Source organism: Halorhabdus utahensis DSM 12940 (assembly GCF_000023945.1).
GTDB classification, from domain to species: domain Archaea; phylum Halobacteriota; class Halobacteria; order Halobacteriales; family Haloarculaceae; genus Halorhabdus; species Halorhabdus utahensis.
Map to the genome: position 1 here is coordinate 2,263,131 of NC_013158.1, position 54,965 is coordinate 2,318,095.

Here is a 54,965-nt window from a genome sequence, read left to right on the forward strand (position 1 = left end):
CCTGGCGCTACTCCTGGATCTCCCGTCGCAGGTACAGGAATGCGGCGTAGACCCCGGTGAAAACGATGACGAACGCCGCTGTTTCGACGGGGTTGATCGACCCATCCATCACCAGTTGGATCGCGAGGTAGACGACAGTGGCGACGACGGCACTGATCGCGACTGCAACGGCTGGTTTCTCCGCCGGAACATCACTCAACGACGCAGGATCGAGGTCCATGCCGGCCCTTCGCACGCCAGCACATAGATGTTGGGCGTCGGCGGACTCCTTCTCACAGCACGAACCGCTCGCCGTCGACCGCAAGCGGCACGTCGAAGGCCGTTTCGACCGGCAAGTAGTGCGAGAGGTGGACGATCCGCAACTCGCCGGCGTCGAGTTCCTCGCTCAAGCGCTGAGCCCCCTCGATGGTCATGTGCTTGCTCCCGTAGGTCATCGGGACCCCCTCGTCGTCGTGGTGTGACCCGCCGGCCGGGTGGGTGTCACACCGGTCGGCCGGGAGGATGCCGTCGACGAGCAACAGGTCGGCCCCGGCGAGGGCGTCCCGACTCGCTTGCGGGACCTCGTAACTCGTATCGCCCGACAGCGAGAGTTTCGCACCCGTCTCGGGGTCCTCGACCACGAGGCCGTAACACGACAGCGGCGGGTGATCGACGGGGACGAGCGTGACGTCGAGGCCGGCGACCCGGAACGACTCGAATGGATCGCGAGCCTTGACGTCGATCACGTCGAGGTAGTCGTAGCGCTCGCGGACGCTCTGGGCGACGCTTTGGCCCGTTGCGGGGTCGACCTCGCCGGCCGCATAGACCGGCATGTCCCGCGTCAGGCGATAGAAGTTGCCCAGGCCGTCGAGGTGATCGAAGTGGACGTGGGAGATCACCGCGGCGTCGGGAGCGTCGAGGTCCTCCCGGAGGAACTGGGTCCGGAAGTCGGGACTCGCGTCGATCAGCAGCGTCTCGTCGGTACGCTCGTTGCGGACGTGGACCGAAAAGCGGGTCCGCTCGACGCCGCGATCGCCGACCTCGACGCCGCGGTCGCGCAACTGCTCACGGAGGGCGTCGTCGGGATCGCGCGCCTGCTCACAGACGTCACACCCACATCCGACCGTCGGCGTCCCGGTCGTATCGCCGGTCCCGAGCAGCGTGACTTCCATCGACGGGAGCGTAGCGGCGGTCGGCTAAGGATGTGACGGTCCCGGTGGGCCACGGTCGCCGGTTGGACCGTCGGCGACACGCTGTCCCCGTCGCGACCGCCAGACCGAAACCGACGGGCCGCCAATTCAGGCCGATGCCACCTGCTACATTGCCAGTCCCCGGTCTCGGCACCTACTCGGACGAAAACCGCGAGCAGTGGGTCGAGAACGTCCGGACGGCGCTCGACGTCGGCTATCGTCACGTCGACACGGCCCAGGGGTACGACAACGAACAGTACGTCGGCGAGGGGATCGCCACTTCGTCGGTCGATCGCGATGCCGTCTTCCTCGCGAGCAAGGTCGATCCCGAAAATCTCGCCCGCGAGGACCTCATCGAGTCGACGACGGCGAGTCTCCATCGGCTCGGGACTGACTACCTCGATCTCCTGTACGTCCACTGGCCGACCCACACCTACGACGCCGAAGAGACCCTCGGCGCACTTTCGAAACTCCACGACGAGGGCACGATCGAGCATATCGGCCTCTCGAATTTCACGCCGGAGTTGCTCGAGGAGGCCCGGGAGATTCTGGATGTCCCGATCACTGCCCACCAGGTCGAGTGTCACCCGCTACTCCAGCAGGATCGCCTTCGGGAGGACGCCCGCGAGCACGACCACTGGCTGGTCGCGTACTCGCCGCTCGCCCAGGGCGAAGTGTTCGAGGACCCGACGATCCGTGAGATCGCCGAGAAACACGGCGTCTCCCCGGCTGCGGTCAGCCTCGCGTGGCTCGACGCGAAAGAGCACGTCGTTCCGATCCCGAAAGCCAGCAGCCGCGAGCATCTGGCGGCTAATCTGGAAGCGTTCGAGCTCTCCCTCGACGACGAAGACGTCGCCGCGATCGACGCCATCGATCGCGAGCACCGGGTCATCGATCCGGATTTCGCCCCCTGGAACCAGTAGTGCGAAAACACCCCGCTTGCTGTCGGGCCGACTGCCCGCTTAATCGTCGGAGTGGCTGTGGTCGTGGCCCTGGTCGTGATCGTGGCCGCCATCCGCACTCGGCGTCCCGCCGGCGACCAGCGCGTCGTGGTCGCCTTCGATCATATCGAGGTTCTTGAGATTGTCACGCTCCTCGAAGTTCGCGACCGCATTGACGAGGTCCTCCTGTGTGAGCGTGGTCCGCTCCTCGGTCAGCGCGTTCAGGACGGCTTCTCGGAGGACAAGCCGGAGGTCGCTCCCGGTCAGCCCCTCGGTCATCCCGGCGAGTTCTCCCGGATCGTAGTCGTCGATCTCCATGTCGCGAGTGACGACCTGCAGGATGTCTGAGCGCATCCCTTTGTCGGGCTTTGGGAAGTTGACGATCTCGTCGAAGCGCCGCCAGGCCGCCGCGTCGAGCTGATCGGGGTGGTTGGTCGCGCCGATCAACAGGACGTCGTCCTGGATGAGGCTGATCTCGTCGATCGACTTCAGCAGGGTGTTCACGGCGCGCTTGATCGCGGCGTGTTCGTCGCTGGCGCGCGTCTTGGCGACGAAGTCGAACTCGTCCATGAAGAGGATACACGGCGAGAGCCGCCGGGCCACCTCGAAGGTCTTCTCGACGTTCTTGGCCGTCTCGCCGAGGTACTGGGAGGTGATCATCGACAGCTTGACCTCGACAAAGGGCAGGTCGAGTTCGTGGGCCAAGGCCCGGGCGACGCTGGTCTTGCCGGTCCCCGGCGGCCCGACGAACAGGAGCTTGCCGATCTCCCGGAGGCCGATCCGCGCGAGGTAATCGCGGTGCTCGATGGCCTTGACGAGTTTGTTGATCTCGCCCTCCTGGTCCTCGGTGAGCACGAGGTCGTCCAGGCGCATGTCGACCTCCTCGGGCGCGCGGATGTCAACGAGGTCGAGCATCTCCTCTTCCTCCTCGTCCTCGAAGTACTCGTCGAGCAGGCTGTCGATCCAGGCCCGGTCGGCGCGAGCCGGTCTGACCTGTTCGCGAGCCTTCTCGTAGCTCACCTCGTCGAATTCGTCGTCGAAGATCGACGCCAGTGTCGGGTTTTCGAGGAGTTCGTCGGGCTCGATTCGCTTCTGTAGCCACTCCTCGGCCATGTCGCGGTCGGTGAGTTTGATCTCCTCGGAGAAGTCGTCGTGACTGGTAAACATCAGTCCCGAGACCGTGTCCCAGGGGTTCTCAACGTCGGCCGCTTCACTGGTGGCCTCGACAGTCGGGACGAGTGGCCGTTCGATCGTGCCGTTTTCCCAGAAGACGGTCCGATAGATCGACGGCAGATCGTCCGGTTCGAGATCCTCTCGCTCGGAGTAGACGTCCGTCGTGAGGACAAACTCCACGACGTCGCGTTCCGGTTCGCTCATCTCCGGGAACTTTGTAGCGCAAGCGACATAAGCCACTCGAAGACGGCCAGGCGTTCGCCGGTCGGCCACAGCCGCTTTTGTCGTAATGTGCAACCTCTAAGGTCGCCGGCCCGAAACGCCGATCCAATGACTAGCGTCAAGGAATTCCGGATCGACGACGAGCCCACCGCGACCGACCTTGGTCGGGGCGCGTTCGTCTTCACTGACGACTACTCGGTGTTCGACTGGGGGAAAATGCCCGACGAGATCCCGGGGAAGGGGGCCGCGCTGTGTACGATGGGCGCGGCCAACTTCGAGGCCCTGGAGGACGACGGAATCCCCACCCACTACGAGGGGGTCGTCGTCGATGGCGAGCCCGTGTCAATCGAGACGGCGATCGATGCGGGCGCACAGCCCCGCGAGATGGCCATCGAACTGACGCAGGTGCCTGACCTGCCCCACGATGCCGACGGCTACGACTACGACGCCTATCACGACGGGGCGGGCGAGAACTACCTGATCCCCCTGGAAATCGTCTTCCGCAATACCGTCCCCGTCGGATCGAGTCTGCGAAAGCGATCCGAGCCCGAAGACCACGGCCTCGACTGGGAGTCCTGGCCCGAGGAGCCCGTCGAGTTACCGGAACCCGTCGTCGAGTTCTCGACGAAGTACGAGGAGCAAGACCGGTATCTCACCCGTGCGGAGGCCGACCGGATCGCCGGCCGTGCGAACGTCGCCGACCTCGAATCGGTCGCCCGCGAGGTCAACGACCTACTCAACCGCCAGGCTGTGGAGGCAGGGTTCGTCCACGAGGACGGCAAGATCGAGTGTCTCTACTACGAAGGGGAGATCCGCGTCGCTGACGTCGTGGGGACCTTCGACGAGAATCGCTTTTCCTACGACGGCCAGGAGGTAAGCAAGGAGGTCATCCGGCAGTACCACAAGCGGACGCAGTCAGCATGGGTCGAGGCCGTCGGCGAAGCCAAAACGCGGGCGAGCGAGGCAGGGATCGCCGACTGGAAGTCGCTGTGCGATCGCGAGCCCGAACCGCTCGACCAGCACGTGATCGATGTCGCGCGCGATCTCTACTGTGCCGGCACGAACGCGTATCTCGACCGGGACGTTTTCGAGGCTCCCTCCATCGACGACGCGATCGACGCGGCCCGAAGTCTCTAGGCGGGGACGCTCTCAGCTGGTTCACAGCCGTAATTCATTGCCGGCAGCGCCAGCGGCATCGATGCCACCCTAGTTCTGACAGCCCGCACAGTAGGCGTGACGCCGGTAGCTCGTCGGGGATTCGAGGTCACTGCCACACTCCTGGCACGTGTCGTAGTGCGTTACTTGCATGACTATGTCACCTACAGCACCACCGGGGTTTAGCCCTTCCAGAAGGAGCCGATTCTGCCTCTTTTTAGGCTGGCCAAAAACAAACTACATGAATGTTTTTACCAATATGCACAGTTTGCCGACTCTCAATCCGACGCATGGCAATCTTTTTGGGTCCGTTTCCCGTACCTCTGAAACGAATCATGGACGCTGACGAACTCCAGGAAAAACTCGAAGCGAACGGTGAACTGATGGTTGCAGTCGCGGACTTCGGCCAGCCGCTTGAACTCCATCTCCACGACACGGAGATCGACGACGAGTCCGTCCGGCTCGAACTCACCGACGGCGTTCTCACCTTCGACGTGGACGCTGTCGCCGGTGCGTGGCAGCACACTCACTCGCTGGCCGACCTCGGCCTCGAGTAACGCGAACATCCGCTCCGCCTTTTTCGTTTTTGCTCCCGGACAGTCATCGCAGTCGGCTGTCTCGTGTTTTCACGTCGTCCGCCTCGCTCACGGGTCACTTCGTTCCCCGTTCGCTCATTCCGAGGGCGACCGCAGGGAGCCCTCGCTGCTCGCGGGTCGTTTCACTCCCCGCTCGCTTCTTTCGAGGGCTCGTTCACTTCGTTCACTCGCCCTCGCTGACGATCTCGCCCAGCCCATCGATCGGCCGGTCGGGATTGAGATCGTCGAGTTCCTTGGGCGCGCCGAGCTGGGCGTCGGTCTCCTCCGGCTCCCGGAGCCGAGTCCGGCCGCGGTGGACGTAGATCTCGTCGTTGAGATGGAGGTCGATCGCATCGAGTAGCGCCTCGGCCTCCAGAGGCTGGCCGATCTCCTGGAGTTCTTCCTCGGTGGCCTCCGGCGGGACGTTGAACACCCGCTGGGTGATGACCGGTCCCTGATCGAGGTCAGTCGTCACGTAGTGGGCGGTCACGCCGGCGATCCGGACGCCCTCCTCGATGGCCTGCATGTACGCCGAGGCACCGGGGAAGGAGGGCAGCAGCGAGGGATGGACGTTGATGATTCGGTTCTCGTATCGGAAGACGACGTCCGGACTGAGGATGCGCATGTACCGCGCGAGCACGATCAGGTCGGTGTCGTACTCCGCGAGCAAGTCCAGCAGTTCGTCCTCGTCGGGCGTGCCCTTCTCGTCGCCGATGTCGTGGAAGGGCACCTCGTACTTCTCGGCAAGGGGCTGGAGATCGGGATGATTGCCGATGACGACCTCGACGTCCGCGCCCAGATTGCCGCTCGCCCAGGCCTCGAAGATCGCCTCCAGACAGTGACTTTCCTTGGTCACGAGGACGGCGATGCTCTGGGTCTCTCTATCTTTCGGGAATCGGACCGTGATGTCGACGTCGAGTTCCGCTGCGAGATCCTGGAGATCGTTCCGGAGCGTTTCCTCGGTGACGATCATCTCGCTGGTGTCGACCATCGTGGTCATCCGGAAGACACCCTCCCGGACCGCCTGATCCAGATCCTCGATGTTGACACCGCGCTCGAACAGCAACGACGTGACGTTCGCGATCAGCCCCGTCTCGTCGTCGCCGACCACAGTGATCTCGGTGAACTCACGGGTCACGGCCACCACCTCGCGAGTCGCGTGCTGGCGCTCATTGTCACGCTATGGCGTCCACGCGAGCAAAAAGGGTCCGCTTTCGTGGCGTGGGCGGCGGTCAGATCACCAGCACGATCCCGCCGATCACCAGCGCCACCACGATGCCGACAACGTTGTAGTTGAGGTCGCCAGTCTGGATGACCCGCGTCCGGGCACACCACCAGCGGTAGGCCCCGACGCATCGCTCGTAGACGGCGTCGAAGCCGTAGCCCAGTGCGAGCACTGACAGCAGGCTTTCGGGGGCGGCGTCGTTGATCGGTTTCCGGAAGCGGAACCCGAGATAGCCGAGTCCGAGGATCCCGGCAGTCAACGCCAGTGTCTGGACGGTGAGCGTGTGCTCGACGAATTCCATGATCGTATAGCTGTGAACCTCAGCGCCGGGGAAGTAAGTCTGCAGAGCCTCCGAGAGCGGGCCGATTGCGAGCCACGAGGTGAGCGTCAGGCCAGCCAGGATCGAAAGCGGGCCAGTCATCGCCAGTGGCGATTCGGTGACGGACTCGCTCGGCTCGCCGAGGAACATCAGATAGTAGATCCGCAACGAGTAGACGACCGTCAGCACGGCCGTGATCGCGAGCACGACGAAGGCCGCCATCTCGATCGGACTCCCGTCCATCGCCGTAGCGAAGATGTATTCCTTGCTCCAGAAGCCGTTGAACCCGGGTACGCCGATCAAGCCGAGAATCCCCACCAGGAAGGCGACGTTGGTTATCGGCATCTGCCGGCGGTTCCCCACGCCGCGAAACTCGTACATGTCGACGTGTTTGTGGACGGTGCCGCCCAGCGCGAAGATGACCGACCCCGCAGCGAGAAAGAGTAGCGCCTTGAAGATCGAGTGACTCAGGACGTGGGCGGTCGCCGGCAGGACCCCGCCGGCCAGTCCGATCGCCGCCGTGACGTACCCGAGCTGGCTGATCGTACAGTACGCCAGCGCCCGCTTGAAGTCGTTCTCGACGGTCGCGAGCACGGCTGCGAGGAAGGCTGTAATCGTCCCGATGGCGAGCACGGCGGTCGTCCACCACGCCACTCCGTCGAAGATGGGTCGGGTCCGGAGCAGGAGGTAGAGGCCGGCGTTGACCATACAGGCGGCGTGGATCAGCGCCGTGCTGGTCGTCGGGGCCTCCATCGCGTCCGGCAGCCAGACGTGTAAGGGGAACTGCGCGGACTTCCCGACGGCCGCGACGATGAACAGCCCGCCAGCGGCCGCGAGCGTCCACTCGGGCAGCGCGCCCGCGGCCGCCTGGTCGATCAGCCCGCGGATCGAGAACGTCCCGCCGCCGACGTACAGGGTGGCGATCCCGGCCAGCAGGCCGATGTCGCCGAAACGGGTCGTAACGAACGCCTTCACGCCCGCCGCGAAGGAGGCGTCGTCTTCGAGCCAGAAGGAGATCAGGCCAAACGAACACAGCCCCAGAACCTCCCAGAAGACGTACAGCGCGACGAGGCTGTCGGTCAGCGCGAAGCCGATCATCCCGCCGACGAACAGCAGGGTCAGCGCGTAGTAGCGGGTGAGTCCCCCCTCGCGTTCCATGAAGCGCGTCGAGAAGACCAGCGCGAGCGCCCCGACGACACCCGCGATGGTCGCCATCATCACGCCGAGGACGTCCAGATACAGCCCAAAGGAGACGTCGATGGCGGGCACCCACCCCAGGTCGTAGTGGACGGCTGCCGGCGTTTCCGCCGATAGCGCTCGCGGAATCAGCGATAGCGTCAAGATAGCCGTCACGACACCGACGCCCACGGCGACCGCGTTCCGGATTCGATCACCGGCGACGGCGACGTACGGCAACAGTGCCGCGCCGACGAACGGTAGGGAAATCGCCCCGAGCGCCAGCATGGCGGGCGTTTCGAGTCCTGGTCCCACCAGCGCGACCGCCAGGGCGAGTGCGCCGGCGACGAGCAGACCGGGTGTCGATGCGAGCAGTGTCCGTCGATTCGTTACCATGTTAACCTCCCGAGTGCGTCCATATCGAGGGTTCCGTACTGGCGATACACTGCAACGACCAGACCCAGCAGGACGGCGACGACGATGGCGTCGATCAGGATCAACAGGATCACGATCCCCTGGCTGCCGGCCGGATCGGTCGCGACGAAGTTCACGAGCACGCCCTTCGAGGCGATCTCGATCCCGATCAGCGTCTTCACCGCGTTGGCCCCGCTGAGGACCGCCGCCAGGCCGATCAGTAGCAGCGCGATCGCCACGCCGTAGGCGAGTGCAGTCATGATTCTCCCTCCGTGTTCTCGGATTCTCTGCCCCGCCCGATCGGGGTTCCTTCACTCGTGACGGGTCGATCAGTCGCGTCGAAACGTTCGGCGGTGAGGCGGATGATCCCGAGGACGCCGACGAACAGCAGGACGGTCACCGCGAGCAGGTCGACCGACCGCTCGGCCCACAGCGCCTCGGCGAGTTCCATCTCGCTTCCCCCGCCGGACGAGAGCCCGCCAAGCAGGCCCCAGACGACCAGGCCGACGCCCAGTAGCGCGCCCAGTGCCAGCCCGACGATCGGCAGTTTGCGCTGCTCGATCAGCGTGGCGGTCTCGGCGTCGGTCAGGCTGATCATCAGCAAAAACAGGACCGTCACCAGTCCGGCGGCCACGACCGCCTCGAAGACGGCCGCGATCGGCGCACCGGCCAGATAGAAGTACACCGCAAGCGCGACGCTTGCGCCCGACAGCGAGAGGATCGAGACGAGGAAGTCCCGGGCGGCGACCGCGGAGAGCGCGAGGCCGACCGTCGCCACGAGCGCCGCCGTCGTCAGCGCCGTCATGGTGTCACCCCCGAGAGCAGGACGTCGGTGGCCGGCTCAACGAGGTCGAACCCGACCGAGGGAACGATCCCGAGCAGAATTGTTCCGGCAGTCAAAGCCAGAATCGGGAGCGCCAGCAGCGTCGGCGTCCGAGCGGCCGAGCCCACGGCGTCGTCAGGGCTGGCGAAGAGACTCCGGAGAACCGGGAGGTAATACCCCAGCGAGAGAAAGGAGTTGCCGATCACCAGCAGGGCCAGGGCGACACCGAGCCAGCCTGACACCTCGGCACCGCCGACGACGATGAGGAGTTTGCCCCAGAAGCCCGCCAGCGGCGGGACGCCGGCGAGTGCCAGGACCGCGACCGCGATCGCGCCAGCGGCGACCGGCATCCGGTAGCCGATCCCGGCGAGATCGTCGAGGTGGCGCGGGTTCGCCACGTCCCTGCTTGCGAGTCGATACCCGATCGCACCGACGGCGAGGAAGGCCCCGCCCTTCATGAACGCGTTCGCGAGCACGTGAAAGAGTGCGCCGTCGACCGCGACGCCGAATCCGCCGTGGAAGCCGATCCCGAAGCCGAAGACGACGTAGCCGACGTGGGGGATCGACGAATAGGCGAGCAGCCGCTTGAGGTCGCGCTGGCCCAGCGCGAGGAAGTTCCCGACGGTCATCGTGATCGCGCCGAAGACGACCAGCAGGAGGCCGACCGGGATCGCCCCCGGAAACACCGACAGCGCCTTGCCCATCGCCACGGCGGCGGCGGGTGTCGCCAGGCCGGCGAGCAACGCGCTCGCACTGGCCGGCGACTCGGCGTAGGCGTCCGGCACCCACGTATGGAGCGGGACGATCGCGGCCTTCACGCCGAAACCGACGACCAGGAAGAGCACGGCGGCGGTCGCGACCTCCGTTGTGCCAGCGAGCGCCTCGGCGACCCCGCCAAAGGCGAGCGTGCCGCCGGTCTCGGCATACACCAGCGACACGCCGAAGATCGCCAGCAACGAGCCGACTGTGTTCAGCACGACATACTTGAAGCCGGCTTCGACGGCGGTCGCCCGGGACACGGCGAAGGGGACCAGCGCGTAGGTCGCGACGGCCATCACCTCGAAGAAGACGTATAGCGAGAACAGATCGGCCGCAAAGCCGATGCCGACGACGCCGGCGACCGCCGCCAGCAGGAGCGGATCGTAGAGCTCCGTGGCCCCCTCGTCGTCCGTGCCGGCTATCGTGTAGACGGTCACGGCCAGTCCGAGCAGGCACGCCACGACCGAGAGGAAGATGCTGAGGGCCGTGACCTGGACCCCGACGCCAGCCCCGCCGATCGCGTATTCGATCGGGAGTGAGCGGGTCCACAGCGTCCAGGTCCCGACGAGGGCGGCGAGAACGGCTGTGACCGCGACGATGCCACTCGCCTCGCTCGCCCGGTCGTGGTCGATACGGCCCACCAGGTACGTGGCGAAGATGCCCGCGAACAGCGCGAGCAACGGGGCCATCGCAAGCGGCGTCTCGGTCACGGCTGTCCTCCCGGCGAACGGTCCCGATGCACACCCTTCGCCTCGGTTTCTCGCCGACCGTCGCGAACCCGTCGCGTTCGCTGGGTCACGGACGAATACATACCTCTGTTTTTCCGGTGAATACTTCTTGAATCATTCGACTTAATTCGGATGGCAGCTTCGACTTTCTTCATTTTTGTTCCCAAACGTGTCTGGCGCTTTGCTGGTCGGCGACTCGGCAACGGTCGTCCTCGAACGAGTCGCTTTAGATGGGGCGAATCCTGGACAAACGTGTGACGACGCCACCGCAAATCGACGCTGCCGATCGCGTCGCCCTCGTCGGCATGGGTTCGGAGCTGCGCGGCGACGACGCCGTCGGCCTCGAAGTCGTCCGTCGATTGTCCGGCCTCGAAGACGACCGACTCCGCGTGATCGAGGGCGGCGTCGCGCCCGAAAATCAGACGGGCGTGATCCGCCGGTTCGATCCGGACTGGATCGTCCTGGTCGACGCTATCGCCTTCGACGGCGAGCCCGGCGACTCGAAGTGGATCGAGTCCGACGACCTCGGTGGCGAGTCCTTTTCGTCGCATAAGTCAACCCCGGCGATGTTGGAAACCTTTCTCACTCGCGAGATGGACGCTGCCGTGGCGTTGTTCGGCATCGAACCGGCCCGGATCGAATTCGGGACCGAGCTTTCGCCGGCCGTCGAGCAGCGGCTCGACGACCTGGCGGCGGAGTTGAGCGATGCGCTGGAACGAACCCGGTAGCGCGACGCGGTTCACCGTTCGAAGGTGTACGATTCCTCGAAGGACTCCCGGTCGCTGTCGGCGAGTTCGAAGTCCTTGCCCATCACGATGGCGTCGGTCGGGCAGGATTCCTCGCATTGCCCACAGAACATGCACTTGGCCACGTCGTACTCCCAGGTGACGTTGCCGTCGTCGTCGGTCCCGACGACGATCGCGTCGGCCGCACAGTGGCGTTCGCACATCCCACACCCGGTACAGGGGTCGGGATCGAACTCGACGGCTCCCCGGAAGCGATCGGGGAGCGTGCGCTTGTTCTTGGGGTACGATACGGTCGCGCGGTCTTTCCCGAGGGTTTTCAGCGCCTCGGGGAGGAGTTTGCCTGGTAAGCTCATAGGAGTCCCTCCGCGTACAGTCCGACAGCCAGTACGAGTCCGATCTGGACGAGCCCGATCGGGACGAGCCACCGATAGAACACGTCGACGACCTGCTCGATCCGGAGGCGCGCGAGCACGCCCTTGAGGACCGACAGGACGGCCACGATCGCGAGTGTCTTCACGAGGAAGACCGCGATCCCGAGCACGGCCCCACCGATCCCCTCGATTGCTCCGACTGGGTAGGGGCCGCCGAGGAACAGCGCCGACAGCAGTGCTGCGCCGACGACGAGTTCGACGTCCTTCGTGAGACGGAACAGCGCGAGTTTCCGGCCGGAGTACTCCGCGAGTGCCCCGGTCGCGAGTTCGGACTCGGCCTCCGGCGCGTCGAAGGGGATGCGTTCGAGTTTGGCCTGCAGCGACAGCAGCCCGATGACGAACGCCGGGGCGAAGACGACCACGTACGCCGGGTTCGACCCGACGAACGCGACGATGCTCGACAGTTCGAGCGTCCCCGCGGCGACCGCCGGCGCGAAACACGCCAGGAAGAACGGAATCTCGTAGCCAAACAGCTGCGTGATCGTCCGGGTGGTCCCGACCTGGCTGAAGACGTTCCCGGAGTACCACCCGCCGAAGAACAGCGAGAACGACGGCAGCGAGAGCAAAAAGAGGACGACGACCAGATCGCCCTCGAAGGACATCGCCGCCGCCTCGCTCCAGACGGGGATGTACAACATCGCGGTCAGGACGCCGGCCAGCCCCGTCAGTGGCGCGGCCCGGTAGATCCGTTCGGTCGCGTTCTCGGGGACGGCCGACTCCTTGGCCAGTAGCTTCAGGAAGTCCGCCAGTGGCTGCAGCGGCGGCGGCCCGACGCGGTTCTGCAGGCGGGCGTAGAGCTTCCGGTCGACGTATTCGGCGGCCAGCGCGTAGGTGAACAGGAACGCAAAGCCGGGGAATACAAGCAGGTAGAGCAACCCGGTCGCGAGGTCGATCTCGAGGCTCACGGTCGGTCACCCCGGTCGATTCCCGACTCGCTCGACACCGATCCGCCGTCGGTGCGTTTGTCGTACCATTCCATGCCGTACTCACGCAATTCCTCGAGGTTGAACGAGTCCTCGCCGCCGTGGCTGCCGTCGGTCTCGACGCCGATCCGGGAGGTACAGCTGATACAGGGGTCGATCCCGGCGACGACGATCGGCGTGTCGGCGATGTAACTGCCGCGCAGCGCCTCGACGACGGTCGGCCAGTTGGCGAGCGTCGGCACCCGGATGTGAACCCGTTCGGGCGTGTCGGTCCCGTCGGCCCGGATGTAGTGGATGAGTTCGCCGCGGGGGGCCTCGTAGCGGCTGACGACGTCGTCCTCGGGAATTTGTGCCAGCAGCGCCTGGACCGGCTTCGGGCTGGCCTTGAGATCCCCGTCTGGAATATCCGCGGCGGCCTGCCTGATGATCGAGATGCTCTCTGCGATCTCGCGGATCCGAACCGTCGTCCGCGCGAGGAGATCGCCTGCCGTGTCCGTGATCACGTCGAAGTCCATCTCGTCGTAGGCAGCGTAGGGGGCATCCCGCCGAACGTCGACGGGTAGCCCCGAGGCGCGACCGACCGGCCCGGCCGCACAGTACTCCCGGGCGAGTTCGGCTGAGACAGTGCCGACGTTCTCACATCGCATCCGGACCGTCTCCTCGTTGGGAACCGTCTCCAGATAGAAGTCGATGCGTTCCTCGAGTTCGTCCATCTTTTCGAGGACGGTCTCGCGTTGCTCCGCTGTGAGATCCTGGCGGACGCCGCCGATCGTGTTGATCGAGTAGTGGATCCGGTTGCCCGTAATCTCCTCTAAGAGGTCCAGCACGATCTCACGGTCGCGCCAGGCGTACTGCCAGAGGGTGTCGAAGCCAATCTCGTGGCCCGCGACCCCGAGCCAGAGCATGTGGCTGTGGATGCGTTCGAGTTCGCCGATCAGCGTCCGGATGTAGTTCGCCCGCCGGGGAACGTCGAGATCGAGGAGGTCCTCGACGCCGATGGCAAAGGAGGTCGTGTGGGCGTGCGAACAGATACCACAGATGCGCTCGAGCAGATAGATGTTCTCCAGATAGCTTTTCGAGAGGACGGCCTGTTCGATCCCGCGGTGGTTGTACGACAGTTTGAGATCCGCCCCGGTGATGACCTCGCCGTCGACGGTCAGCGTGAAGTTGGCGGGTTCCTTCAACGAGGGGTGCTGTGGGCCGACCGGAATTTCCGTGCCTGAGACGTCTTCGGACATCAGTCGCTCACCTCCAGGTTCTCGGCTCGCAGCGGCGGCCCGCCGTCGAAGTTGTCGGCAAGCAGGAGCTTCTCCGGGTTGGGGTGGCCCGTGACTTCGACGCCGAGCATGTCCATGAGTTCACGCTCGTACAGCGTCGCGCCGGGGAGGATGTCGGTGAGTGTCTCGATCGTGGGATCGTCCTTCGGGACGATCGCCCGGATCGTGAGTTCGACGCCCTCGCTCAGGTCGCCGTCGTCGTACTCGCCGTACTTGAGGAAGTGATACAGCACCTCGATCTCGTCGCCGGCGTCGACGCCGGTGATCGTGACGAGGTGGGTGATGCCCATTTCCTGAAGTGTCTCGATGGCCTCGACGAGAGCATCCCTGTCAGCGAGGACGAACTCCAGGCGACCGCAGTCGTGTTCCTCCGAGGCGGCGAGTAGCTCGGACAGTTCGTCGTCGAGCTTACGCTTCAACTGGCTCGGTGTCATCCGTTCCCTCCTGTTGCTCTGGATCGGCCGCGACGGCCTCGTCGATCCGTGTGCCGCCCTGGACGATCTCGGGTTTGGCCGCCGCGAGGCGCTCGGCTTTGGCCTCCTGGCCGGCCTCTTCTAACAGTGCGACGATGCCGTCGATCAGCGTCTCGGGCGAAATCGGACACCCGGGGACGTACATGTCGACGGGGATCACGTCGTCGATGCCCTCGTGGCAGTTGTAACAGTCCTGGAAGACGCCGCCCGTCGCGGCACACGACCCGGCGGCGATCACCAGCTTCGGCTCGGGCATCTGCTCGTAGATGCGCTCCAGCCGGGGAGCCATCTGCTTGGTCACCGGCCCCGTCGCGACGAGCACGTCGGCGTGTCGCGGCGTGTCCTTTTGCTGGATGCCAAAGCGCTCGACGTCGTACCGGGGCATCAGCGCGTCCAGCGTCTCGATGTCACAGCCGTTGCAACTCCCACAGTTCATGTGGAGTATCCACGGCGAGCGGTTCCGCGCCCAGTCGATGATGCGTCCCATGTGTGTTACCTCCCTGGTTGTGGTCGGCCGCCCTCGACGATCGCGAACAGCGCCAGTCCGACGACGGCAAGCAGCGGCACGCCGAGTAATACCCCGTTCGCGTCGATCGGGATCGTCGCGACGAGCAACACGGCGACATGAATGATCGTAAAGCCGATCCCGACGTGATAGAGCCGATACCGGGGCCGCCCCTGGCCGCTCGGCGGCTCCTCGCCGCTGGCCCACGCCGTCCGGAACGCCTCACCGGCGTCGGCCCGGTCCGACGCGATCCTGTCTCCCACACGATCAATAGTGAAACTTATCAGAAGAAATATACCAAAGGCGATCGGCGGTGCAAGAAGGATATCAGTCACCATATCGAGTTGAAAATACGATATTCCACCAGATAAAGCTTGTCTCGATTATAGATATTTGGTTTCCTTCGTGAACGATAAGGAAGGTATTGCCGGTAAACGCCGGTATATAAGATATCTTACGTGTGTGGCATAACTCTGGAGCGATCGGGTTGGGGAAAGTCACAAGAGTTTTCGCGGCTGCCATCCGCGTTCCACGCGATGAGTACCTACACCGCGACCGTGACTGTCCAGCTCAAGGAGGGGGTGCTCGATCCGGAGGCCGAGACCACCCGCGAGGCGCTCGAACGCCTCGGCTTCGAACTCGACGCGCTCCGGGCGGCAGACCGCTTCGAGATCGACCTGGAGGCAACCGATAGCGAGGCGGCCAGAGACCGCGTCGAGGAGATGGCCGAGCGCCTGCTCGCCAACCCGACCATCCACGACTACGAGGTCGCCGTCGAGCAATGACCGTCGCCGTCATCCAGTTCGGCGGGAGCAACTGCGATCGGGACACCGTTCAGGCCCTCGAGTCGATCGGCGTCGACGCCGAACTCGTCTGGCACGAGGACGACCTACCGGCCGATGCCGAGGGGATCGTCCTTCCCGGCGGGTTCTCCTATGGCGACTTCCTCCGGGCGGGCGCGATGGCCGCCCACTCGCCGATCATGGCCGAGGTTCGGGCGGCCGCCGACGATGGCACGCCCGTGCTGGGGATCTGCAACGGGGCCCAGATCGGGTGTGAGGCCTCGCTAACTCCTGGCGCGTTCACCACCAACGAGAGCGCGCGATTCCAGTGTGAGCACGTCCACCTCCGCGTCGAGAATAGCGAGACGCCCTGGACGAGTCAGTACGAGGAAGGCGAGGTCATCGAGCTACCGATCGCCCACGGCGAGGGGCGCTTCGAGATCAGCGACGACCGTCTCGACGCACTCGAAGCCGAGGATCGCATCCTCTTTCGGTACTGCGACGCCGAGGGGAACGTCACGCCCGAAGCCAACCCCAACGGTTCAAAACACGCCGTCGCGGGCGTCACCGGGGAGGCCGACCACGTCGCCGTCATGATGCCCCATCCCGAACGGATGGCCCTCGCCGACATCGGCGGGATTGACGGCCGTGGCGTTCTGTCTGGGTTTGCCTGATCGGTCGTCTACCCGTCCCGTTTCCTGGCCCGATAGAGCGCGTAGCTACCTAATCCAGCCACCGACGAGAGGAGACCGAACCCCGGACCGTTGGTCGTGGTGGCTCCGTCGGTGCTGTCCTGGGTGTTCTGGCCACCTTCTGATTCAGCATCGGTCGTCGAGGTCGGTATCTCCGTGACCGTCGTCGTCCGTGATTCAGTGGCCGATCGGTCTGTCTCGGTCGTTGCCGGAGTGTTCGTGACTGTCTCGCTGACTGTCGCTGTTTTTGGGTCTGTCGGGGTTGCTGTCGGCGTCACCGTTTTCGTCGCCGTCTCGCTCGGTGTCGACGGGCTGGATTCTGTCGCCGTCTCCGTCGGTTGTGTCGTCTCGGTTTCGGTTGCCGATGGCGTCTCCCGTTCCGTGTCCGTCGCAGTCGGCGTATTTGTCACTGTCTCGGTGGGTGTCGAGGCTTCGTTCTCGGCCCAGCCTGGACTGTGCAGATCGCCGGTTCGAACAAGCCAGTGCGGGGGCCACGTGATCTGGAACTTCGGTGAACCTTCCGCCGGTGCGTCGACGGCGCTCGTATCGATGAACGACGTATATTGACTCCGGTAGAGTGGGAGCATCGGAAGGTCCGCGTTGTACACCTTTGCGAGTCGCTGCACGATCGATTCGGCCTCGCCGCGGTCGACAGTCGTGGCCAGCGCTTCCAGTTCGTCTTGGGGAGTGACGTCTATCGAGCCGTTGTTCCCGTCCGCGGGCACAGTCACGGTGCTGTCCAACCCTGGATACTCGAGTAGATCGGGCTGGACCATCCCCATGCCGAACCCGAACCTGTACGCGACGTACGGGTGTGTACTGTCGATGCTCCCCGGTAGCCACCACCCCGACACGACGTCGAAGTCACCGGCGAAGATGTCCCGAAACGTCACTTCCCGAACGTCGGCTTCGATGCCGAACGAACGGAGTTGTTCGGCGACGGAATCCGTCGCGTTGACGAAGTCGGTGATGAACTCGGGGACCGATATCGAAAAGCCGAGGGGGGTCCCGTCCTCCGCCGTCCAGGTTCCATCCTCGCGAGTATATCCTGCCCTCGACAGGACGTCTGTCGCAGCCTCGTTATCCGGATCGACATACGTCTCCAGTGAATCCTGCGCTATCCAGTCCGCAACAGCGGACGCCGGCAGGCCACTTGGCGTCTCTACCGGCTGGTTCGTTTCCCGGCCACTCGCCTGGGTCACGGCCGAGCGGTCGATGACAAAGGCGATTGCCTGTCGGACGGCCCGGTCGTCCAGCGGCTCGACATCGTGGTTCGGCCAGAGGCCCAACCCCCAATAATCGGGGATCCGCACCTGTACAACGGATGATGGCAATTCGATGGGCTGGTTCGGTAGCGTCGACATCGAGGCGATCACGTCGACCTGGCCGGTTTCGAGTGCCTGAAACCCCGTGTCTGTTCCGAGCAAGGCGCGAAACTCGTAGGACTGGAACCCGATGGAATCGCTGTCGGGATGGGTCGGATTCAGTTCGAGTTTGATTCCCTCGGTGTCGATCGAGTCGACAGTGAAGGGGCCGCTTGCGGCGAATTCGCCCATCGACGTAGGCGTGAATGCCATGAGTTCCTCTCTGGCGGCGATTTCGCCGTCGGCACGTAACGTCTCCAGAAACGGCTCGTAATACTCATGTTTGACGAACAGTCGGCGGTCTCCGAGAACGATGCGTTCGAGCAAGTCCGGATTGTACGACGCGTCGAAGTGAACCGCGAGTCGCTTTTCCCCGAGCGTCTCGACTGCCGTGGCGTATTCCCAAAGATCGTCGTCGACGGTCTTGCCGAGCAGTAGCTGGGTTCGCAGATCGCGGGCCGTCACCGGATCGCCGTCGTCCCAGACAAGATCCGGTCGCAGCGAGAGGGTCATGGTTTCGCCCTCGACTGTCCACTCCGTCACGGCGGCCGGGATGAATTCGCCGCGACCACGATGGTATTTCACCGTCGGGTCAAACACCATCGCAGCGGGGATATCCGCGCTCGACGTTCCAAAGAGGTTGAAGTGCAGTCCCTGGGTAGGGCCGGTCATCGTCCCCACGAGTGTCCCGCGCTGGGGCGATTGGGCTGCTATTGGGGTGACGACATCCGCCATCGTCCTGAAACCCGCAACCCCACCAGCAAGCACGCCGCCAGTCCCAAGCGATGCGAGCAACTGCCGACGGGTTGGACTGAGTGAAAACTCGTCTGACATTATTCTCGCCTTCCCACGGACTACTATTTAAACCACTGCCACGTGACAATTGGTGAGAGGTTTTTCCGTTTCCTTCGTCACTGGTTGCTCCGAGTCCAAGCCGTATTGTCTCTATCCGCAGTCTTTTCCCCCGAAAAATATAATGAACTATTATGTTGGTGCCGACTGAACATCTAACGGGGTGCCCAGATGCCAGTCACAGACCTCGCCCGAAGCGACGTGGTCACAGCACAGCCGGAGACGCCGGTCACCGAACTCGCCGGGCGGATGGATGCCGAAGACGTCGGCAGCGTCGTCATCACCGACGACGACACACCGGTCGGGATCGTCACCGACCGTGATCTTGCCATCCGTGTGCTCGGCAAGGAACGCGACCGGACTGAAACGACCGCCGCGGACGTGATGACGGCGGACCTCAAGACGATCGAGGCGGACGCCGGGTTCTACGAGGCGACGAACCTGATGAGCGACGCCGGCATCCGCCGGCTCCCGGTCACCGACGGGGACGAACTCACCGGGATCGTCACCGCTGACGATCTGACGGAACTCATCGCCGACGAGGAACAGCAACTCGCCTCGACCATCCGCGCCCAGCGGCCGGCGTACTGACGCGCCGGTGCTGGACACATCGATATTTTCCGCCGGCGACCGGCACTCACTCGAACAGGCCTTCGACATCCGCTTCCCGCCCTTGTCGCCGATCGACGTGTTCGCTCAGTCGTTGCCGGATGATCCCTCGATCGTCCGGGCTCCGGACGTAATCGAAGACGAACGTGATGAACTGACTTCCCTCGTCGCCGTCGTCGAGGTCGGCTTCGGCGAACTCGATCGCGGCGTCGAGGAGTTCCTCGTCGCCCTCGACCTCGGCGATCGCCTCGGCAGCCAGCGTTGTCTCCTCGAAGTCCAGATCGGCCAGTTCGATGACGTCGCCGTGGTGGGTCATCGTCGGCGGGTCGGTGTCCTCGACGTGAGCGGGGTCGACTTCGAGTGCAGCGAGGTACGCCCGCACTGGACCGAGATCCACGCCCTGATACTCCTGTGGATACCCCTCCAGATACGTCTGTGCGCGGCCGGCGAGTTTCCGCGCGCCGGATTCGTTGTCGACGGTAGCGTGGTGAATGGCGACGGTGAACTGGATCAGTCCCTGGAGGAAGTCCTTGGGTTCCTGGCGACCCCCCATCCCGAGCCACGGTGCTTCCCAGGCGTCGTGGGTGATCCGATAGTACCCGGCGTTGTAGAGCGCGATCCCGGCCCGCAAAGCGGCGTCCATGCGCTTCGTTCGGGCCTGCTCCGACAAAACGCCTCTGTCTGCAGTCCCGTGCCCGACGGATGGCAGCCGTGCCAGACGGCTGCCCGAGTCAGACAGATTTTTGCACACCTCGGGGGAAAATTGCGGTAGATGGTCCCCGTTCGCGCACTGCTCGGCCGGGCGAAAGCCCGCGTTCTCGACGATCTCCGGACGGATCCGTATCTGCCGGCCCTGCTCGTCCTGGCAGCGGTCCTGTCGGGCTTCTGGTTCTGGCATCGGCTCCCGAACCTCGCCACCAGAGACGAGTGGAGCCGGGCGCTGGATCCCCTCGTCGCCTTCCGATCGGTCGTCGCCGATCCGAGTTATGAGGGGCTCAAGCAGGGCGTCGCGTGGGGTCGGGTCCCGTTCGGGGCGACGTTCTACCTGTTCGGGCTCGCGCTCGTCCCGATGATCGCCGTCGCCGTCCTGACCGGCAATCTCGACGCGATCACCGGAACCCCGCACATCAGTTGGGCGTTCGGCCACTTCCCGATCTGGAACGAGGTCCCGGCGTGGTTCTGGACCGGCTACATCGGGTTGGTCCGGCTGTTCAATGTCGCCTTCGCGGTCGGTTCGGTGTACCTGACCTACCGGATCGCCACGACGATCGCCGATCGATCGACCGGCCGGCTTGCGGCGCTGTTTTTGACACTCACGTTCGGCTTCCTGACGATCGCCCACGAGGGTGGCGAGGACATGCCGGCGCTGTTTTTCCTGCTCGTGGCCCTCTATCTGTTGATCCTGTTCGTCCGCTCGGGCGAGACGTGGACGTTCTACGCCGCGAGCGCGGTCGGCGGCGTCGCGATGGCGTTCAAGCTGACGATGGCGGTCGTGATCGCGCTGATCGCGCTCGCCCACGTGCTGCGTGCCCGCGAGCGAGAGGCGTGGCCGCGATCACTCTACCGTCCGCGACTGATCGGGATCGGTGCGGCGCTTGGCTTACTTGCCATCGTGGTCGGACTCCCGACGACGCTCGTCGGCGCGTTCGACCCGGTGCTCAGCCGGATCGGCGGCCACTCGATCAGCCGCCCGGGGAACCCTCACGGCCCCACCGCGCCGACGTGGTGGTGGTTCGCCCGCGGGTATTTCAACGGCCTCGGCCTCCCGCTGTTGGTCGGTAGCGTCGGCGGCCTCGTCGCTGCCCTCTCCCGGGTCGGCCGCCGCCGCGCGAACACGGGGACGCTCCTCGTCCTGGCAACGATCGGCGGGTTCGCCGCGCTGTACGTCCCCTGGCACGATTTTCGTGTCCACCACCTCCTGCCGACGTTCCCGCTGCTCGCAATCCTCGTCGCGACGTGGCTCGTGGAGCTTCGCGACCGCCGCGAGACCGTTGCCCGCGTTCTCACGGTCGCACTGATCGTCAGTTCGGGTGTCTACGCCGGCGTCGGCGTCGCTGGCTACGCTGACACGCCACGCGATCAGGCCGCAGCCTGGCTGGACGATCGTGTCCGCGAGAACGAGACGATCGAGACCTACCGGTGGCACTTCCAGGACACGGCACTTCCCCACGGCGCGAACGTGACCTACAAGGAAGGCGAGTTCACCGCCTGCCCGGAGTACATCATGCTGACCTATCGCGATCTGGTGTATCTCGACGAGACGTATCTCCGGAACTCGCCGCGGCGACAGGCATATATTCGGGGGCTTCTCGACGGTGAATCCGGCTACGAGACCGTCGCCGAGTTCGGCTCCCGGCCGCCGGCGTACTTCCCGCAGCGGCCGACCCCAGGCTCGCTCGTGGACCTGCTCCCATACGGGATCGTCCCGCAGGTCGATCAACACGCGGACGAACAGGAACTCCGTCCCAACCAGTTCACGGTGATCCTCCAGTCGACCGGCGAGTGCGATGCTGATCGCGACCCACCGTTCTGAGCAGGCGGCCACGGTCGCGTTCTCAGTGTCCTTCGCCGGTCCGGAGCGATGCCCGATCGATCCCGAGAAACGGATACCAGCCCGCCAGCGCCGGGAGGTAGATGTCGAGGAACCGATCGACGAAGACGACGGGGACGATCACCGCGCTTGGCACCCCGAGCGCGACGAAGACGGCCGTCGCCGTCGCCTCTGTCACGCCGAACCCGCCGGGCGTCAGCGGCAACAGCGTCACGCTGTAGGCCATCACGAGATACAGTGGCAACAGCAGCCCCGGTTCGAAGGCCACGCCGAACCCCGAGAGCAACAGCCAGACGCGTACGCCCGGGGCGATCAGTTTCGCCACGAGCCACCCCGCAGTGTACCTGACCCAGACGCCCGGATCGCCGGCGATCGTCCGGAACGCGGCCGTCGAGTCGGCCGTGAACGAGACGGCGTTCTCCGCGCGCGCAGCGAGCGATTCACCGACGCGGGGGAGATACCTCAGCAGGCGCGTTACGCCCGCGAACACCCAGTCGAGGCGTTCGAGGTTCGTCCCGGCTCCGAGAATAGCCACCCCGGCCACGAGATACAGGCCGATCGAGAGCGCCAGGAGGCCGGTGAGGCCGATCGAGAGCCGGTCGACGGCGAACACCAGGCCGACAGTCGCGACTGCGCCGTACAGGAGTGCATACATCGCCGTGTGAACCCCCGAGATCGCGGTCCCGTCGGCGTAGGACACCCCAACTTTGCTCCGGAGGACGAACGGCGCGGCGAGTCGGCCCGTCAGTCGCGACGGCAGCAACTGGTTGACGAAGTTGACCACGAGGGCGACACTGCCGGCTGTCCGGCGGTCCGTCGGCTGGATCGGCCCGAGCGTCGCCCGCCAGGTCTCAAACCGGGCGAGGAGGCCGAGCAGGCTCGCCAGCAGGATACCCAGTACCGTGAGCGGATCGAGTCCGGCGAGCAACGACAGCGCCTCGATCGGATCGGTCTGTGACACCGCCCACCCGAGCGCGACCAGGGCGACCGCATACTGGACGAGCGTGACAGCGACGGCCCGGACCCGCCCCGCGTCCACGTCACTCACCTCCGTCGGTGACGGTGCCGTGGTCGTTGGAACCGTCGCCGTCGGTCGTTCCGACGACGTCCCCAGCCTGAACGAATGTGAATTCACTCGACAGGATTCGTTCGATCGCCCGGCGCATCCACGCTCCAGTGTGGTAATACACCCGCGACGGGACCCCCTCGACGGCAGGCAGATCGACGCATTCCCAGGGGTGGATATACAGGATCGGCGTGATTCCCCGGCGGGCCAGCCATCGCATTCCTGCGATCGTGTATCGGGGGCCGAAAAACCGCAGCCAGGTCCCGGTCAGGGGCAGTCGCAGTCCGGGCATGACGCTGACCGGTAGTTCCCGCATATCCGCGGGTGCAACGGCGTCGATCTCCGTCGCCGACACTGGCTGGTGGACATCGTATTCACCGCCGTACCATCCCGGAATCGCCCGACTCGACACGATACTCGAATCGTAGCCGTAGCCCGCCCGCGAGAGGGTCTCGAAGTGATCGTCGGCCAGATCGAACGACGGCGCACGGAATCCCGATACGTCCTGGCCGGTCGCTTCGGCCAGCACTGCGCGTGAGCGTTCGATCTCCTCGCGCTGTGTCGCCGGATCGAGATCCGACAGTAGCCGATGAGTGTGCGTGTGTGAGCCGATCTCGTGACCGTCCTCGGCGAGCGAGCGAATCGCGTCGGGGTGGCGCTCGGCGAGTTCGCCGACCACGAAGCTCGTGGCTCCTGCGCCGTGGGCATCGAGTGTTTCCCGGAGAAAGGTGAGGCCGTCGAGACCGATGTCGTCCCGATCAACGACCCCGTCAGCGTTCCGGTACGCCGGTATCTGATCGAACAGTTCGACGTCGATCGAGAGGACCGCCTGTCGATCAGTCATCGTGCTCGTCGAGTTCGGCCCGGAGCAGACTGAGCTCCTCGTTGAGCGTCGAGACGCGTTCGGCGAGTCGTCCGAGGCGATCGAACAAATACGTCACGACCACGAACAGCGTCAGATTCGAGAGGACGAGCATCGCTCTGGCCTTCCAGTTGAGTCCGAGTACCGTTGCGACAACCTCGAAGGTACTCGGGAATATCCCGACGAAGATCAACCCGCCGCCGAGGACGAGCGACAGCGCGAGAATGGCGAGGTCCTCCCGGCCACGACCGACGATGCGATAGGCGTTCCAGAGGAAGGCGAGCCCGACGAGCACGGCGAGGACGTTGACGAGACTGTAGGTCATGATTCACGAAAGAGCAGTACCCGGAGAATGGCATCGGTCATGCGCAGTGGGTAGAGCGCAAAGGTCTCGACCGTGAACTGCGAGGACCCCGTCTCCCGGGTCGGCATTGCGATCGAGACCTCCCGGATGTCCAGATCGCGTCTGGCGGCCTCCAGGGTCTGTTCGACCGCCCAGTGTTTGTCCGAGCGATGCAACAACCGCTCTAAGGCAGTGACGCGATAGACCCGAAATCCGCTCGTGACGTCCGTGACGTCGACGCCGCCAAGCACGTTGACGACGGCAGTGAACGACCGGATCCCGAGGTCTCTGAGCCACGAATACTCCTGAAAGCTCTCGTTGAGATACCGACTGCCGATCACCATGTCGGCGTCCTCGGCCACCGAGAGCAGCCGCGGAATTTCTTCGGGATCGTGTTGTCCGTCGGCGTCAACCTGGACCACGAAGTCGAAGTCGTTCCGGATGGCGTAGCGATACCCGGTCCGGACCGCGCCGCCGACGCCCGTGTTGAAGACGTGTTCGATCACCGTCGCGCCCGCTTCCCGGGCGAGCTGGGGTGTCCCGTCCGTCGAGCCGTCGTCGACCACGACGACCTCCTCGACGTGACGGCTGGTCCCGTCGACGACGGACTCGATAGTCTCGCGCTCGTTGTACGCGGGGATGACGGCGACCGTTCGCACGGTAGGATCGCCACCGTGCGATCACTTAGGCGTATCGTTCCCAACGCATCGCTTGGGCGTCTCGCTCGCAACGCATCACTCAGGCGTCCCGTTCGAAACCCACTAGTGGTTCGCCCGCGTCCCGGCAGACAATGACCGGCACCCGGACCGTCGTCGTGGGGCTCGACGGCGCGAGCTGGCGGCTGCTCGACCCCTGGATCGATGCCGGCGACCTCCCGAACCTCGCCGCACTCCGGGATTCGGGCTCGTGGGCTGAGACCGAGAGTTGCCTCCCACCGGTAACCTTCCCGAACTGGAAGTGCTACTCGTCGGGGAAAGACCCCGGTGGGTTCGGCGTCTTCTGGTTCGAGCACGTCGACCTCGACGAAGGCACGATCACCGTCGCCGACGGCAGCGACTACCACACCGCTGAACTCTGGGACTACCTCGCGGCCGACGGCCGATCGACGGGCGTCGTCAACATGCCGACGATGTACCCGCCACGAGGAATCGACGGCGCGTCGATCGTCGCCGGCGGTCCCGACGCTGTCGAGGGCGAGTACCGCTCGATCTCCGGCGGCTACACCCACCCGCCGGAACTCGAATCCGAGATCGAATCGCGCTTCGACTACCAGGTCCATCCGGACCCCCTGCTCTCCAGCAACGACGAACGTGGGGCCGAGGTCGAGGCGATCCTCGATGTCCTCGAGATGCGCTTCGAGGTCGCGCTGTGGCTGCTCGAGGAGCGCGACCGTGATTTCGTCCACGTCACGCTGTTCTATCTCAACGTCCTCCATCACTTCTTCTGGGACGCGGAGCCGACCCACCGCGCGTGGCAACTCGTCGACGAATATCTCGGTCGCCTGGCGGACATCGACGACCTCAACGTCGTCCTCATGTCCGACCACGGCAGCGCCCCCACCACGACGGAGTTCTACGTCAACGAGTGGCTCGCCGAGCACGGCTATCAGGCCCGGACGGCGACGGTCGACGATACCCTGCGGCGGATCGGCCTCGATCGGGAGACCGCGCTCGGCGTGGCCAAGCGCCTCGGGATCGTCGACGTGCTCGCCACGGTCGTCCCCGAACGCCTCCAGGCACTCGTGCCCCAACAGGCGGGGCTCAAGCGCGATCGCAAGCTCGAAGCGATCGAACTCGACCGGACGAAGGCCGTCGCGAGCGGGCAGGGACCGATCTATCTCAACCCCGCCTTCGACGACGCATCGGTCCGCGAGTCGCTGATGGCCGATCTCCGGGCAGTCGAGGACAGCGAGGGGCCGCTGTTCGACGGCGTCTATCGTGGCGAAGACGTCTATTCCGGCCCCTACGTCGAGGATGCCCCGGAGATCGTCCTCGACATGCGCCCCGGCGTCCACGTCAACGACGGCGTCGGCGGCGGCGAGATCACGGCCGGGCCGGACCGCTGGGCGGCCGAGAACACCCGCCACGGGATCTTCCTCGCGAACGGCCCGGACTTCACCGCCAGCGGGCAACTCGACCGGATCAGCATTCTCGACATGGCCCCGACGCTGCTGGTCGCGGCCGGGTGTGACGTCCCCCGCGACATGACCGGTGACGTCCTCCCGATCGTCGCCGGCGATCCCGACTGGGGCCGGCGTGATCCGATCCGGATCGACGAGGGGGGACGCGGTGAGGCCGGCGAGGAAGTCGCCGACCGCCTCCAGCAACTCGGGTACATGGAGTGAGGGCCGATGGCACTGTTCTGTTGACCGATCTGTTCCGCTATTGTCTCTCGATACGGAAGCCGCTATGATTATAACTACCAAGTAGTATTACTCGGATATGGCAACATCGAGAGACGCGAGTGGCACTGTCAAAACCTATCTCCAGGAGATGGGGCCGTCCTGGGTTGCGGGGGCGATCGCTGCCGGGCCGGCGACGATGGCGAGTCTGATCGCCGCCGGCGCGGGATACGGCTACGACCTCCTATGGGTGGTCGTCCTTTCGGCGTTCGCCGGTGCGTTGGCGCAGTACCTCGCGATGCGACTCGGCCTCCTGACTGAGCGCGGGATCGTCGGCGTCGTCGAGGACCACCTGGGTGAGTCCTGGGCGTGGATCCTGGTTCTCGACGCGGTGATCGCCGCCGGCGTCGCCCAGCTGGTGATCATGAACACCGTCGCCTCGGTCTCGGCGACGATCACCGGGCTGGATGCCGGGATCTGGGGGATCATCTGGGCGGTGATCCTCGCCGTCGGATTGGCTGGGAGTGGCTACCGCTTCGTCGAACTCTTCGCGAAGGTGCTGGTCAGCGCCGTCGTGCTCGCGTTCGTCGCGAGCGTCTTCGTCGTGCCGATCGACCCCGCCGCGGCGGCGAGCGGACTCGTCCCGTCGGTTCCCGGCGGCAGCGCGGCCGTGGCCGCCGCTGTCCTTGGCGGCGCGGTCCACATCACGCTCATCACGATGCACTCCTACACGATGCGCGCCCGCGAATGGACGGCCGACGAGTACGATCTGGCGACCTTCGACGTCGGGATCTCGATGCTCGTGGCCTTCGGTATCTACAGCGTGGCGATCTTCCTCGTGACGGCGAGTGTCCTCTCGGACCCGAACCTCTCGACCGTCGGGGCGGCCGAGGCGCTCGGCCCGCTGGTCGGCGAGCGAGCCGAGGTGCTGTTCCTGCTCGGCCTCGGCGGCGCGGCCGTCTCGACGCTCGGCGGCAACACCATCGTCCCGCCGTTCCTGCTGGCGGACAAACTCGGCTGGGGGACGACTGTCGAGGACTCGCGCTACCGTGGACTGCTCGCCGCCTTCGCCCTGCTGTCGGCCCCCGGCGCGTTCATCGGCGGCGAGGTACTCGGGCAACTGGTGCTCGTCCTCGCGATCGGTACCGTCGGGACGCCCTTTGCGATCGCCGTCGTGCTGTACCTGCTGAACTCCGGGGCCGTCCCGCGGGTGAACTCGCTCCCCGCGAATCTGGCTGGGGTCGCGCTTCTGGCCGTCACCGGCGGACTCGCGGCGAACTTCCTCCGTGAAACGGCCACCATCGAGTTCTTCCGTGAAGCGACCGCCGGGAATGTTGACGTCCTCACCGCCGCGGTGCTTTCCTTCGGCGTGATCCTTTCGATCGCGACTCTCGGGCTGCTCGTGAAGTTCTTCCAGGAACGGGTCGCCGGCACTGTCCCATGACCGACGTCCCGCTGTCGGGATCGACGCTGCTGGTCGGCCCCTCGCAGGTCGGCAAGACGGCAACCACGGCACGGGCGCTGGGTGACTGGCTCGACCGCCACGGCACCGACGGCGTCGTCGTCCTGGAGTTCGCGCCGGAAGTCGAGCGCGACGGGAGAATCCTCGGGGGACGGCTGGACCGCTTCATCGAGATTCCTGACGGTGTTTGGCACGGCGTCCTGGACGCCCACGCCCCCCGGGCGGCGTCCGATTCGGCTGCGGAGGCTGTCACACTGGCCCGCGAGAACGCCGAGCGAGCGCGGCCACTGTTCGAGAACGCGCCTGATCCGCGGGCGGTGTTCGTCAACGATGCGACCATCCCCTTCCAGCACGAGACGAACGATCCCGCGCTGCTGACTGACTACTGCGAGCGCGCCCGCTGTGCCGTCCTCAACGCCCTCGACAGCGACGAACTCGGGACCGAAAACCCGGTGTCCCGACGCGAGCGCGAGGTGCTACTGTCCCTCCGTGAGAGCGTGGACCGGACGATCGACCTGTCCTGACTCCGCCGCTGACGTCCCATCTCCGGCCCTCCGACAGACTGTCCGTATCGCTCATTCGATCAGATAGCGGAACGCCCGAAGCGTGTCGCTGCCGCGGTCGGTCAGCGAGACGCGTGTCGTCCGGCCAGCCTGTTCGCTGTCGACGTATCCGCGCGCTCCGAGCGGGTCGAGAATCCGGGCGTCCAGCCGTCGGTACTGGCCCTTTCGGGAGTCGGCACCGCCCTCGACGAACGGCAGGCCTTCAGCCTCGCCGAAGGCGATGAGGTCGCGTTTGGCGGCCGGACCGTCGCTGTCGAGGAAGTCCATGACCGCCACCTGCTGGCGGTCGGGGCTGTCCATCGGATAGGTCGGGAGTTCCGCGATCTTGGCGACCCCCTCCGCGACGTCGCCGTCGGTCTCGGCGGCGTAGCGCTCCGCGCGGACGTAGTACGGCGTGGCCCCGGTGGCCATGCAGGCTATCATCCCGCCGATCGCCGTCACCTTCGAACCGGACGCGAGGTTGACGTAGACGTCGCTCTCCTCGAACTCGCTGGCAAGGCGGGCGACGGTCCCGATCGAATCGTAGAGGTCGAAGATGTCACAGGCGACGGTCTCGTGGGTGATCCCCGTTGCGTCGAGGCGGTCGCGAACGATGTCGGCGTAGGAGGGATGGTCAGTCTCGTCGGTGTACTGAAGGAGCACGACGCGATCGGCTCGCAGTCGCTCGGCCGGCAGGGCGATCCGGTCGTTCTCGTACCCCACCGGCATCAGGTGCACGCGCTCGGGAACGTCCATGTCCGTGTTCCTCCCCGTGCGCCCTTAACGACTGTGACATAATGACGACACAGTAATGATCGTAACGTCTGTAACGCCATTACTGCCAAGAACTTAACCCCGTACGACGGGCAGCCAGTCGTATGGTGACGGACCTGACTCCCGTTGACGATGAGTTGACCGCGGCGCTGGCGGGCGAGTGCGACCGCCAGCGAGAAACGCTCTCGCTGATCGCCAGCGAGAATTACGCGAGCGACGCCGTCCTGGCCGCCCAGGGGTCGGTGCTGACCAACAAGTACGCCGAAGGCTCGCCCGGCGACCGCTACTACGCGGGCTGTGCGTACGCCGACGAGGTGGAGCAACTGGCGATCGACCGCGCCAGAGCCCTTTTCGATGCCGAACACGCAAACGTCCAGCCCCACTCGGGTACCAGCGCGAATCTGGCAGCCTACCAGGCACTCCTCGAACCCGGCGATACGATCCTCTCGCTTTCGCTCTCTCACGGCGGCCACCTCAGCCACGGCCAGCCCTACACCATGGTGGATGACGTCTACGACGTCGCCCACTACGGCGTCGACGTGGAAACGGGCCGCCTCGATCACGAGCGCGTCCGCGAGCGTGCCGAGGCCGTCGATCCGGACCTGCTGGTCTCGGGCTATTCGGCGTACCCCCGACAGGTCGACTTCGAGGGCATGCAAGCCATCGCCGAGGCGGTCGACGCCGTCCACGTCGCCGACATCGCACACCTCACCGGCCTCGTCGCGGCGGGCGAACACCCCTCCCCAGTCGGCGTCGCCGACGTGGTCACCGGTTCGACCCACAAGACTATCCGGGCCGGCCGCGGCGGGATGATCCTCTGTGGCGAGGCGTACGCTGACGTGATCGATCGGGCCGTCATGCCCGGCACGCAAGGCGGCCCGCTGATGCACAACATCGCCGGCAAAGCAGCCGGGTTCGGCGAGGCACTCGAACCCGAATTCGATGCCGACGCCGCCCAAACCATCGAGAACGCTCGTGCCCTCGCTGCCCGCCTCGCTGACCGCGGGTTCGACCTCGTCTCGGGCGGTACCGACGTCCACTTCGCCTTGGTGGACTTCCGGGAGACCCACCCGGAGCTGACCGGTGCGGTGGCCGAGACCGCGCTGGAGGACGTCGGTATCGTCCTGAACAAGTCGACAGTTCCCGGCGAGGAGCGATCCTCGACAGTCACCAGTGGCATCCGGATCGGTACGCCGGCGATCACGACACGCGGGTTCGACGCCGCGGCGACCCGCCGACTCGCGGACGCCATCGCGGACGTCTGTGACGCGCCCGATGACGACGGCGTCCGCGAGCAGGCACGCGAAACGGTGGCCGATCTCGCCGAAGCCCATCCGATCTATGCCTGAAGAACTGGAGATCCGCCGGTGTCGCCCTGCTGACGCGGTCGCCTCGCTATCACTCGGCGAATTGTGTCGGCAGGAAACGTCCGGACGGAGTCCCACGCGAGCGAAGCGAGCGTGGGGCACGTCCGGGCGTGAACCACAGAGCGAGTGCTGAGCAATGCGAAGCACTCGCGAGGAGTGAACGTCCGGACGGAGTTCAGCGCGAATGAAATGAGCGCTGAGCACGGTCGAACGGAGTTCGACCGGAGATTTGAACTCACTCGTTCCCGTTCGCTCGCTACGCTCGCTCACCTCCCACTCGCTGCTCAAATCTCCGCCTTAGACGCATAACTGGCGCTGGTCGCTCGCTTCGCTCGCGACGTAGCGCCGCAAAATGTAGCGTCCGGACGGAGTCCCACGCGAGCGAAGCGAGCGTGGGGCACGTCCGGGCGTGAACACGGAGCGAGTGCTGAGCAATGCGAAGCACTCGCGAAGAGTGAACGTCCGGACGGAGATTTGAACTCGCCGAGAAATGCTCGCTTCGCTGCGCGTTCCTCGTCTGCTCAAATCTCCGTCGTGTGTTTTCACATTCCGCAGACTCCTCGCTAACGCTCGTCGTCTTGCGGAATGGAAAACGTCCGGACGGAGATTTGAACTCCGGTCCCTGGCTCCGCAAGCCAAGAGGATAGTCCACTACCCTACCCGGACTCGACTCTCTCTACCGCGGTTGCAAATAAAGGGGTTACGATTCACCGACCCATCCGCCGGACGGGACAAACGTTCGTTTGACCCTACGGAAGGCCCTTTTCCCAATCGTCCCTCTCTTCGAACATGAACCGACGCAGATTCCTCCAGATCGGCGCATCGACCGGTGCGATCGGTCTCCTCGCCGGCTGTCTCGGCGGTGCGAGCACCGACAACCCTGACGACACCGATTCGCCGACCGACGAACCGACTGACACACCTGACCCGACGTCCACCCCATCGCCGACCGATTCGGCCTCGAATACCGACGATCGGGAGCACGACTCCGAGGACCGCTCCACCTCGACGCCGGACGACCACGGAGCGGACGACGGATCGAGCGAGATATCGACTCCTGAAGAGGGGACCGGAACCGGAACGCCCGATTCGGGGGCAGCCGAACAGGCCTGGAGCGCCGGTGGCGAGATGAACGGCGTCACCTTCCAGTTCACCTCACACGCACCCAAATGTGGCCTGGGCGAGGACGACGCCGACGTCGAATTCCAGCCCGACGAGGGTCGGATCGTCGTCAAGGGGATCCGCCGTGGGAGCGACCTCTGTAAGCGCGCCCAGCTGGGTGATGTCTCCCACGACACCGACGCCGAACGACTTGCCGTGTCCGTCGACGCTGTCGACCGCGAGGAGTGCGAGGACGGCGGGGTCGGCGGCCAGTGTCTCGTGGACATCCCCTACGAGGCGACCTTTTCCTTCGAGGACGACATTCCATCCGAGGTTGCGATCAGTCACGGCGACCGCTTCGGTATGAGTGCCGCCTACGGCTCTTCGAGTGCGACGCCACCCGAGGAGTGAGGCTTCACGCCCGTCGGAAGGGTGGGGCTCCACACCCGTCCGAACGGTGGGTTCACCGTACCTTTTTAACAGAGAGGGCGACCAGCGTCGTTCATGTCCGTTCACCATTTCGCGAGTGAACCACCCGAAAGCGGTGGGTCGAACTGTCGACGACAACGCTTAAACGGAGCGCAACCCTGGCCTCGGTAGACAGATGGGTGCGATAGAGGACGTATACGCGGATCTCGACGCCGATGTCTCCGAGGACGACTTCAGGGAAGCCGTCGAGGAGAAGGTCGAACAGATGGGGGGACTGGCCGACGAGGAAACAGCGGCGATGCTGATCGCCCACGAACTCACCGAGAACGAGGCCCAGACGGTCGCGGACGTCCAGGCCGGCATGGAGGAGGTCCGGTTTCTGGCGAAGGTGCTTTCGATCGGCGAGTTGCGGACCTTCGAGCGTGATGGCGACGACGAGGACGGCCGCGTGATCAACGTCGAGGCGGCCGACGAGACCGACAGCCTCCGACTGACGTTCTGGGATGGGGAAGCTGTCGCCGTCGACGAGGGGGAAGTCGAAGTCGGCGACGTCCTCCGGGTCAAAGGTCGGCCACAGGAGGGCTACAACGGTCTCGAGGTCAGCGTCGATCAGGCCGAACAGGATCTCGACGCGACGATCGACGTCGAACCCGGTGACGGCGAGACCATCGACGCGCTCACCATGGGCCAGTCGAACGTCACCGTCGAGGGCGTCGTCCTCGACACCGAACCGGTGCGGACGTTCGAGCGCGACGACGGGTCGGAGGGCCGGGTCGCGAATCTCTCGATCGGCGACGAGACCGGCCGCGTCCGGGTGACGCTGTGGGACGACCGCGCCGACCGGGTCGAGGAGATCGACGCCGGTACGACGGTCGAAGTCGTCGACGGCTACGTTCGGGAACGCGACGGCGATCTGGAGGTCCACGTCGGCGAGGAGGGGGCGATCGACGAGCTTGACGATGCCGACGTCGAATACGCGCCGGAGACGACGCCGATCGATGACGTGGAACTGGACGAGACGGTCGACATCGGCGGCGTCGTCCGCTCGACCGATCCGACGCGGACGTTCGACCGCGACGACGGCTCGGAGGGGCAAGTCAAGAACATCCGGATCCAGGACGACACCGACGACATCCGGGTGGCGCTGTGGGGCGAGAAAGCCGACCGCGACCTCGCGCCGGGTGACGAGGTCGTCTGTGCCGACGTCGAGATTCAGGACGGCTGGCAGGACGATCTCGAGGCCTCCGCGGGCTGGGGATCGACGGTCGTCGTCCTCGAGGACGGTGCGTCGATGGCGACGACCCCCGACGCGGACGATGCAGGCACTGCGGGCGAGAACAATGTCCAGGACGCGGGCGCGTCGACCGGGCTCTCGGCGTTCGCAGATGACGGCGAGGGCGGAGAGACAGCGAGCGACGGCACGGGCGGGAGTACTGCGGGTGCGGAAGACGGGACGGCGGACGGCGAGGAGGTCGAGTTCACGGGCACCGTCGTCCAGACGGGCGATCCGGTGATCGTCGACGACGGCGAACAGACCGTCACTGTCGATACGACCGAGTCGGTCCGTCTCGGGGAGGAAGTCACGGTCAGGGGGCGGCGACGCGGCGACGAGATCGAGGCAGAGGAACTGTTTTGAATCGGTCGGCGGCGGGAGGAAACGCTTAAGACGGAAACCGCCCGCTTGTGGCGTATGAGCGTCGAGTTACCGTTTGCTCCCGTCGATTCGATCATCCGGCGAAATGCCGGCGGACTGCGGGTGAGTGCCGAAGCGACCGAAGCCCTCACCCGTCGTATCCAGTCTCGGGGGGCAACGTTGGCCGCCGACGCCGCCGAGGCGGCCAGCGCGGACGGACGGAAGACGCTGATGGCGATGGACTTCGGGGTCGGGGAGGTACCGGAGAAGGATGCACTCGAACTCCCGATCGCGCCGGTCGATCGCATCGCACGCCTCGACATCGACGACCGGTATCGGGTCGCAATGGATGCACGGATCGCGCTGGCGTCGATCCTGGAGCGCGAGGCCGACGACGTCGCCGCGGCGGCGTCGTTACTGGCCGAGCATGCCGGCCGCCGAACCGTTAAGGCGGAGGACGTCGAACTCTACGCCCAACTGACTCACTACGTTGAATGAAGTTTGGTTACCGCGAAATCTGCCTCGAACACGACACCGGCAGTCGGCATCCGGAGAGTCCCGACCGACTGCGTGCGATACAGCGGACCCTCGCCGATTCGGCGAACGTCGAGTACGTTCCCGCCACTGCCATTCCTCGTGACGCTATCTGGGCCGTCCACGATCACGACTATCTGGAAGATGTCAGGCAGTTCTGTGCCAACGGGGGCGGGAACTGGGACGCCGACACTGTCGCCGTCGAGGCGACCTGGGATGCGGCGGTGGCGAGTGCCACGCTTGCCGCGTGGGCCGCAGACGAAGCACTCGAGGGTGCCGACGGTTGCGAGACGCCGTTCTCGCTGGGTCGACCGCCGGGTCATCACGCCGTCGAAGACGACGCGATGGGTTTTTGCTTTCTCAACAACGCCGCAATCGCGGCCGAACATGCACTTCGACGGGACGGCGTCGACCGGGTGGCGATACTCGACTGGGATGTCCACCACGGCAACGGCACGCAGGACATCTTTTACGACCGCAGTGACGTGTACTACGCCTCGTTCCACGAGGAGGGTCTGTACCCCGGGACGGGCGACGTCGGGGAGACCGGTGCCGACGCGGGGCGCGGACGCACCCTGAACGTGCCGTTCCCGTCGGGGAGTGGTGACGCAGATTACCTCGCCGTCCACCGGGAGGTCGTCGCCCCCGAGTTCGAGAACTTCGAGCCGGATCTCATCATCGTCAGTGCAGGGTTCGACGCTCACGAGAACGATCCGATCTCCCGGATGCTGGTCTCGACGGCCGGGTACGGCGTGCTCGCGGAACGCGTCCACGAACTTGCCGACCGGATCGACGCTGGGCTGGCGTTCGTTCTGGAAGGCGGCTATGGCCTCGAAACACTCTCGGCCGGCGTTCGCGAGATCCACGAGGTACTCAACGGCGAGCACGCCGACTCGATCGAACCGGCACCCACCGATGGCGGCCAGAACGTGCTCGATTCGCTGGTGTATCAGGGCTTCGGGTCGAGATAGCCAGCCAGTTCCCGCCCGAATGACTCGGCGAGCGTCCCGACGGCAGCCCCGACCAGCACTGTGTGCGTGGTTTCGAGGGTGCTCTCGACGTCCGTGCCGAGTGCGACGTCGAAGATCGCGTCGCTTTCCAGCAGCTCGGTCGCGGTGTGGTATTCTCGTTCACGTTCGACCACGTACCGCTCCTCGCTCACGAACGGGCCGTAGACGCCGGAATCGGCGTACTTCTCGTAGAAGCCATCGGCGTGCTCGCGGACGTGGACGGGTGGTCCGACGTGCCGTTCGACCGCGGGCCGTTCGGCGACTTCGAGCTCGAAGAGGAGCACTGCATGTTCCCCGGCAAAGGCGGCCGCGCGCAACACGTCGAAGCCGTGACGGTCGAGCAGCCCGCGGATACCATCGAGTGACTTCTCCAGCTGTGGGTAGAGGTCGTCCTCGACGAGATCGGGTGTCTCGAAGGTCACGGCGACGGGCGTCGTCCCGCGCTCGTCGAACGCCGCTCGGACTGCCTCCGGGTCGAGTGGGTCGGGGTCGACGGGTTCGAACAGCGACTCGCGTGGTTCGGCGAGCAGTTCGCGGGCGTAGTGCTGGAAGCGCGCGAGGTTCGCCGTCGAGAGCGCCGCGGCGACGTTGCGCTCGGGATCGGTCGGGTCGATCACCACGAGATCGTCGTCGAACGTGGCGGTCCCGTGCGTTTCCGGATCGAAGCGGACGGGCGGGTGCCATTCGGCCGCGGCCTCGACGAGCGACCGGAAGCCGCCGTGTTCGAGCACCAGCAACTCGGTCAAATAGCCCGAGAACCCCTGGGTTCGGAGGTCGCTCCCGTAGACGCCGATCCCCTTGAGGAAGGCCTTCGTGAGCCGGACGTCGTCGGCGAGGTCGTCGTCGAGGCGGGCCTGCAGGTACTCGGTGTGAAACGGCGTTCGATCGACGGCCGACTGGATCGCGGTCGCATCCTCGACGTCGTAGCAGGGGACTAGATCGACGTCGTAGCCGTCGACTTCACCGACGACGTAGGGGTGTTCGGCGTATTCCTCGTGGCCGTCAGGGAGGACCGCGTGGCCGATATCGAGGCCGACTGCTTCGAGTTTCTCGCGGTCGACAGCGGTTGGGAACCGGACGAAGACGTCGACGTCGCGGTCGCCGGCGATCCAGGTGTTCCGGGCGGTGGAGCCGACGAGCATGACATCGCCGTCGATCCCGCGTTCTTCCAGGGCCGCCTCGGCCCGGCCGATCACCTCGTGGGCCGCCTGCTCGAGGCGTTCGCGTTCGGCGTCGGTGGGTTCGACCCGTCGTCGAACCGCCCGGAGAACGCCCGAAAGCTCCTCAGACATACAGAAACCGTACCGGCAGGAACGGGAAAGCGTATCGATGCGTCGCGACCGCCATCCGGCGACCGGACGAAAGCGAAAGCCCTATCAAATAACTCCGACTACCCTGGAATGCCTGCCGCCGTAGCTCAGATGGTAGAGCACCACGCTGTTAACGTGGTTGTCCCAGGTTCGAGTCCTGGCGGCGGCGTGAATTTCTGTGAAATTCACGGCACGTCAGAGCTTGCTCTGACGGCGACGTAAAATCGCGAAGCGATTTTCCGGCCCACGAGAACTGCGTAGCAGTTCTCGGGACGGCGTCTCTTGACGATTCTGCGAGGCGTTTCATCGCCGAGCGATAGCTATCGTCAAGGACGGCGTACCCCAGAGTCGAACACGGAAGTCGCAGCCCGGGAAGCGAGCGTCAGCGAGTGACCCGGAACGTCTTGCATCGGTTCGAGTCCTGGCGGCAGGCTTCCGGAGAGCGACGCATTCAACTCGGGACGGCGTGTGCATGTAGCTATGGTCGGACCGCCGCGGTACAAACTGGCAGACACTGCCCAGCAGATCGTCGGTGGGTTCCTGCTCGCGGGGCCGTTCGTCGTGACCGAGGAGGTCTGGACGCTGGCCGACGGGATGAGCTGGTTTCACGGCCTGGCGACGGCCGTCCTCGTCGCCGTCATCGGCTACGGCGCGCTCTACCAGGCCGACGACGACCGCGACCCGGATACCGAAGCGGAGGTTGCTGGACTGCCACTCCGGTTTCTCTCGCTCATCTCGGTCGCCTTTGGTTCGGTCGCACTGCTGGCGATCCTGCTCAACGCGCCCGCGTCGTTCTTGGAGGGCATGGGACGGATGGAACAACTCGAAGTGACGCTGCGGGTGGTCAGCGTCGGCGCGATCTTCAGCGTCGTCGGGGCGGCGACCGCCGATAGCGTCTTCTGATTGCGGTATGCAGCATGCTTAAGTCGATCGCCGCCCCCAGAACGGGCAGAGATGGACTACACCCTGGCGATCGACGACGCGCCGGAGACCGTCCCTGGCGGGACGAGCATCCTGTTGATTCATCCGAGCACTGGCGAAACTGACCGCGTCGATACTGACTTTCTCTCGACCGATACCGACCATTTCCTGGTCGTCTCGACGCGCACGACCGCCCGGGAAGTGTCCCAGAAGATCGAACACTACGAGGTCGACGAGCGGAAGGCGACGATCCTCGACGCGCTCTCGGTCGAACGCGGATACACCCGCCGCCGGAGCGACGACGTCCGGTACGTTTCCGCGCCCGATGACTTCGACGGGATCGTCGCCGAGACCCGCGAGTTCCTCTCGACGACCGAGGGGAAGCGACGGATCAGCGTCGACTCCCTGACCGAGATGCTGTACTACGCTGACGAACCGCAAACGACGGCCGCTGTCGAACAGTTGCTCGCCTTGTTGGCCGACCACGACGCAGTCGGGTTGTTCCACCTCGCGCGCGGCGTCCACGACGAAGATCGACTCGACCGGTTCCGGTCGCTGTTCGACGGCGTCATCGAACTGGAGACGGACGGATCGATGACGGCCTCGTTTTGACCGGACCCGGTAAGAACGGCCGAAAAGTACGATAAATCGTGAGGATTGGTAACTTTTATCACACCACCAACAGTTAAGGGTACGAGTGAGAAACAACAAGTCGTATGCCGCATTGCCAGAACTGCGGTGCGTTCGTAACCGCCGCATACGCACGCGTTTTTACGCCGAACGGAGTTGATCAGCCCCGGGTCTGTCCGCAGTGCGAGGACAAGATCCGTGACGGAGCCGACGTGCGGGAGGCGCGGTCGACCCGGCGTGGATAAGCCCTCCTGTCCGTGTTCCGCGTTCCCGCCACCTTCCCTCCAGTGCCCTCATCCCTGGGTTCGGGTGACGATCTCCCGTGCCTCTTCGAAGACAGTATTGGCGCGCTCCGGGTCACGCGCTTCGGCCGTGATACGGATGAGGGGCTGTGTCCCACTCGCTCTGAGCAGGAACCAGGCGTCACCCAGGTCCACGCGGACACCATCCAGCGTGGTGACGTCGTCGTACTCCGCCTGGACACGTTCGTGGATGCGTTCCATCACCGCGGCTTTCTCCGTCACTGAGACGCTGTCCCGGTGGATCGGGTACGCCTCGATGTCGTCAACGCGATCGGCGAGCGGGCGCTCGGCCGCGAGCTCGACCAGTTTTGCGGCCGCGAGCGGGCCATCGGGACACAGTGCCTGGGCGGGCCAGATCCACGCGCCGCTGGGTTCGCCGCCGAACGCGACGCCGGGTTCACTGGCCCGCTCGGCTACGGAGACGTCGCCGACCCGTGTGCGAACAACGTCGATGTCGTCGGCCGCGAGGTAATCGTCGACGGCCAGGCTGGTGTTGACCGGGGCGGCGACCGTCTCGCCGGGGTCAGCCGCGTCGCGCGCCAGAATCGCCAGCAGGGTATCCCCGCTGAGGAACTCGCCGTCTTCCGTGACGGCGCGCAGTCGGTCGGCGTCCCCGTCGTGGGCGATCCCGAGTCGCCCAGTCTCCCGAGCCAGCGCCGTCAGGGACTCACAGTTCTCGGCCGTCGGTTCGCTGGGTCGTCCCGGGAAGGCCCCGTCCGGCTGGGCGTTGAGCGTCTCGACGTCACACCCCACCTGGGTGAGGGCCTCGACGCTGACGCCACCGGCACCGTTGCCGAGGTCGACGACGACATCCGGCGGCGAGGTGACGGACACGGCATCAAGGATGGCCTCGACGTGGGCGTCGGCGCCGTCTCGTCGGCGTCGCGTTCCGAGATCGTCCCACGCGACGAGATCGAACGCCTCGGACTCGATCCGGTCGGCGACAGTGTTCTGTCGAGCCGTATCGAACGCCTGGGTCGTCGGCTGCCAGAGCTTGATGCCGTTGTCCGCTGGCGGGTTGTGGCTGGCCGTGATCACGACGCCGGCGTCGCCATCCTCGCCACGAACGGCGCGCGCGACGGTCGGCGTCGCCGCCACGCCGAGGTCGATCACGTCGGTGCCTGATTCACGCAGCCCCGCGGTCAGCGCATCCAGCAGGAACCGCCCGCTCTCACGCGGATCCCGACCGACGACGACGCGGTCGGCGTCGATTCCCAGCGCCCGTCCCACAGACAGTGCAAGATCGGCCGTGACCGTCTCTCCAACCGGGCCACGGATACCGCTCGTTCCGAACATACGTTTGTTCTCGCCGACCGGTCCCAAAAAGACTCGGTCAGGACAGTTCAACGCTGAGTGGCGTCACCGCCACGCCTCGGTGTTGTCCTCTTCCTGGAGTTCGCCCTTGGCCTGTCGTGACCCCGGCCAGAACGTGACCACGATGACGAGCGCGTAGCATACGCCGACGAGTCCCAGGACGACTTCGCCGGGAATCCTGCCGATCGAGGCGGCCCCGATCGGCCCCGACGTGGGATCGCCGAACACCGTGAGTCGGATCAGCCAGGCGGCGAGCAGCACAGACAAAAGCGGGGTATACACCCGCGCGAGTCGCCTGGAGACCGCTTCGATCGGTGGCGTTTTGATCGTCGGCTCCCGGAGATCGTCACTCAGGAGTTCGCGCCAGTTGGGTTGCTCTGTCCCTTCCGGATCGAGCGCGTTAGCAAACACGTTCTCCTCCAACAGGCGCACCCGCGATCGCCAGACATCGTAGATACGATATCGCCGCGCCTCGATACCCAGAAAGACGACCAGCATGCCCATACCGACGAGCAGAATATAGTGCGGGCGGGTCTCCGCCGAGAATGCCCAGGTGAGCAGGGATGCAGTCAGGACGACCGCCCAGTTCGTCGTCCGATCGATTCGGGTTCGCCAGGACGTCGTCCGGCCGAGTTCTCCCCGATAGGTGTGGCCCATCAGCGAGAGGAAGTCGGATCTGTCGCGGGCGGCTTCCCCTGCCACTTCCCGCTTTTCGGGCGATTCTGGGTCGAAATCCTTCGGGGGTCCGGACATGTCTCCCGGTTCAGGCGAGCGGCTCGTAAAACTACCCGTCGACACTGCCGATGCTCTATCGGATCAGTTGGTCAGAAACGAAAACCGCGGATGCGACGACCTTACAGGTCGCGCGGCTGGACGGTCTTGCGGTCGTTCTCCTCGGCACGTCGCGCTGCGTCGGCGAGCAGCTCCTCGACCTCGTCGTCGAGGGCAGCGTAGAAGTCCGAGGCAACGTTCATGTCATCGAGCTCTTCCTTGACGGCGGCTTTGACGATTAGGTCTGCCATACAGGGTTGTGTTCCACAGGATCATTTATAAGCGTTCCCAATTCTACCCGCTCTCGGGACGGTTAGACGGGTTTGAGACCCGCCTGGAAGGTCAAAGGGGGTCTCCGTGTGGGACAGTCGAGTGTGCGATCCGCACACGGAATCGATGCCTAAGAGTACCCTGGCCCCGGAATGTGTCGCATGCGAGAGATCCTCGAAGCCCTCGAAGACGGCGATATCAGCGTCGAGGCGGCCGAAGCCGAACTTCGCGGGTATGCCAGCAACGACGGTGGTCGCTTCGACGCGGCACGCGAGGTCCGGGGTGGCGTTCCGGAAGCGATCCTCGGCGACGGCAAGACGCCCGCCGAGGTCGCCGCCCTCGCGGCGACGGCCGTCGAGACGACCGGCCGCGTCATCGCCACCCGCGTCACGGGGGCGCAGGTCGCGGCGATCCGCCGTCGACTGGCGGCGGACCACCCCGGCACGACGATCCGCTGGCGCGAGCGCTCGAACGTGGTGGTCGGCCACGCCCCCGACTTCGAACCGCCGCGACTTGAGGCCGACGTCGGGATCGTCACCGCCGGGACATCGGACGCCGTTCCCGCGGGCGAGGCGGCCGCGATTGTCGGCGAAATGGGGGCTCGCGTCGGGCGGATCGACGACGTCGGCGTCGCCGGCATCGCCCGCCTGCTCGACCGCCTCGATGACATTCGGGCCCATGACGTGATCATCGTCGCCGCCGGCCGGGAGGGCGCACTGCCAACCGTCGTCGCCGGCCTGGTCGATGTGCCAGTGATCGGGCTCCCGGTCTCGACGGGGTACGGCCAGGGTGGCGACGGCGAGGCGGCCGCCCTCGGGATGTTGCAGTCCTGTACCGCACTCACGACCGTCAACGTCGACGCCGGCTTCACCGCCGGTGCCCAGGCCGGCCTGATTGCCCGGCAACTTGACGCGGCCCGCGGCAAGCGTCCCTGAGTTCCCACTGTTCATGTTTGTGGATCACATACATGTCATAACGGGACACACTCCCGACGGTCTCACATGCCAAGATGCGATCACTGCGGCGAACACGTCTCCGACCAGTTCGAACGCGTCTTCGCGGACGCTAACGGTCGATTACGTGCCTGCCCCTCCTGTTCGTCCCACGCCGGCATCGCCGAAACCGCCAAGGAACGCGCTCCCGACACGTGAGGGGGCTGGCAGATGACGGACCCCGACGCCGATCACTACGTGTACGTTCTGTGGTGTGCTGACGACACGCTGTATACTGGTTATACCACCGATCCGGCGCGTCGCGTCCGCGAACACAACGACGGCGAGGGCGCGAAGTACACCCGCGGTCGGACGCCGGTCGAACTCGTCCATCTGGAGACGTTCGAGACGAAATCGGCCGCGATGTCCCGCGAATACGCGATCAAGCAACTGTCGCGTGGCGAGAAGGAACAACTTGTCGACGGGCCAGTTCCGGATCTGGCGTGAACGATCACGTTTCATCCCATCACGAACGCTGACCCGGCGTGAGACGAACGGGTTTTGCCGATCCCCCTCCGAATACGCGTATGAGCGTCGGCGACGCCTTCGACCAGTGGGCTGAGCAGGGGAAGGACCGCGGCATGGAACAACGACACTGGCACACGGCCAAGCACGCACTCGGCCGGATGCCGGTCGAGGACGGCGACGTGGTGCTCGATCTGGGCTGTGGGAGCGGGTACGCCGCCCGCGCGCTTCGAGCCGCCGGCGGGGCCGGGCGCGCCTACGGCCTCGATCGCTCGCCACAGATGGCGCGAAACGCCCGCGAGTACACCGACGACGCGGCTGTCGGGTTCCTGGTCGGGGACTTCCAGCACCTGCCCTTTGGGACCGACAGCGTCGATCACGCCTTCTCGATGGAGGCCATCTACTACGCTCCCGATCCCGTCGAAGCGCTTCGTGAACTCCGTCGCGTCCTGCGATCGGGCGGGACCTTCTACTGTGCAGTCGATTACGTCGCGGACAACCCCCACACCGCCGAGTGGGACGAGTACGTCGACGTCGCCATGACCCGGTGGTCGCGGGCGGAGTACCGCGAGGCCTTCCGGGAGGCCGGGTTTCACGTTGCCGAGCAGGAGGCGATCCCCGACGAGGAGGTCGAGATCCCGCCCGCCGCGGAGTTTCCGACCGAGGACTGGAAGACCCGCGAGGCGATGGTCGAGCACTTCCGCGAGCACGGCACGCTGCTGACTGTCGGCGTCGTGCCCTGAGCGTGTCGGCTCACGGGTGGGGAAAGGTCTTTGCCGCCCCCGCCCGGCCTCCGGACATGATCGAGGTACGTAGACACGCCTCACAGCACGACGCCATCGGGGAGCTGCCACTGCTCACCGAGTCCGCCCGCGTGACCGCGGTCACCTACCAGGACGACGACCGGAGTGAGGAGATCGCGACGGCGATGGAGCGTCTCCTGGCCGATGTGGCGATCGAGGGTGTCGACGGCGCGATGCTTCCGGGGGAGTGGGAGGCGGCCGCCGAGGCAGCTACGGCCGCCGGGCGCGCCGACCTCGCCCGTCAGGTCACGGCGCTCGGGAGGCGCTACGACCGTCCGTACCCGATGCTGGCTGCCGTCCGGTTCGATACGGCGGTCGACGTGGACTTCGTCGCCGGGCAGTACGTCGGCCTGACGTACGAGGGGATCCCGCGGGCGTACTCGCTGTCGAACTCGCCGGCCGAGGACGAACTGGAGATCTGCGTCCGGCGAGTGCCCGGCGGTCGACTGTCGCCGCGCATCTGTGCGGATCTGGCAGTCGGCGACGAGCTGACGATCCGCGGGCCGTACGGCGAACTCGTCCTCGGCGATCACGCGCCTCGTGACCTCGCGTTCGTCGCGACCGGCACGGGCGTGGCCCCGCTGAAGAGCATGATCGAGTACCTCTTCGAGACGGGCCGGGACGAATACGACGGCCAGCGTCGTGACGTCTGGCTGTTCCTCGGCGCCGACTGGACGGACGACCTGCCCTACCGCGAGTACTTCCGGGACCTCGCGGCCACTCGTGAGAACTTCCACTTCGTCCCGTGTCTGGTCTTCGAGTCGCTGCTTTCGGAGTGGGAGGGCGAAACCGACTTCGTGCAGGACGCGTTGCTGGCCCACGTCGACCCGGACCGCGTGACGACGGGCGTCGCGGCCCCGCTGGAACGACGGCTCCGTCGGGAGCCTCGATCGGGCGTCGACGCTCGGATCGATCCCGGGAACGTCGACGTCTACGCCTGCGGGATCAACGCGATGGTCTACAGTCTTCTGGCGGAGACCGACGCCATCGGCGTCCCGGATCAACGTGTGGAGGTGGAGGGGTTCGGATGAGCGGAGCGGTCGAGAACTCTCCTCGGCCTGTTCCCCACAACACGGTCGGGTTCGGCCCGCACGCCACGGCTCGTTTCGGGCGCGGCCAGCCCCACCCCTTTCGTAAACCCTAACCGCGACTCAGCCCTACGAAGAGTCGAATGAGCAAGCAACTCCCGGACGTGCAGGCGAACAGTCCGGAGGTCGCCGTCGGACTCAACCGCGTCGGCGTCACCGGTGTCGAGAAACTCGTCGAGATCGACCGCGAGGACCGTCGCCCGATCGTCCTGATGGCGACGTTCGACGTCTTCGTCGACCTCCCCACCTGGCGAAAGGGAGCGGACATGAGTCGCAACATGGAGGTCATCGACGAGACGCTCGAAGCCGCCGTCGACAACACCGGCTACCGCGTCGAGGACGTCTGTGGTGACGCCGCCGAGCGTCTTCTCGACAAGCACGACTACACCGACCGCGCGGAGGTGCGCATGGAGGCCGAGTACGTCACCCGCGAGCGCACGCCCGAAAGCGACCGCCCGACTCAGAGCACCGCCGACATCATCGCCTCCGCGACCGCGACCGACGAGGGGACTCGGGAGGAACTCGGCGCGCGTGTCACCGGCATGACGGTCTGTCCCTGTTCACAGGGAATGAGTGAGTCACGCGCCCGCCAGACGCTGAACGACCTCGACGTCGATCGGGAGACCATCGACACCTTCCTCGATGAAGTCCCCCAGGCCGGACACTCCCAGCGCGGGCACGCCACGCTCACCATCGAGAGCGATGGCTCGCCGGACGTCGACCTCCGGGACGTCATCGCGGTCGCCCGCGATGCGATGAGCGCCCACATCTACAACCTCGCGAAACGTCCGGACGAGGATCATATGACCTACGAGGCTCACGCCGACGCCAAGTTCGTCGAGGACTGCGTCCGGTCGCTCGCGGAGGGGGTTGTCGAGACGTTCCCCGATCTCCCCGAGAACGCTGTCATTCGAATGGAGCAGTCGAACGACGAGTCGATCCACCAGCACAACGCCCACGCCGAGCGCGTGGCTCGATTCGGCGATCTCACTGACGAGGTCAACGGCGACGCCGAGGGTGGCAACCCCGAACCCGCCGACAGCGGCGTGGCCGGGACGGAAACCGACGCTGTCGACCGGCGGACGAACGGCTCCGGCGACCGATAGAGCCTCGCCGTCTGCCCACACCTGTACTCGCTCGAAAAGGGTTTTGAGGCCCCGCCCGGTAGGGGGCGGCATGCTCCGGATCATCGCGCTCCTGCTGTTGATACCTCTCGTCGACATGGTGATGCTGGTCGTGGTTGCCGGTAAGCTGGGTGCCGTCCCGACGGTGTTGCTCGTGGTGTTGACGGGACTGATCGGCATGTTGCTCGTCCGTGCGGAGGGCCGTCACACGATCGCGAAGATCCAGCGGAAGGTCCTCCAGGGGGAGGCACCGACCGACGAGTTGCTCGACGGCGCGCTGCTGTTGATCGCCGGCGCGCTGCTGTTGACTCCCGGGCTGGTGACCGACGTGATCGGCTTCGTCCTCGTGATCCCGCCGACCAGATATCCAGTCCGGCTCGCACTGAAGAAGTGGGTCGTCACGCCCTATCTCGAAAAGAAGACCGGCGGGTTCGCCACCGGCTCGGTCTACGTCGGTGGCTTTCCGAACGACGACGGGGACGGGCCTGTCGGCGGTGATTCCAGCGGTCCCGGTGGATTCGGTGGGCCCGGCGGGATCGGGGGTATCGGGGGTATCGGTGGCTCGACGGACGATGGAGTCCGCGACATCGGTGAGGCCCAGGACCTCGACGACGTTGAGGACGGGGACGATCGGCCCGAGTGATCGCCAGCCACGAGGGTGACGACGGGAGCGAAAAGAAACGCTTAATGGTAGGCCTCCGGTACGCCTTGATGCGCTCACCTGGGCCAATAGCTCAATCAGGTTGAGCGCTCGGCTGATAACCGGGAGGTTCGCGGTTCAAATCCGCGTTGGCCCATCCTGTCACCTCACGACGTTCGGTGACACGGCAACAGCAGTCTCACGCCTTCTTCCTCTCAATTTCGGAACTTCACCAAAGAACCTAGTCTTTTCGGTGAACAATCTACGTCGAATTAGGAAGGCTCTGATCCGCGCGCGAGAAGACAAGTGCATATTCCCTACTGGTATTGCCGCGCATCTCTTGGGAGAGGCTCAGGAATTGCGGAAATTTCCCATATTGAAACACTATATGCAATACTTCCGCAAAGCTATCCCTTTGCCCACGTGGTTCTTCGAGAGATAAGCGGCCAATCAATAAAATAGAAGATCAAATCCCAAGAGCGGTGGCTGTCTGACAAACAGATGGGTACTTTCCCTTCCCGAGATAGTCAGTCAGACCGAGGGTCAGAGGGTTCCCATTGTCGATGCTGTTTTGCAGAGTCCATATACACCTCTTCGTTCAGTTCCACGGTATCGGTCGGCTGATGGTAGGAGGGAGATATCCTGATTCCCCGATAGAACAGCTCTCGGAGAATCGCGCTCTGTTCCTCCATCGAATCGCCACCCTCGCCTCACTAAGCGTCTCATCGTATGGCTCGATAGGATCGCTGTTTAGGTCAAGGAGACCGTGCTTGGCCGATAGAATCCACCAGTCGTCGTGGTACTGTTCCACGTAGACGCGCATTTCTCGAAGTAGTCGGAGATGTAGAGATCCTTTGGCTTGGCTGGTTCGTCTCGCTTGGTCTTGACGCAACTGACAAGACCTATTTCTCGGGTCATGGAATTATTTCCCACGTAATAATGGCTCCCTGTTGATGCACAGGATGTCGAAGTTCATCAAAGTGAGCGACATTTCATGTCTCTACCTCGAGGTCGTATCAGTACCCTATATCGATACAGAACTTCTCCGCTATCGCTTCAGGGCTGATTCGCTCGTAAGATTCGTCGAGCGCTGGTAGTAGAAGCCGTTTGATGGGATCGCGTTCCTGCTGGGTCGGGAATAACAAGTAGGAGAGTTGATAGATTTATTTGATAAAGTACAATCATTATCCAATTGGCATTCAATTTGTAATATGGAGCTCCTAAGAAGCAGTTGCGATTACTGTAGTGATAATAGCCCAGACAACAAATATTCTCAGTGTAGATTGAAATTCCACTACGACTGTGCAAAAAATCGCGGCGAACTTCGGGTTAAACAAGAAAGCGGTGAACTGTTGAGCTCAGGCTCACTACCAGTGGTCTTGTCCCAATTGTGGACGCCGTTCACAGGGTACCGTTTGATATTTGATCGGTATCCTGGGTTGGACAGACCCTACAGATAGTCATCTCCTATATGAGGCACCGTTAGAGGAGTATACCTCATTTCACTTGTTCCGCATTCGGCCAGAGGTGCGAAAACACTCGTTCACTAACTACCGGTCATTTGTATCAATAGTAAATTTACTTCACGAAGATACATATCTGCTTCTGATGCAGACAGTTTCCCTTTGCCACTCCCCTTCTACAGGCGGAGTTCCTCTCGGTTAAAGCTCCACTCACTGTGCTTGACGCAGATTCGGATGGTTCGACGCACCTATCCGAAGATCACGTTAACTTACTCTCCATCGCAACTCTGTTGCCTCACAGGCTTTTGATGATTTCGCTGCAGGAGAAATTCTGGCCTTCGAGAGAAATGGTCTGAACACGAGTTTACCAGCCACTCAACATCCTTTGTCAATAACCCACATTCTCCAAAATATTTAAATATGTGCGACAAAAATCGGCTTCCATGTCAAACTCCGGCAGTTATAATAAAGAAGTAACAAAAACATCTATCGAGTCAATCTATGCCAGTATGTCTGGAGAACGGGAGATATATGACTTTGAGGTCTGGTTAGGATCAGGCAGTCTAGTGCCAGTAAAAATCAAAGAGGGTGTCGTTAATGGAGGGGATGTGACAGGAAGGAATGGTAGAGGCTGGAAGCGTTTATATGAAATGGATGTTTCAACAATCACTGGCCATCCAGTCGCATCTTACACTGATACAGTATCTATGACATATAGCGGGACAATAGGCGAAATGAATTCAATTGATGATCTCTCAGAAAAAGAAGAAATATTTTTTGGCTATGGACACTGGGATACGAGCTGGGACGACATTGATTTTAAAGATAATCGAACTACAGTTTTGCCTAACAGAGACAATTTCAACTCACAATATGACACGTGGGAGACGAGTTACGATGCAGATATACAGGGTTTAGGAGACTTTGGCGATAAATTAGTTTTAGACACCCATCTCCGAAATGCGGACAGCGGATGGCTTGATACAGCGTGGGTGGAAATAGGTGGGGAACTGAGAGCTGTACTTGAAGATACAAATGCCAAGTCAGATACGTATACATTTAATCTCACTTCTGAACAGGCTACGTATGTTGACGAGGACAGTATGACAATAGAGATTGATGTTCAAGACAAATATCTCGATGAGGATATTGGTGTTTATATTAATGATAATTTTGTCGATTTTCTCTTTGCTGATGAAATAACTGAAGGCACAAATACGATTTCGGCAGATTCTTTTGATGGGTATGAAGTAATTAGTGGGGAGAACACTCTACACTTTGAACTTGATTCTCCAGACCTCAACGTTGCGATACGAATTTCTGAAGCGCGAATCGATGCAGATGTCCAATCCCCCCCAAACTTCGGCGTGTCCATTGACAGCACGAACGACCCAATAACGGAGGGTGATGATCTGCAAGTCACAGCAACAGTGTCAAATAGTGGTGACTTACAGGGTGATGGGACGCTAGAACTATCCGTTCCGAACGTAGGGACCACCTCAACTAACGTGAGCGTGGGAAGCGGAAACTCAACGACGAAGACGCTATCAGTGTCAACTAGCACAGGGGATGCAGGGTCTCCGACAGCTACGGTATCTGTGTCAGGTGACGATAGTGCATCAACATCTCAAACTGTCAAAATTAACGAGCAACCAAACTTCGGCGTGTCCATTGACAGCACGAACGACCCAATAACAGAGGGTGATGATCTGCAAGTCACAGCAACAGTGTCAAATAGTGGTGACTTACAGGGTGATGGGACGCTAGAACTATCCGTTCCGAACGTAGGGACCACCTCAACTAACGTGAGCGTGGGAGGTGGAAACTCGACGACGAAGACGCTATCAGTGTCAACTAGCACAGGGGATGCAGGGTCTCCGACAGCTACGGTATCTGTGTCAGGTGACGATAGTGCATCAACATCTCAAACTGTCAAAATTAACGAGCAACCAAACTTCGGCGTGTCCATTGACAGCACGAACGACCCAATAACAGAGGGTGATGATCTGCAAGTCACAGCAACAGTGTCAAATAGTGGTGACTTACAGGGTGATGGGACGCTAGAACTATCCGTTCCGAACGTAGGGACCACCTCAACTAACGTGAGCGTGGGAGGTGGAAACTCGACGACGAAGACGCTATCAGTGTCAACTAGCACAGGGGATGCAGGGTCTCCGACAGCTACGGTATCTGTGTCAGGTGACGATAGTGCATCAACATCTCAAACTGTCAAAATTAACGAGCAACCAAACTTCGGCGTGTCCATTGACAGCACGAACGACCCAATAACAGAGGGTGATGATCTGCAAGTCACAGCAACAGTGTCAAATAGTGGTGACTTACAGGGTGATGGGACGCTAGAACTATCCGTTCCGAACGTAGGGACCACCTCAACTAACGTGAGCGTGGGAGGTGGAAACTCGACGACGAAGACGCTATCAGTGTCAACTAGCACAGGGGATGCAGGGTCTCCGACAGCTACGGTATCTGTGTCAGGTGACGATAGTGCATCAACATCTCAAACTGTCAAAATTAACGAGCAACCAGATGGCGCAAACTTCGGCGTATCCATTGACAGCACGAACGACCCAATAACGGAGGGTGATGATCTGCAAGTCACAGCAACAGTGTCAAATAGTGGTGACTTACAGGGTGATGGGACGCTAGAACTATCCGTTCCGAACGTAGGGACCACCTCAACTAACGTGAGCGTGGGAGGTGGAAACTCGACGACGAAGACGCTATCAGTGTCAACTAGCACAGGGGATGCAGGGTCTCCGACAGCTACGGTATCTGTGTCAGGTGACGATAGTGCATCAACATCTCAAACTGTCAAAATTAACGAGGCTACTTCCATTTCGTTGAGTGTGACGGGAGACTCCATTACCGTCGGGGGTGTTGCCACCGTTTCTATTGCTGCAAGTCAAATAACTCAGATCACCGTTAACGATCTCTGGACTGATTGGAATGTGGATGCATCATTGGAGAAGGGAGAGTTTAATGACAAAGTCACAAATGAAGGAAAGTGTGTTTTACACTGGAGCTCTCAGCAGAGTAGTGTTTCAGTGCCGATAACAGTTTCAATACCCGAACGATACGTTGGTGGAATATATACTCTCAATCTAACAGCATCCAATTCGAATGAAACAGTTGAAAAACAGGCAAATCTAGAAATGAATAATAACTAGAGATAAATATAAATATGAATCACCCATTCCTCTAATATAAGCGCTGCTTTTGCTATTCGAGTAGATGACTCTGTCCATTGATGTAGCAGTTATCGTGGGGGAATCCTCCAACGGTTCTACGCAGTCACAGTATTCTTGTTCCGACTCATAGAGAGCGGCGGCGGATCCTCCTTCATTAACAGCCTCGCCATCTGCTCGTAGTTTCTCTGCTATCCTTCTGTAACATTAGTTGAAAGGTGACTCCCTGAGAAACTCGTCCGAATCCTTCTCAAACGTCTCAGTCCGATTGTCATAGTGTTATATAGAGTTGCGAACGAGTACTGCCGTATATGAGAAACGGCCTAGCGATGCGAAGGATAATTCGAACGACGGTGTTCAGATAAGCACCGATCAAGGAGCTACTTTCTGCCGGCTACACAGCCGAATCCTGGTGGAATGAAAGGGCGAGGGCTTTCAGAGCAGTCTCACTCAGCTTGAGTCCTTATCTGAACACTACCGTCTGTCCGGGACTGATTTGGAGGCCACTTGCGCTTCAGTACACTCAAAACCATTTGACCGCAGTCTGTAATATAGTTTATAATTAGTTATTTATTGATTGGATAATAACGGTTCGCGTATGCCAGCCAAAACCGGAGCGTCACACGGGTTTGCAGCCTTTTCGACGTTGTTGATCGGAACTATGTTTTCGAAATTCGTCTGGGATGTGCTTCCACCGCTCGGAGAGGTCTCCTTACTGGCGATGGAGTTTTTGAACGAACAAGCCGGTATTGACGTCCCCACGAGCGAACAGTTCGCCGGGACTATCGTTGTCATGGTCGGATTGTCCTTCCTTTGGGGCGTGGTGTATCACTTCGGAAGACATTGAGCAGGGGATTTACCCGGAGACTGATCTCACCGCCGTTCCCGCGATGGTGTTTCGATCTGCACTCGGCAAAGAGGTAGTTGCTGCCCTGTTCTGGTGGATTGTACAGGGGTGCTTCAGAGCGGTCCCGTCCATTTCGGATCCAGCTTGAACGCAACGTAACCGCTCTGCCATTGACTCGATTTAGCGTTCAAACTCCACTAAATGCCGCAAAGCCGCCGTCGATGGGGATGACGGCGCCGGTGACGAACTCCGAGCCGGGTGCGATCAGCCAGAGCACGGTCGAGAGCAGGTCCTCGGGGTCGCCAAAGCGGTCCTGGGGCGTGTGGTCGATGATCTGCTGGCCACGCTCGGTCAGATTCCCCTCGTCGTCGAGCAGCAGGTAGCGGTTCTGCTCGGTCAGCAGGAAGCCCGGCGCGATCGCGTTCACCCGGATGTCCGGCGAGTGGTTGTGGGCCATGTCGACGGCCAGCCACTCCGTGAAGTTCGAGACGGCGGCCTTCGCGCCGGAGTAGGCGGGGATCTTCGTCAGCGGCGTGAAGGCGTTCATCGAGGAGACGTTGAGGATGTGGCCCGCGCCCTGCTCGGCCATGTACTCGCCGAAGGCCTGGGACGCCAGGAACGTCCCCAGGAAGTTGAGATTGAAGACGTTCTCGACGCCCGCGGCGTCGAGCCCGAAGAAGTCCGTCTCCTCGTCCGTGGTCGCCTCGGGGCTGTTGCCGCCAGCGCCGTTGATGAGCACGTCGATCCGGCCGTATTCGTCGACGACCGTCTCCGCCGCCGCGTCCAGTTCCGCCCGGTCGAGCACCGACGCCTCCAGTGTCATGTACTCGGCGTCGACGTCCTCAAGCGCCGCGCCGACAGCGTCGAGTCCCTCGCTATCGATGTCGAGTACGACGACCGTCGCGCCCTGTTCACCGAGCGCGATCGCCATTTCCGAACACAGCACCCCTGCCCCGCCGGTGATCACACACACCTCGCCCTCGACGTCGTAGTTGTTGGGTACAGTCATTACGTCTCCCGGTGCGGACGGGCGGACCTTAAACAACCACGGTCGACGCTCGTTGCGTCCCGGTCAATCCAGAAAGTCGATGCCGGTGATCTCAAAGCGCGCACCGCCGGTGTCGCTGTCCGTGACCAGGATATCCCACCCGTGTGCGTTGACAATCGTCCGGACGACCGAGAGTCCGTAGCCGCTGCCGTCGCCACTCGTCGTGAACCCGTGGTCGAAGACGTCTTCTTTTTGTTCGTCCGGAATCCCGGGGCCGTCGTCCTCGACGTAGAACCCGGTTTCGAGCGGTCCGACGGTGATCGTCACCGTCCCGCTATTGCCCGGTGTTTCTCCCCCGGCGTGGGTGTCCGGGCTCGCCGAGCCGTGTTCGACTGCGTTCTGACGAGCTTGCGAGCCAGGGCTCGTGGAACTGTGTTCCACGGCGTTCCGGAAGAGGTTCTCGAACAGCTGACAGAGCCTGTCCGCGTCGCCATTCACCGTCGGGACCTCGTGATAGACGATGGTCCCGCCGGCGGTGGTGTCGACGACCGGTCTGGCGGCTTCCACCACTTCGCCGATGGCCGTCGGCTCCGGATCCGTGACGACATCCCCTTGTCGGGCCACCCGGAGCAAGTCTTCGACGAGACGGGCCATCCGGTCCGTCGTCTCCTTGATCGTCTCGATGTGGGCGTCGTCGCCGGTCTCCTCGTAGAGTTGTAGGGTTCCGCCGATGATCGAAAGCGGGTTCCGGAGGTCGTGGGCGAGGATGTCCGTGAACTCCTTGAGACGGTCGTTCTGGCGTTCGAGCATTCGCTCGTACTCCTTTGCCGTCGTCTCGTCGTGACTGATGGCTGCGAACCCTTCGTCGTCGCCCGAAAGCGGCGATAGCGTCAGCGTTCCCCAGAACACGGATTCGTCGGCGCGTTCGTGCCAGTGCTCGACCTCGACGGTCCCTTCGGTCGCGTCATCGAGGAAGCCGTCCGGCGGATCGCCGGCTTCAGTCCCGTCACCGTCAGTGAACAGGCTACTCACGTCTTCGCCGAGTACCCTTTCCGCGTCGTAGCCGTACATTGCTGTCGCCGGTGGCGGCCATTCCGTGATCGCACCGTCGCTATCTAACATGAATATGGCATGTGAGTCGATACTCTCGACGAGGCGCTGGGCGACTGGTGCCAAGTCATCGCTCGGCTCGGCCCGTTCATGGCTCACCGGCGTGTTTCCCATACGTTTGATCCGATGCCCGATTGCAAGAAGACAGCAGGTGGCACACCATGGCAGTAAAGACAGATTGGCTGTCAACTCTGGCAGAAATCATGCGCGCCCGATCGGCTGTCCGGCAATCGAACCGTCTAGTCGCTCCCGCTTTGCCCTTCGAGTTCGACGACCATGACCTCTAGATCAGGGCCGGCTCCGTCAGTTCGGTACACCCAGGATCCGCGCGGGTCGACGTCGCCGGCGAGTGCCGAGAGCAGTACCCGCCCGAGCGTCCGCTCGAAGTCCTCGGAATTCGTGAGTTCGTCGTCGGGAAGATCGGGGTTCATGATCGGTGGACAGAAGACAGCAAACCGCCGACCGTTTGGGGTCGGCGACGCCGCGACCGGTCGTCACGATGGATCGTCGCCTGACTGACGGATCTCGCCAGCCCAACTGTCATCTCTGTACCACCCGGTAGCCCCTCGCGAGGGATAGTACTACCGAAAAGCATGGTGCATCATGCCCGAACGTCGGCGAGCACGTCGCTACCGGGGAGACTTTAACGGTATTGCCAGTGAAGACGCGAATATCCCATGAGTGTCATCGTCGAGCTCACAATCCCCTCGGAGGCATTCGAGTTGGGGCAGATCCTCCGCGTCGAAGGTGCCACACAGGTCACACTCGAAACGATGGTCCCCCTCGGGGGGAAGCCGACCCCGTTCGTTCGGATCTCCGACGGCGCGCGGCGGTCCTTCGAGAATTCGGTTCGGGAACACGAATCCGTCCGTGATATTACGCCGGTCAATACACACGACGAGGAGACGCTGTACGCACTGGAGTGGGAGCCGCCCGACGGATCGCTGTTTGATCGACTTACCGATATCGGGGCGGCCTTGCTCGATGCGACCGGGACCGCCGATCGATGGCGGATCGAGCTTCGATTTCCCACTCACGATGCGCTCTCTACGTTTCAGGAGTACTACATCGAGGAGGACATCCCGGTGTCCGTCGAGAAGATTTACAATCCGACGAAACCTGACGCAGGGCCGTGGTACGGGCTGACCCCGGTCCAGCGGGAGACACTTACGCACGCGGTCGAGGCAGGCTACTATTCGCTCCCACGAACTATCTCGACGAAGGAACTCGCCGCGGAGTTCGACATCTCGGACCAGGCTGCCACCGAACGGCTCCGCCGGGGGATCTCGACGCTCGTCACGAATACGCTGTTGACACTCGAAGACGAGTGATTCGGCGTCGAGTACGTCAGTCAGCGTCGAAACGCTGGAGAC

Annotated in this window: 57 protein-coding genes, 3 tRNA genes and 1 pseudogene; 31 read left to right on the forward strand and 30 right to left on the reverse strand. The window is 63.5% G+C overall.

Features of this window, described 5'->3' with window-relative positions; genetic code table 11:
• Positions 1–7 precede the first annotated feature (7 nt).
• Positions 8–220, reverse strand: a complete 213-nt coding sequence (locus HUTA_RS10820; RefSeq protein ID WP_015789949.1) for a hypothetical protein — start codon at positions 218–220, stop codon at positions 8–10.
• A 52-nt stretch (positions 221–272) separates the two neighbouring features.
• Positions 273–1,151 (reverse strand): MBL fold metallo-hydrolase, encoded by an 879-nt coding sequence (locus tag HUTA_RS10825; RefSeq protein ID WP_015789950.1) that lies wholly within the window; start codon positions 1,149–1,151, stop codon positions 273–275.
• A 134-nt stretch (positions 1,152–1,285) separates the two neighbouring features.
• On the opposite strand from HUTA_RS10825, the gene HUTA_RS10830 reads away from it, so the two are divergent.
• Positions 1,286–2,092 (forward strand): aldo/keto reductase, encoded by an 807-nt coding sequence (locus tag HUTA_RS10830; protein WP_015789951.1) that lies wholly within the window; start codon positions 1,286–1,288, stop codon positions 2,090–2,092.
• Between the two features lie 39 nt (positions 2,093–2,131).
• On the opposite strand, the gene HUTA_RS10835 is transcribed toward HUTA_RS10830, so the two are convergent.
• Positions 2,132–3,487, reverse strand: coding sequence for an ATP-binding protein (locus tag HUTA_RS10835; RefSeq protein ID WP_015789952.1), 1,356 nt, complete (start codon positions 3,485–3,487; stop codon positions 2,132–2,134).
• 126 nt (positions 3,488–3,613) lie between these two features.
• On the opposite strand from HUTA_RS10835, the gene HUTA_RS10840 reads away from it, so the two are divergent.
• Positions 3,614–4,642 carry a phosphoribosylaminoimidazolesuccinocarboxamide synthase gene (locus HUTA_RS10840; RefSeq protein WP_015789953.1) on the forward strand — a complete coding sequence of 343 codons (1,029 nt, stop codon included), beginning with the start codon at positions 3,614–3,616 and terminating at the stop codon, positions 4,640–4,642.
• 353 nt (positions 4,643–4,995) lie between these two features.
• On the forward strand, positions 4,996–5,217 hold the full coding sequence (locus HUTA_RS10845; RefSeq protein WP_015789955.1) for a hypothetical protein: 222 nt from the start codon (positions 4,996–4,998) through the stop codon (positions 5,215–5,217).
• Positions 5,218–5,419: 202 nt separating this feature from the next.
• Here the strand turns inward: HUTA_RS10845 and HUTA_RS10850 are convergent, their stop codons facing one another.
• The 5 genes from HUTA_RS10850 to HUTA_RS10870 form a co-directional block, all read right to left on the reverse strand.
• Positions 5,420–6,382: a formyltetrahydrofolate deformylase gene (locus HUTA_RS10850; RefSeq protein WP_143920368.1), complete on the reverse strand. Its 963-nt coding sequence runs from the start codon at positions 6,380–6,382 to the stop codon at positions 5,420–5,422.
• A gap of 85 nt (positions 6,383–6,467) precedes the next feature.
• On the reverse strand, positions 6,468–8,351 hold the full coding sequence (locus HUTA_RS10855) for an NADH-quinone oxidoreductase subunit 5 family protein (RefSeq protein WP_015789957.1): 1,884 nt from the start codon (positions 8,349–8,351) through the stop codon (positions 6,468–6,470).
• Positions 8,345–8,629: an NADH-quinone oxidoreductase subunit K gene (locus tag HUTA_RS10860; protein ID WP_015789958.1), complete on the reverse strand. Its 285-nt coding sequence runs from the start codon at positions 8,627–8,629 to the stop codon at positions 8,345–8,347. Before HUTA_RS10860 ends, HUTA_RS10855 begins: the two co-directional genes overlap by 7 nt.
• The gene (locus HUTA_RS10865) at positions 8,626–9,174 is read right to left on the reverse strand and encodes an NADH-quinone oxidoreductase subunit J (RefSeq protein ID WP_015789959.1); all 549 of its coding nucleotides are present in this window, start codon (positions 9,172–9,174) and stop codon (positions 8,626–8,628) included. The genes HUTA_RS10860 and HUTA_RS10865 overlap by 4 nt, the downstream gene beginning before the upstream one ends.
• On the reverse strand, positions 9,171–10,661 hold the full coding sequence (locus HUTA_RS10870; protein WP_015789960.1) for a complex I subunit 5 family protein: 1,491 nt from the start codon (positions 10,659–10,661) through the stop codon (positions 9,171–9,173). Before HUTA_RS10870 ends, HUTA_RS10865 begins: the two co-directional genes overlap by 4 nt.
• Positions 10,662–10,909: 248 nt before the next feature.
• Here HUTA_RS10870 and HUTA_RS10875 point away from each other — a divergent pair, with 248 nt between their 5' ends.
• On the forward strand, positions 10,910–11,407 hold the full coding sequence (locus tag HUTA_RS10875; RefSeq protein WP_015789961.1) for a hydrogenase maturation protease: 498 nt from the start codon (positions 10,910–10,912) through the stop codon (positions 11,405–11,407).
• An 11-nt stretch (positions 11,408–11,418) separates the two neighbouring features.
• Here the strand turns inward: HUTA_RS10875 and HUTA_RS10880 are convergent, their stop codons facing one another.
• From HUTA_RS10880 to HUTA_RS10905, 6 genes are read right to left on the reverse strand one after another with little or no spacing between them, the layout of a single operon-like run.
• A complete protein-coding gene (locus tag HUTA_RS10880) occupies positions 11,419–11,778 on the reverse strand; it encodes an NADH-quinone oxidoreductase subunit I (protein WP_015789962.1) in 360 nt (119 codons plus the stop codon).
• Positions 11,775–12,761: a complex I subunit 1/NuoH family protein gene (locus HUTA_RS10885; RefSeq protein WP_015789963.1), complete on the reverse strand. Its 987-nt coding sequence runs from the start codon at positions 12,759–12,761 to the stop codon at positions 11,775–11,777. The genes HUTA_RS10880 and HUTA_RS10885 overlap by 4 nt, the downstream gene beginning before the upstream one ends.
• Positions 12,758–14,017, reverse strand: a complete 1,260-nt coding sequence (locus HUTA_RS10890) for a hydrogenase large subunit (protein ID WP_015789964.1) — start codon at positions 14,015–14,017, stop codon at positions 12,758–12,760. The genes HUTA_RS10885 and HUTA_RS10890 overlap by 4 nt, the downstream gene beginning before the upstream one ends.
• Positions 14,017–14,490, reverse strand: coding sequence for an NADH-quinone oxidoreductase subunit C (locus tag HUTA_RS10895; protein WP_015789965.1), 474 nt, complete (start codon positions 14,488–14,490; stop codon positions 14,017–14,019). Before HUTA_RS10895 ends, HUTA_RS10890 begins: the two co-directional genes overlap by 1 nt.
• Positions 14,465–15,016: an NADH-quinone oxidoreductase subunit B family protein gene (locus HUTA_RS10900; protein WP_015789966.1), complete on the reverse strand. Its 552-nt coding sequence runs from the start codon at positions 15,014–15,016 to the stop codon at positions 14,465–14,467. Before HUTA_RS10900 ends, HUTA_RS10895 begins: the two co-directional genes overlap by 26 nt.
• Before the next feature lie 5 nt (positions 15,017–15,021).
• Positions 15,022–15,297 (reverse strand): hypothetical protein, encoded by a 276-nt coding sequence (locus HUTA_RS10905; RefSeq protein ID WP_245529098.1) that lies wholly within the window; start codon positions 15,295–15,297, stop codon positions 15,022–15,024.
• A 273-nt stretch (positions 15,298–15,570) separates the two neighbouring features.
• Between HUTA_RS10905 and purS the strand changes: the two genes are divergently transcribed.
• Together purS and purQ are read left to right on the forward strand one after the other, a co-directional pair.
• Entirely contained in the window at positions 15,571–15,819 is a 249-nt protein-coding gene (gene purS, locus HUTA_RS10910; protein WP_015789968.1) for a phosphoribosylformylglycinamidine synthase subunit PurS, read from the forward strand.
• Positions 15,816–16,490 (forward strand): phosphoribosylformylglycinamidine synthase I, encoded by a 675-nt coding sequence (gene purQ, locus HUTA_RS10915; RefSeq protein ID WP_015789969.1) that lies wholly within the window; start codon positions 15,816–15,818, stop codon positions 16,488–16,490. The genes purS and purQ overlap by 4 nt, the downstream gene beginning before the upstream one ends.
• Before the next feature lie 8 nt (positions 16,491–16,498).
• On the opposite strand, the gene HUTA_RS10920 is transcribed toward purQ, so the two are convergent.
• Positions 16,499–18,706, reverse strand: a complete 2,208-nt coding sequence (locus HUTA_RS10920; protein ID WP_015789970.1) for an ABC transporter substrate-binding protein — start codon at positions 18,704–18,706, stop codon at positions 16,499–16,501.
• 189 nt (positions 18,707–18,895) lie between these two features.
• Here HUTA_RS10920 and HUTA_RS10925 point away from each other — a divergent pair, with 189 nt between their 5' ends.
• Positions 18,896–19,315, forward strand: a complete 420-nt coding sequence (locus HUTA_RS10925; RefSeq protein WP_015789971.1) for a CBS domain-containing protein — start codon at positions 18,896–18,898, stop codon at positions 19,313–19,315.
• A 46-nt stretch (positions 19,316–19,361) separates the two neighbouring features.
• Here HUTA_RS10925 and HUTA_RS10930 read toward each other — a convergent pair whose 3' ends face one another.
• Positions 19,362–19,976 (reverse strand): DUF309 domain-containing protein, encoded by a 615-nt coding sequence (locus tag HUTA_RS10930; protein ID WP_015789972.1) that lies wholly within the window; start codon positions 19,974–19,976, stop codon positions 19,362–19,364.
• A 129-nt stretch (positions 19,977–20,105) separates the two neighbouring features.
• Between HUTA_RS10930 and HUTA_RS10935 the strand changes: the two genes are divergently transcribed.
• Entirely contained in the window at positions 20,106–21,866 is a 1,761-nt protein-coding gene (locus HUTA_RS10935) for an ArnT family glycosyltransferase (RefSeq protein WP_015789973.1), read from the forward strand.
• Between the two features lie 22 nt (positions 21,867–21,888).
• Here the strand turns inward: HUTA_RS10935 and HUTA_RS10940 are convergent, their stop codons facing one another.
• Genes HUTA_RS10940 through HUTA_RS10955 form a run of 4 tightly spaced genes read right to left on the reverse strand, consistent with a single transcriptional unit; the run spans position 21,889 to position 24,814 of the window.
• The gene (locus tag HUTA_RS10940) at positions 21,889–22,923 is read right to left on the reverse strand and encodes a lysylphosphatidylglycerol synthase transmembrane domain-containing protein (RefSeq protein WP_015789974.1); all 1,035 of its coding nucleotides are present in this window, start codon (positions 22,921–22,923) and stop codon (positions 21,889–21,891) included.
• 1 nt (position 22,924) lies between these two features.
• The gene (locus HUTA_RS10945; protein ID WP_015789975.1) at positions 22,925–23,794 is read right to left on the reverse strand and encodes a polysaccharide deacetylase family protein; all 870 of its coding nucleotides are present in this window, start codon (positions 23,792–23,794) and stop codon (positions 22,925–22,927) included.
• On the reverse strand, positions 23,787–24,137 hold the full coding sequence (locus HUTA_RS10950; RefSeq protein ID WP_015789976.1) for a DUF2304 domain-containing protein: 351 nt from the start codon (positions 24,135–24,137) through the stop codon (positions 23,787–23,789). Before HUTA_RS10950 ends, HUTA_RS10945 begins: the two co-directional genes overlap by 8 nt.
• Entirely contained in the window at positions 24,134–24,814 is a 681-nt protein-coding gene (locus HUTA_RS10955) for a glycosyltransferase family 2 protein (RefSeq protein ID WP_015789977.1), read from the reverse strand. The genes HUTA_RS10950 and HUTA_RS10955 overlap by 4 nt, the downstream gene beginning before the upstream one ends.
• A gap of 131 nt (positions 24,815–24,945) precedes the next feature.
• Here HUTA_RS10955 and HUTA_RS10960 point away from each other — a divergent pair, with 131 nt between their 5' ends.
• From HUTA_RS10960 to HUTA_RS10970, 3 genes are all read left to right on the forward strand, one after another.
• The gene (locus tag HUTA_RS10960) at positions 24,946–26,499 is read left to right on the forward strand and encodes an alkaline phosphatase family protein (protein WP_015789978.1); all 1,554 of its coding nucleotides are present in this window, start codon (positions 24,946–24,948) and stop codon (positions 26,497–26,499) included.
• 97 nt (positions 26,500–26,596) lie between these two features.
• Positions 26,597–27,940, forward strand: coding sequence for an NRAMP family divalent metal transporter (locus HUTA_RS10965; protein ID WP_015789979.1), 1,344 nt, complete (start codon positions 26,597–26,599; stop codon positions 27,938–27,940).
• Positions 27,937–28,482, forward strand: coding sequence for a hypothetical protein (locus tag HUTA_RS10970; protein WP_015789980.1), 546 nt, complete (start codon positions 27,937–27,939; stop codon positions 28,480–28,482). Before HUTA_RS10965 ends, HUTA_RS10970 begins: the two co-directional genes overlap by 4 nt.
• A gap of 51 nt (positions 28,483–28,533) precedes the next feature.
• Here HUTA_RS10970 and HUTA_RS10975 read toward each other — a convergent pair whose 3' ends face one another.
• Complete coding sequence (locus tag HUTA_RS10975) at positions 28,534–29,256, reverse strand: HFX_2341 family transcriptional regulator domain-containing protein (protein ID WP_015789981.1); 723 nt, start codon at positions 29,254–29,256, stop codon at positions 28,534–28,536.
• Between the two features lie 122 nt (positions 29,257–29,378).
• Between HUTA_RS10975 and glyA the strand changes: the two genes are divergently transcribed.
• The gene (gene glyA, locus HUTA_RS10980) at positions 29,379–30,623 is read left to right on the forward strand and encodes a serine hydroxymethyltransferase (RefSeq protein ID WP_015789982.1); all 1,245 of its coding nucleotides are present in this window, start codon (positions 29,379–29,381) and stop codon (positions 30,621–30,623) included.
• Between the two features lie 611 nt (positions 30,624–31,234).
• Here the strand turns inward: glyA and HUTA_RS10985 are convergent.
• Positions 31,235–31,307 (reverse strand) — tRNA-Arg (locus tag HUTA_RS10985).
• Between the two features lie 123 nt (positions 31,308–31,430).
• On the opposite strand from HUTA_RS10985, the gene HUTA_RS10990 reads away from it, so the two are divergent.
• The 4 genes from HUTA_RS10990 to HUTA_RS11005 all read left to right on the forward strand — a co-directional run bounded on the left by HUTA_RS10990 (position 31,431) and on the right by HUTA_RS11005 (position 35,309).
• Positions 31,431–32,153 (forward strand): twin-arginine translocation signal domain-containing protein, encoded by a 723-nt coding sequence (locus tag HUTA_RS10990; RefSeq protein WP_015789983.1) that lies wholly within the window; start codon positions 31,431–31,433, stop codon positions 32,151–32,153.
• A 193-nt stretch (positions 32,154–32,346) separates the two neighbouring features.
• The gene (locus tag HUTA_RS10995; RefSeq protein ID WP_015789984.1) at positions 32,347–33,807 is read left to right on the forward strand and encodes a single-stranded DNA binding protein; all 1,461 of its coding nucleotides are present in this window, start codon (positions 32,347–32,349) and stop codon (positions 33,805–33,807) included.
• Positions 33,808–33,861: 54 nt separating this feature from the next.
• Positions 33,862–34,302 carry a histone gene (locus tag HUTA_RS16015; RefSeq protein WP_015789985.1) on the forward strand — a complete coding sequence of 147 codons (441 nt, stop codon included), beginning with the start codon at positions 33,862–33,864 and terminating at the stop codon, positions 34,300–34,302.
• Positions 34,299–35,309: a histone deacetylase family protein gene (locus HUTA_RS11005; protein ID WP_015789986.1), complete on the forward strand. Its 1,011-nt coding sequence runs from the start codon at positions 34,299–34,301 to the stop codon at positions 35,307–35,309. Before HUTA_RS16015 ends, HUTA_RS11005 begins: the two co-directional genes overlap by 4 nt.
• Here the strand turns inward: HUTA_RS11005 and cca are convergent.
• Positions 35,288–36,640 carry a CCA tRNA nucleotidyltransferase gene (cca, locus tag HUTA_RS11010; RefSeq protein ID WP_015789987.1) on the reverse strand — a complete coding sequence of 451 codons (1,353 nt, stop codon included), beginning with the start codon at positions 36,638–36,640 and terminating at the stop codon, positions 35,288–35,290. The genes HUTA_RS11005 and cca overlap by 22 nt on opposite strands.
• A gap of 114 nt (positions 36,641–36,754) precedes the next feature.
• On the opposite strand from cca, the gene HUTA_RS11015 reads away from it, so the two are divergent.
• The 4 genes from HUTA_RS11015 to HUTA_RS16165 all read left to right on the forward strand — a co-directional run bounded on the left by HUTA_RS11015 (position 36,755) and on the right by HUTA_RS16165 (position 38,454).
• Positions 36,755–36,827 (forward strand) — tRNA-Asn (locus HUTA_RS11015).
• Positions 36,828–37,138: 311 nt separating this feature from the next.
• A complete protein-coding gene (locus tag HUTA_RS11020) occupies positions 37,139–37,561 on the forward strand; it encodes a DUF2391 family protein (protein WP_015789988.1) in 423 nt (140 codons plus the stop codon).
• Positions 37,562–37,612: 51 nt separating this feature from the next.
• Positions 37,613–38,191, forward strand: coding sequence for a DUF7090 family protein (locus HUTA_RS11025; protein WP_015789989.1), 579 nt, complete (start codon positions 37,613–37,615; stop codon positions 38,189–38,191).
• Positions 38,192–38,295: 104 nt separating this feature from the next.
• The gene (locus HUTA_RS16165; RefSeq protein ID WP_449404458.1) at positions 38,296–38,454 is read left to right on the forward strand and encodes a DUF7563 family protein; all 159 of its coding nucleotides are present in this window, start codon (positions 38,296–38,298) and stop codon (positions 38,452–38,454) included.
• Positions 38,455–38,502: 48 nt separating this feature from the next.
• Here the strand turns inward: HUTA_RS16165 and glmM are convergent, their stop codons facing one another.
• The 3 genes from glmM to HUTA_RS11040 form a co-directional block, all read right to left on the reverse strand.
• Positions 38,503–39,807, reverse strand: coding sequence for a phosphoglucosamine mutase (glmM, locus tag HUTA_RS11030; RefSeq protein WP_015789990.1), 1,305 nt, complete (start codon positions 39,805–39,807; stop codon positions 38,503–38,505).
• Positions 39,808–39,870: 63 nt separating this feature from the next.
• Positions 39,871–40,578: a DUF2270 domain-containing protein gene (locus tag HUTA_RS11035; RefSeq protein ID WP_015789991.1), complete on the reverse strand. Its 708-nt coding sequence runs from the start codon at positions 40,576–40,578 to the stop codon at positions 39,871–39,873.
• Positions 40,579–40,679: 101 nt separating this feature from the next.
• Positions 40,680–40,847, reverse strand: coding sequence for a DNA-binding protein (locus HUTA_RS11040; protein ID WP_008528199.1), 168 nt, complete (start codon positions 40,845–40,847; stop codon positions 40,680–40,682).
• Between the two features lie 180 nt (positions 40,848–41,027).
• On the opposite strand from HUTA_RS11040, the gene larB reads away from it, so the two are divergent.
• From larB to HUTA_RS11075, 8 genes are all read left to right on the forward strand, one after another.
• Positions 41,028–41,801: a nickel pincer cofactor biosynthesis protein LarB gene (larB, locus tag HUTA_RS11045; protein WP_015789992.1), complete on the forward strand. Its 774-nt coding sequence runs from the start codon at positions 41,028–41,030 to the stop codon at positions 41,799–41,801.
• 66 nt (positions 41,802–41,867) lie between these two features.
• Positions 41,868–42,017, forward strand: a complete 150-nt coding sequence (locus HUTA_RS15640; protein ID WP_169304898.1) for a DUF7563 family protein — start codon at positions 41,868–41,870, stop codon at positions 42,015–42,017.
• Between the two features lie 12 nt (positions 42,018–42,029).
• Positions 42,030–42,305 carry a GIY-YIG nuclease family protein gene (locus tag HUTA_RS11050; protein WP_015789993.1) on the forward strand — a complete coding sequence of 92 codons (276 nt, stop codon included), beginning with the start codon at positions 42,030–42,032 and terminating at the stop codon, positions 42,303–42,305.
• An 80-nt stretch (positions 42,306–42,385) separates the two neighbouring features.
• Positions 42,386–43,066 (forward strand): class I SAM-dependent methyltransferase, encoded by a 681-nt coding sequence (locus HUTA_RS11055; RefSeq protein WP_015789994.1) that lies wholly within the window; start codon positions 42,386–42,388, stop codon positions 43,064–43,066.
• 56 nt (positions 43,067–43,122) lie between these two features.
• Positions 43,123–44,157, forward strand: a complete 1,035-nt coding sequence (locus HUTA_RS11060) for a ferredoxin--NADP reductase (protein WP_015789995.1) — start codon at positions 43,123–43,125, stop codon at positions 44,155–44,157.
• A 140-nt stretch (positions 44,158–44,297) separates the two neighbouring features.
• Complete coding sequence (gene mptA, locus HUTA_RS11065; RefSeq protein ID WP_015789996.1) at positions 44,298–45,320, forward strand: GTP cyclohydrolase MptA; 1,023 nt, start codon at positions 44,298–44,300, stop codon at positions 45,318–45,320.
• 70 nt (positions 45,321–45,390) lie between these two features.
• Positions 45,391–45,981 (forward strand): FxsA family protein, encoded by a 591-nt coding sequence (locus tag HUTA_RS11070; protein WP_015789997.1) that lies wholly within the window; start codon positions 45,391–45,393, stop codon positions 45,979–45,981.
• Between the two features lie 80 nt (positions 45,982–46,061).
• Positions 46,062–46,135: transfer RNA gene (locus tag HUTA_RS11075), tRNA-Ile, on the forward strand.
• A 441-nt stretch (positions 46,136–46,576) separates the two neighbouring features.
• On the opposite strand, the pseudogene HUTA_RS16055 reads toward HUTA_RS11075, so the two are convergent.
• A pseudogene (locus tag HUTA_RS16055) lies at positions 46,577–46,896 on the reverse strand (DUF6884 domain-containing protein).
• Positions 46,897–47,884: 988 nt separating this feature from the next.
• Here HUTA_RS16055 and HUTA_RS15335 point away from each other — a divergent pair.
• Both HUTA_RS15335 and HUTA_RS11080 read left to right on the forward strand, forming a co-directional pair.
• A complete protein-coding gene (locus HUTA_RS15335; protein ID WP_015789999.1) occupies positions 47,885–50,629 on the forward strand; it encodes a hypothetical protein in 2,745 nt (914 codons plus the stop codon).
• Between the two features lie 616 nt (positions 50,630–51,245).
• Positions 51,246–51,494, forward strand: a complete 249-nt coding sequence (locus HUTA_RS11080) for a hypothetical protein (protein WP_049941326.1) — start codon at positions 51,246–51,248, stop codon at positions 51,492–51,494.
• 187 nt (positions 51,495–51,681) lie between these two features.
• Here the strand turns inward: HUTA_RS11080 and HUTA_RS11085 are convergent, their stop codons facing one another.
• The 3 genes from HUTA_RS11085 to HUTA_RS11095 form a co-directional block, all read right to left on the reverse strand.
• Positions 51,682–52,503 (reverse strand): SDR family oxidoreductase, encoded by an 822-nt coding sequence (locus HUTA_RS11085; RefSeq protein WP_015790001.1) that lies wholly within the window; start codon positions 52,501–52,503, stop codon positions 51,682–51,684.
• 63 nt (positions 52,504–52,566) lie between these two features.
• Positions 52,567–53,706: a two-component system sensor histidine kinase NtrB gene (locus tag HUTA_RS11090; RefSeq protein WP_015790002.1), complete on the reverse strand. Its 1,140-nt coding sequence runs from the start codon at positions 53,704–53,706 to the stop codon at positions 52,567–52,569.
• A gap of 125 nt (positions 53,707–53,831) precedes the next feature.
• Positions 53,832–54,023 (reverse strand): hypothetical protein, encoded by a 192-nt coding sequence (locus HUTA_RS11095; RefSeq protein WP_015790003.1) that lies wholly within the window; start codon positions 54,021–54,023, stop codon positions 53,832–53,834.
• A 246-nt stretch (positions 54,024–54,269) separates the two neighbouring features.
• On the opposite strand from HUTA_RS11095, the gene HUTA_RS11100 reads away from it, so the two are divergent.
• Positions 54,270–54,923: a helix-turn-helix domain-containing protein gene (locus HUTA_RS11100; RefSeq protein WP_015790004.1), complete on the forward strand. Its 654-nt coding sequence runs from the start codon at positions 54,270–54,272 to the stop codon at positions 54,921–54,923.
• Positions 54,924–54,965: the final 42 nt, after the last annotated feature.

What these genes read in the sequence shown, in the direction of transcription:
- HUTA_RS10820 (WP_015789949.1), bottom strand. Translation starts at nt 220, where the DNA reads ATGGACCTCGATCCTGCGTCGTTGAGTGATGTTCCGGCGGAGAAACCA.
- HUTA_RS10825 (WP_015789950.1), bottom strand. Translation starts at nt 1,151, where the DNA reads ATGGAAGTCACGCTGCTCGGGACCGGCGATACGACCGGGACGCCGACG.
- HUTA_RS10830 (WP_015789951.1), top strand. Translation starts at nt 1,286, where the DNA reads ATGCCACCTGCTACATTGCCAGTCCCCGGTCTCGGCACCTACTCGGAC.
- HUTA_RS10835 (WP_015789952.1), bottom strand. Translation starts at nt 3,487, where the DNA reads ATGAGCGAACCGGAACGCGACGTCGTGGAGTTTGTCCTCACGACGGAC.
- HUTA_RS10840 (WP_015789953.1), top strand. Translation starts at nt 3,614, where the DNA reads ATGACTAGCGTCAAGGAATTCCGGATCGACGACGAGCCCACCGCGACC.
- HUTA_RS10845 (WP_015789955.1), top strand. Translation starts at nt 4,996, where the DNA reads ATGGACGCTGACGAACTCCAGGAAAAACTCGAAGCGAACGGTGAACTG.
- HUTA_RS10855 (WP_015789957.1), bottom strand. Translation starts at nt 8,351, where the DNA reads ATGGTAACGAATCGACGGACACTGCTCGCATCGACACCCGGTCTGCTC.
- HUTA_RS10860 (WP_015789958.1), bottom strand. Translation starts at nt 8,629, where the DNA reads ATGACTGCACTCGCCTACGGCGTGGCGATCGCGCTGCTACTGATCGGC.
- HUTA_RS10865 (WP_015789959.1), bottom strand. Translation starts at nt 9,174, where the DNA reads ATGACGGCGCTGACGACGGCGGCGCTCGTGGCGACGGTCGGCCTCGCG.
- HUTA_RS10875 (WP_015789961.1), top strand. Translation starts at nt 10,910, where the DNA reads ATGGGGCGAATCCTGGACAAACGTGTGACGACGCCACCGCAAATCGAC.
- HUTA_RS10880 (WP_015789962.1), bottom strand. Translation starts at nt 11,778, where the DNA reads ATGAGCTTACCAGGCAAACTCCTCCCCGAGGCGCTGAAAACCCTCGGG.
- HUTA_RS10890 (WP_015789964.1), bottom strand. Translation starts at nt 14,017, where the DNA reads ATGTCCGAAGACGTCTCAGGCACGGAAATTCCGGTCGGCCCACAGCAC.
- HUTA_RS10895 (WP_015789965.1), bottom strand. Translation starts at nt 14,490, where the DNA reads ATGACACCGAGCCAGTTGAAGCGTAAGCTCGACGACGAACTGTCCGAG.
- HUTA_RS10900 (WP_015789966.1), bottom strand. Translation starts at nt 15,016, where the DNA reads ATGGGACGCATCATCGACTGGGCGCGGAACCGCTCGCCGTGGATACTC.
- purS (WP_015789968.1), top strand. Translation starts at nt 15,571, where the DNA reads ATGAGTACCTACACCGCGACCGTGACTGTCCAGCTCAAGGAGGGGGTG.
- purQ (WP_015789969.1), top strand. Translation starts at nt 15,816, where the DNA reads ATGACCGTCGCCGTCATCCAGTTCGGCGGGAGCAACTGCGATCGGGAC.
- HUTA_RS10920 (WP_015789970.1), bottom strand. Translation starts at nt 18,706, where the DNA reads ATGTCAGACGAGTTTTCACTCAGTCCAACCCGTCGGCAGTTGCTCGCA.
- HUTA_RS10925 (WP_015789971.1), top strand. Translation starts at nt 18,896, where the DNA reads ATGCCAGTCACAGACCTCGCCCGAAGCGACGTGGTCACAGCACAGCCG.
- HUTA_RS10930 (WP_015789972.1), bottom strand. Translation starts at nt 19,976, where the DNA reads ATGGACGCCGCTTTGCGGGCCGGGATCGCGCTCTACAACGCCGGGTAC.
- HUTA_RS10935 (WP_015789973.1), top strand. Translation starts at nt 20,106, where the DNA reads ATGGTCCCCGTTCGCGCACTGCTCGGCCGGGCGAAAGCCCGCGTTCTC.
- HUTA_RS10945 (WP_015789975.1), bottom strand. Translation starts at nt 23,794, where the DNA reads ATGACTGATCGACAGGCGGTCCTCTCGATCGACGTCGAACTGTTCGAT.
- HUTA_RS10950 (WP_015789976.1), bottom strand. Translation starts at nt 24,137, where the DNA reads ATGACCTACAGTCTCGTCAACGTCCTCGCCGTGCTCGTCGGGCTCGCC.
- HUTA_RS10960 (WP_015789978.1), top strand. Translation starts at nt 24,946, where the DNA reads ATGACCGGCACCCGGACCGTCGTCGTGGGGCTCGACGGCGCGAGCTGG.
- HUTA_RS10965 (WP_015789979.1), top strand. Translation starts at nt 26,597, where the DNA reads ATGGCAACATCGAGAGACGCGAGTGGCACTGTCAAAACCTATCTCCAG.
- HUTA_RS10970 (WP_015789980.1), top strand. Translation starts at nt 27,937, where the DNA reads ATGACCGACGTCCCGCTGTCGGGATCGACGCTGCTGGTCGGCCCCTCG.
- HUTA_RS10975 (WP_015789981.1), bottom strand. Translation starts at nt 29,256, where the DNA reads ATGGACGTTCCCGAGCGCGTGCACCTGATGCCGGTGGGGTACGAGAAC.
- glyA (WP_015789982.1), top strand. Translation starts at nt 29,379, where the DNA reads ATGGTGACGGACCTGACTCCCGTTGACGATGAGTTGACCGCGGCGCTG.
- HUTA_RS10990 (WP_015789983.1), top strand. Translation starts at nt 31,431, where the DNA reads ATGAACCGACGCAGATTCCTCCAGATCGGCGCATCGACCGGTGCGATC.
- HUTA_RS10995 (WP_015789984.1), top strand. Translation starts at nt 32,347, where the DNA reads ATGGGTGCGATAGAGGACGTATACGCGGATCTCGACGCCGATGTCTCC.
- HUTA_RS16015 (WP_015789985.1), top strand. Translation starts at nt 33,862, where the DNA reads ATGAGCGTCGAGTTACCGTTTGCTCCCGTCGATTCGATCATCCGGCGA.
- HUTA_RS11005 (WP_015789986.1), top strand. Translation starts at nt 34,299, where the DNA reads ATGAAGTTTGGTTACCGCGAAATCTGCCTCGAACACGACACCGGCAGT.
- cca (WP_015789987.1), bottom strand. Translation starts at nt 36,640, where the DNA reads ATGTCTGAGGAGCTTTCGGGCGTTCTCCGGGCGGTTCGACGACGGGTC.
- HUTA_RS11020 (WP_015789988.1), top strand. Translation starts at nt 37,139, where the DNA reads ATGGTCGGACCGCCGCGGTACAAACTGGCAGACACTGCCCAGCAGATC.
- HUTA_RS11025 (WP_015789989.1), top strand. Translation starts at nt 37,613, where the DNA reads ATGGACTACACCCTGGCGATCGACGACGCGCCGGAGACCGTCCCTGGC.
- HUTA_RS16165 (WP_449404458.1), top strand. Translation starts at nt 38,296, where the DNA reads ATGCCGCATTGCCAGAACTGCGGTGCGTTCGTAACCGCCGCATACGCA.
- glmM (WP_015789990.1), bottom strand. Translation starts at nt 39,807, where the DNA reads ATGTTCGGAACGAGCGGTATCCGTGGCCCGGTTGGAGAGACGGTCACG.
- HUTA_RS11035 (WP_015789991.1), bottom strand. Translation starts at nt 40,578, where the DNA reads ATGTCCGGACCCCCGAAGGATTTCGACCCAGAATCGCCCGAAAAGCGG.
- HUTA_RS11040 (WP_008528199.1), bottom strand. Translation starts at nt 40,847, where the DNA reads ATGGCAGACCTAATCGTCAAAGCCGCCGTCAAGGAAGAGCTCGATGAC.
- larB (WP_015789992.1), top strand. Translation starts at nt 41,028, where the DNA reads ATGCGAGAGATCCTCGAAGCCCTCGAAGACGGCGATATCAGCGTCGAG.
- HUTA_RS15640 (WP_169304898.1), top strand. Translation starts at nt 41,868, where the DNA reads ATGCCAAGATGCGATCACTGCGGCGAACACGTCTCCGACCAGTTCGAA.
- HUTA_RS11050 (WP_015789993.1), top strand. Translation starts at nt 42,030, where the DNA reads ATGACGGACCCCGACGCCGATCACTACGTGTACGTTCTGTGGTGTGCT.
- HUTA_RS11055 (WP_015789994.1), top strand. Translation starts at nt 42,386, where the DNA reads ATGAGCGTCGGCGACGCCTTCGACCAGTGGGCTGAGCAGGGGAAGGAC.
- HUTA_RS11060 (WP_015789995.1), top strand. Translation starts at nt 43,123, where the DNA reads ATGATCGAGGTACGTAGACACGCCTCACAGCACGACGCCATCGGGGAG.
- mptA (WP_015789996.1), top strand. Translation starts at nt 44,298, where the DNA reads ATGAGCAAGCAACTCCCGGACGTGCAGGCGAACAGTCCGGAGGTCGCC.
- HUTA_RS11070 (WP_015789997.1), top strand. Translation starts at nt 45,391, where the DNA reads ATGCTCCGGATCATCGCGCTCCTGCTGTTGATACCTCTCGTCGACATG.
- HUTA_RS15335 (WP_015789999.1), top strand. Translation starts at nt 47,885, where the DNA reads ATGTCAAACTCCGGCAGTTATAATAAAGAAGTAACAAAAACATCTATC.
- HUTA_RS11080 (WP_049941326.1), top strand. Translation starts at nt 51,246, where the DNA reads ATGCCAGCCAAAACCGGAGCGTCACACGGGTTTGCAGCCTTTTCGACG.
- HUTA_RS11085 (WP_015790001.1), bottom strand. Translation starts at nt 52,503, where the DNA reads ATGACTGTACCCAACAACTACGACGTCGAGGGCGAGGTGTGTGTGATC.
- HUTA_RS11090 (WP_015790002.1), bottom strand. Translation starts at nt 53,706, where the DNA reads ATGGGAAACACGCCGGTGAGCCATGAACGGGCCGAGCCGAGCGATGAC.
- HUTA_RS11095 (WP_015790003.1), bottom strand. Translation starts at nt 54,023, where the DNA reads ATGAACCCCGATCTTCCCGACGACGAACTCACGAATTCCGAGGACTTC.
- HUTA_RS11100 (WP_015790004.1), top strand. Translation starts at nt 54,270, where the DNA reads ATGAGTGTCATCGTCGAGCTCACAATCCCCTCGGAGGCATTCGAGTTG.